This is a genomic window from Janthinobacterium sp. CG_23.3 (assembly GCF_046115965.1).
In the GTDB taxonomy this organism is placed as follows: Bacteria; Pseudomonadota; Gammaproteobacteria; order Burkholderiales; family Burkholderiaceae_D; genus Janthinobacterium.
Window position 1 is genome coordinate 1 of the sequence record NZ_JBJXIB010000025.1, and the last position, 49390, is coordinate 49390.

Here is a 49390-nt window from a genome sequence, read left to right on the forward strand (position 1 = left end):
TACGCAAGCAAGGCCATGGCATGCTTGAGGTTCTGCTCCGGGCCTTCAACGGTAATCCTATCCCGCTTGCCGCATAGCGGCTGAACAGTCACGTTTCATCGACTATTCAATGGAGGAAATCCACTATACCGGTATTGATCTAGATCAAGGTATGGCCCGATCGGTCGGCAACAATGTCCGTCCGTTTGCCGCGTTGGCGCGACCTCGTGACGCAACAGTTGGCGCATCACCTGGTCGGCGTAGTCGTTCGGGAAGCAGCCGGCAAAGCCGATCAGGTGTACCGGCTGGCCTGGGAAGGCGTTGACGATAGGCCGCCCCGGATAAACGTGGCCCGAGCTGGGCGGGTCGGCGCCGAAGATGGCGCGCGCCACCTCGGTGCGCCCGGCCCCCATCGGACCGGCAAAGCCGAGGATTTCGCCTTGCTTGGGCGTGACATCAAGCGGGCCGAAGACGCCGGCGCGGGCTAGGCCGGCGGCGCGCAACAGGGTCGTGTCGGTGGCAATGGGATCACGTTCGGGGAATTTTTCCTCCAACGCGCGCCCGACCATTTTCAATACGATGTCGTCGATGGCGATATCGCGGAAAGCGTCGGTGCCGACGTATTTTCCGTCGCGCATTACCGTCACCCGACGAGTCAACAACGTTCAGTTGTGCGCCGCCGCATGGGCAGCGAAGCTCAGTGCGACTGGAGGCGCGCGACGATCAGGTCCCACTGGGCCGGGGTGACGGGGGTGATCGACAGGCGGCTGCCTTTTTTGAGCAGCAGCATATCTTCCAGTTCCGGGATGTGGCGCAGCTCGGCCAACGGCAGCAGGCGCGTCTTGCGCGTGCCGCGCACGTCCACGCTGATCCAGCGCGGCTGCTCCGGCGTCGCCTTCGGGTCGAAATATTTGCCGCCGGCCTCGAACTGGCTGGCGTCGGGGTAGGCCACGCTGGCCACCTCGGCCAGACCGGCGATGCCTGGCTGCGGGCAGCTGGAGTGGTAGAACAGCACGCCGTCGCCGAGCTGCATGCCGTCGCGCATGAAGTTGCGGGCCTGGTAGTTGCGCACGCCAAACCATGGCACGGTGTGCGCCGGCGCCGCCATCACGTCGTCGATGCTGACTTCGTCGGGCTCGGATTTCATCAACCAATATTGCATGCGGGTGGACTCCTGGGTGGAAGATTGTGCGCGGTCGGCTTGGTTTGACTGTAAGCCGGCGGCGAGCACCAACATACGCGGACGTAAAAAAGCGGCTGCGCATCGGGTGATGAAGCAACCGCTCTGAATGAGGAACCCCGCATGTGCCGTTATGCCGGCATCCCGAACCAAACGGTTCAAGGTGGTCACAGTTAGTTCAATTTCGGGTTCGTCGGACTAGCGACGCTCACTCCCATCAAACAAAATTCCGCAACCGGTGCACATAAATGGTTCAAGGAATATATGGCAATCGCGAACACTGCAGGGTAGTGCCGAAGTTTACTCTTATGCCCACGCATGTCAAACGTATTTCGTTGATTAAAACAGATTTTCCTGCGGCGTCAGGGCGTCGTCGAGCACCGCGTGCATGGCACCCAGTTTTTCCTTGACTTCCAAAATGCTGAACTCGGACAGTGGCCCCTGCGGCGATTTGGAGGACAGGAACTCCGCCGCCACGCCCAAGGCGGCCAGCACCGCGATGCGGTCGTTGCCCTTGATTTTACCGGCGTCGCGGATCGCCGTCATTTTGCCGTCGAGGAATTTGGCCGCTTCGCGCAATGCCCTTTCCTCGCCTTCCTTGCACACCATGCGGTAGGGCTGTCCCATGATCGTGACGTCCAAATGGGTCATCAAGCGTCCTTCTCTTCAGCGGCTTCGGCCAGTCCGGCCTGGACCAGTTCGGGAATTTTTTCAAGCAGGGACTCGACCCGCAGATGCGCCTCGCTGATGCGCTGCAGATACACCGCGTTTTCGGCGCCCAGCGCCGCGTTAGCCAGGCGCAACTCGGCGTTCTCGCGGCGCAGCGCGTGCGTCAGCTCGGCCAGCAAGTCGATTTTTACGGATAGGTCTTGGAATTCGGAAATCATCCCGTCACTATAGGGAACAGCTCTAAAGGCGTCAATCGAATCGCACCACTGTTACCGATATTTACAATAATACATTAAAAATTTCTTTCGTGGCAACTTTTTAGCCGCTGGCGCCCCGCCCCGCCGCGTTTTCATTGTCCTTTGCCGCCCGCCCGCCCGCCGACGACGCGGCGCGGCGCCTGCCGGCGGGCATCCCTGTCGCGCCGGTCTATACCGCCTTCCCGGCACGCTACGCCCGGGCGGCGCGTTTGCGTTGGCGCAACGGCTGTGCATTTGCGGCCCGAAAAACCGTCTATCGATATGAAATAAATGTGTGCACCCTTGAAATACCCCCATACCGTCCCTATAATTGGCACTCGTTAGTAGAGAGTGCTAACAACTCTTTCTCGCCGCGGCAAGCTTGCTTGTTACGGTAATCGACTGAAGACGGGCATGGCCACAGGCCGGTCTCGTAATCATTTAGCAACATCTATCCATTGAACTTAAGGAGTTTTGTATGAATCTTCGCCCTTTGAACGATCGTGTCATCGTCAAACGCCTCGACCAAGAGACCAAAACTGCGTCCGGCCTCATCATTCCCGATGCAGCTGCTGAAAAACCGGATCAAGGCGAAGTACTCGCCGTAGGCAATGGCAAGATTTTGGACGACGGCAAAGTGCGTCCTTTGGATGTCAAAGTCGGCGACCGCGTCCTGTTCGGCAAATACGCCGGCCAGACCGTCAAGGTCGACGGCGACGAACTGCTGGTGATGCGCGAAGAAGACATCATGGCGATCGTCGTCCGCTAAGCGGCTCGCATCGCTTCCGATACATTCACGAAATTCAGGAGAAACAAACATGGCAGCTAAAGAAGTAGTATTCGGCGACGCAGCGCGCGCCAAAATGGTTGAAGGCGTCAACATCCTCGCCAACGCAGTCAAAGTCACCCTGGGCCCGAAAGGCCGCAACGTCGTGCTGGAGCGCTCGTTCGGCGCCCCTACCGTCACCAAGGACGGCGTCTCGGTTGCCAAAGAGATCGAACTGAAAGACAAGCTCATGAACATGGGCGCGCAAATGGTCAAGGAAGTTGCTTCCCGCACCAGCGACAACGCCGGCGACGGCACCACCACCGCCACCGTTCTGGCCCAGGCAATCGTGCGCGAAGGCATGAAATTCGTCGCCGCCGGCATGAACCCGATGGACCTGAAGCGCGGTATCGACAAAGCTGTTGCGGCGACCGTCGAAGAGCTGGCCAAGATCTCCCGTCCTTGCACCACCACCAAAGAAATCGCCCAAGTCGGCGCGATCTCGGCGAACTCGGACTACTCGATCGGCGAGCGTATCGCTGAAGCGATGGAAAAAGTCGGCAAGGAAGGCGTTATCACCGTTGAAGACGGCAAATCCCTGAACGACGAGCTGGATATCGTTGAAGGTATGCAATTCGACCGCGGCTACCTGTCGCCTTACTTCATCAACAACCAAGAGAAGCAAGTTGCCATCCTGGACAATCCATTCGTCCTGCTGTGCGACAAGAAAATCTCGAACATCCGCGATCTGCTGCCGGTACTGGAACAAGTCGCTAAAGCCGGCCGTCCACTGCTGATCATCGCCGAAGACATCGAAGGCGAAGCGCTGGCCACCCTGGTTGTGAACAACATCCGCGGCATCCTGAAAACCTGCGCAGTAAAAGCACCAGGCTTCGGCGACCGCCGCAAAGCCATGCTGGAAGACATCGCTGTCCTGACCGGCGGCCAAGTCATCGCTGAAGAAGTCGGCCTGACGCTGGAAAAAATCACCCTGGCCGAACTGGGCCAAGCCAAGCGTATCGAAGTCGGCAAGGAAAACACCATCGTCATCGACGGCGCCGGCGAAGCTGGTTCGATCGAAGCGCGCGTCAAGCAAGTGCGCGTGCAGATCGAAGAAGCGACCTCGGACTACGACCGTGAAAAACTGCAAGAACGCGTGGCCAAACTGGCCGGCGGCGTTGCCGTGATCAAGGTTGGCGCAGCCACCGAAGTCGAAATGAAAGAAAAGAAAGCCCGCGTTGAAGATGCACTGCACGCCACCCGCGCCGCCGTGGAAGAAGGTATCGTTCCTGGCGGCGGCGTTGCCCTGCTGCGCGCGCGTGCCAACATCACCGTCAAAGGCGACAACCCGGATCAAGAAGCGGGTATCAAGATCGTTCTGCGCGCAATGGAAGAGCCACTGCGCATGATCGTTCAAAACGCCGGCGAAGAAGCTTCGGTTGTGGTTGCCGCCGTGTTGGCTGGTTCGGGTAACTACGGTTACAACGCGGCCAACGGCACCTACGGCGACATGGTTGAAATGGGCGTTCTGGACCCAGCCAAAGTGACCCGTTCGGCGCTGCAAAACGCCGCTTCGATCGCTTCGCTGATGCTGACGACCGACTGCATGGTCTGCGAAATCTCGGACGACAAAGCAGGCGGCGGCATGGGCGGCGGCATGGGCGGTATGGGCGGCATGGGCGGTATGGACGGCATGATGTAATGCCAGCCCGATGAGCGCGCCGGCGACGGCGCCTCGTCAACGCTAAAAAAGCCCGCAAGGTTCGCGCCTTGCGGGCTTTTTCTTCGTCTCGACGGTGGCGAATATGTGCTGCCTGCCGCAAAAGCAGAGGGCGCGCCGGGGCCGCTTGTTGCCGGTCGCCGGCCTTTGCTTTAGTATGGCCGCCACATCATCCAACAAGGCTAACGAGCATGCCGCAACGCCCATCTTCATCGTCGAAAACCACCGTGATTGTCGGCGTACTGGCCGGTCTGCTGGGAGCGGGTATCGGCGCCTATTATCCGCGGCGCCCGGCGCCGGCGGACGCGCCGACGCAAGCTCAGCGAGCGGCGTCCGCCCCCAAGGCAGGCGCCGTGGCCGGCCGCAGCAAGGAGCAGGCGTCGAAGGCCTTGATGGCGCTGCCGGAACTGCAAGCGTGGTCGGCCTTCATCGAGAAGAACTCGGGCGGCGCCGCCCATGGCGCGCTGATCGAGTACGACCTGACGCCGCGCCTCATCAACGGCAAGCGCTACTGGCAACTCAGCTTCGTCGAAAACAGCGCGGAAGCGGCGCACCGCTGGGAAAGCTTCCTGGTCGCCAGCGGCAGCGACGAGATCCTGGTCGAGGACCCGGCGTCCGACGAGCCGCTGAGCCTGGAACGCTGGCGCCGCGAAAAACAGCCGATGCGCCGCCGCGGCGGCGTCGCCGCGCCGCTCTAGTGTGCTAGCGTTCTAGGCCGGCTTCACCGCCCGCGGCGCCTGCGCCACGCCCTGCACCCGTCCCACCCACCACACCGTCAACAGCGTCAGCGCCGCGGCGACCCAGCCGTTGACGCCGTAGCCGCCGATGTGGCCGGCGCTGTCGGTGTGCAACGTCAAGCCGCCGACCCATGCGCCCAGGCCGCTGCCCAGTTGCTGGACCGCTGAGCCGGCGCTGAGAAAGGCGCCGCGCCGCGCCGGCTCCGGTATCGTCGTCATCAAGGCCTGCAACGGAATGTTGCGCCCCGAAATAGATACCATGAAGAAGGGGAAGAAGGCGATCAGCGCCAGCAGCGGCAGCTGCGGCAAATGGGTCATGCACAGGATAGGCAGTATCGAGAACAGCGCGACCCAGCGGTAAACCCGCGCTTTGCCGTAGCGGTCCGACCAGACGCCGATGCGGCGCGCGGTAAACAGCGTGGCGGCGCCGCCGGCGAGGTAGATCCAGGTGATGTCGGCCGGCGCGACGCCCAGGTTGCTGACGATCACCGGCGAGATGAAGGGAATGATCAGCATCGCGCCGGCCATCGACAGGCCCGACAGCAGGAAGGCGCTGAGATGGCGTGGCACTGTGAACAGCGCCAGCAGATTCGGCAGGGCCTGGGCCAGCGTCGCCGGCTTGGCGCCGCGGTGCGCGGTCAGCGCCGGCAAGACCCGCGCCGCGCCGATCCAGATCAGCACCGACAACAACACCAGCAGGTAGAACGGCGAGGCCCAGCCGAAGTGCGCCGCCAGCACCACGCCGATCGGCACGCCGGCCACCGCGGCCAGGCTGAACGAGGTCATGACGACGCCGGTCGCGGCGCCGCGCCGCTCGGCCGGAATGATGTCGCCGATGATGGCCATGATGATCGAACCGAGCACGCCGCCGGTCAGGCCGGCGAAGGCGCGCGAGAGCACCAGCACGTGGAAATTGGGTGCCATCGCGCAGGCCAGGTTCGACAGCGTGAACAGGCAGAACATCGACAACAACAATTTCTTACGGTCGAAGCGGTCGATGTAGGTTGCCGCGAACAGGCCGGACAGGCCGGCGCACCAGGCGTAGGCCGACACCGCGCCGGCGACGGCGGCCGGCGAGATCGCGAACGCCCGCATCAATTGCGGCGCCAGCGGCATCATCACCATGAAATCCATGATGACGGTAAATTGCGTCAAGGCCAGCAGCCACAACAGGGCGCGCTCGCGCCCGGGGGAAAGGGGAAGGGTCGTCATATTTTTTTGTTTGGTTGGAATTGGTTTGTTTGACATTAATCGAGTTGTTCGATGTCGGCGGCGGCGCGGCGCAAAATCGCCCGCACGCCGGCCAGCCGCGCCTCGCTCGCATGCTCCGTGCGCACCCGCGCAATCACCACCGCCTTCAATTCGTGCATCAGTTGGCGCAAGTCGTCGCCGCCCTCCGGTGGCGCCGCCATGCGCGCCAAAATGGCGTCGACGAACTGGCGGTTGTCGTCGAGGAAGGTTTGCCCTTCCGGGGTGATGCTGTGCAGCTTCTTATTACCGTCCAGCTCGGCCGAGACGTGGCCAAGGTCGAGCAACATCGACAGCAGCGGGTAGATCGCACCGGGACTGGGCGCGTAGCTGCCGCCGGCGCGTTGTTCGATTTCCTTGATGATTTCGTAGCCGTGGCGCGGTTTCTCGGCAATCAGTTGCAGCACCACGTAGCGCATCGCGCCGGCGTCGAAGCGTTTCGGGCCGCGTCCGCCGCCGTGCGGCTGGGAGTGTAGGTGCGCCTGCATGCGGTGTTGTCCGCGAAAAAAATGAAACATGTAAACCTCCATAAGATATATCGCAATAAGATATATCTTAACTGATAATTTTCATTTTTCAAGCTTTTTTGCAAGCCGTCTTGCAACGCTTCTATAATTGCCGACATGACCTCATTGACCCTCCGCCAACTCGGCCCCGACGATCTGGACGCCTACCGCGCGCTGCGGCTGGCCGGCATTCTGGAGGCGCCGGCCGCGTTTTGCACCACCCACGCGGCGGAAAGCGCGGTGCCGTTGGAGCGCATGCGCCAGCGTCTGGTGCACACGGCGTACCAGCGCATGTTCGGCGCCTTCCACGACGGACGCCTGGTCGGCTGCGCCGCGCTGTCGCGCGAGCCGATCGCGCTCATCCACGACCGCGCCAATATCTGGGGCGTGTACGTGGCGCCCGGCGCCCGCGGCGGCGGGCTGGCGCGGCAATTGATGCACGCCTGTATGGCGCACGCGGCGGCGATCGGCGAGCTGCGCACGCTGACGCTGTCTGTGCGCCGCGGCAACGACGTCGCCGAGGCGCTGTATGCCAGGCTGGGCTTCGCCGTCGTCGGCGCGTCGGACGATGGCGAGCAGCTGCGGATGGCGATGGGGCTGTCCCCCCGCGCGTGAATCCGCCCTTTCCCTGAAGAAGCGCGAAGCCCGTCCCTCGCGAACCGGCGAAAATACCGCGAATTCGCAAAAATACTGTCATTCCGGAATCGTTTTGCGGTATATATGCAGGCGATGGTACGCAAACGACGTCGACAGACGAATTTCCGTTGCCAGCAAACGCACTTCCGCTTCGTATCGCGGATAAATAAAAAACCTGGAGAACCAATGTCACAGTTGGAAACAAAAGATGGAATGGGGCCGATGCCCCGCCAAATTCCCTACATCATCGTCAACGAAATCTGCGAGCGCTTCAGCTTTTACGGCATGCGCAACGTCCTCACGCCATTCCTGATCAGCACGCTACTCATGTTCATGCCGCTGGCCGACCGCGCCGGCGAAGCCAAGCACGTGTTCCACACCTTCGTCATCGGCGTGTATTTCTTCCCGCTGCTGGGCGGCTGGCTGGCCGACCGTTATTTCGGCAAGTACAACACGGTTTTCTGGCTCAGCCTGGTCTACTGCGCCGGCCACGCCTGCCTGGCCTACTTCGAGGCCAACATCAACGGTTTCTATTTCGGCTTGTTCCTGGTGGCGCTGGGTTCGGGCGGCATCAAGCCGCTGGTGTCGTCCTTCGTCGGCGACCAGTTCGACCGCAGCAACAAGGGCAAGGCCAAGCTGGTCTACGACATGTTCTACTGGAGCATCAACTTCGGCTCCTTCGGCGCCTCGCTGCTGATCCCCATCCTGCTGCGCGACTACGGCCCGGCGCTGGCCTTCGGCGTGCCCGGCGTGCTGATGTTCATCGCCACCATGGTGTTCTGGCTCGGCAAGAAGAAATACGTCCACGTGGCGCCGGCCCAGGCCGACCCCGACTCGTTCACCAAGGTCGCCCGCACCGCCCTGTTGGCCGCCAAACCGGGCCAGGCCCGGCCCGGGCTGAGTGTGGCCCGCCTGGGCATGGCCGGCGCCATCGTCTGCCTGTGCATGACGCCGAAATGGGGCTTCGTCATCGCCGCCTGCAGCGCGCTGGTGCTGCTGCTGGCCTGCGGCGGCGTCGGCACGGCGATGCAGATCGAGCGCGCCCGCGGCGCCCACCCCGACCACGCGGTCGAGGGCGTGCGCGCGGTGCTGCGCATCCTGATCGTCTTCGCGCTGGTCACGCCATTCTTCTCGCTGTTCGACCAGAAGGCCTCGACCTGGGTGGTGCAGGCGACCGCGATGGACAAGCCGAGCTGGTTCCTGCCGGCGCAAATGCAGGCGCTCAATCCCTTGCTGGTGATGTTGCTGATTCCCTTCAACAACCTGTTGCTGTACCCGCTGGTGGCGCGCATGGGATTCAACGTCACGCCGCTGCGGCGCATGACGGCCGGCATCGGCTTTTCGGCACTGTCCTGGGTCGTCATCGGCGCGATCCAGATGAAGATGGACGGCGGCGAGCACATGTCGATCGTCTGGCAGATCCTGCCTTATATGCTGCTGACGATGGGCGAGGTATTGGTGTCGGCCACCGGCCTGGAGTTCGCCTACAGCCAGGCGCCGGCGTCGATGAAGGGCACCATCATGAGTCTGTGGTTCCTGTCGACCACGGTGGGCAACCTGTGGGTGCTGATCGTCAACGCCGGCGTCAAAAACGACGCCGTCAACGCGTATATCCAGACCACCGGCTTTAGCGTGACCGCCTTCCAGATGTTCTTCTTCGCCGCCTTCGCGGCGCTCGCCATGCTGGCGTTCGGCTGGTACGCCAAACGCTACCGCATGGTCGACAACTACCGCGGCGTCCCGGCCGCCGCCGCCCTCGCCACGGCGTAACACGCCGGCCGCGCCGCGCTAAACTTTGTTCCCCATTTACAACGTTTAGCGCGGAATTAGACTATTTTGTCTACCCAAACCCCTCCGTACTGGTCCACACTGTTCCACAGCGCAACATAACTGGTGCAACCAGATGCGCCGTTCCGACGCCGCCGCGAGGCGGCCGGGGCAACATGTATCCATTTGTACATTCCTGGAGGGAATCAATGAACACACTTGCACGCTCAACCGTATCGCTGGCGGTCCTGGCCGCCTGCGCGCTGCCGGCCCAGGCAGCCGACGGCCCCGTGGTCACCGTCAGCGGCTTCGGCACGGCGGCCCTGACCATGACCGACAACGAGCGGGCCGAATACGCCCGGCCGAACCAGGTCGCCGGCGCCAAAAAGGACCCGCGCACCGGCGTCGATTCGAATCTCGGCATCCAGGCCACGGCCAAATTCAACGACCGCCTGTCGCTGACCGGCCAGGGCCTGGTGCGCAAATACGCCACCGACCATTTCGGCGCGGAACTGGCCTGGGCCTTCGCCAAGTACAAGCTGTCGGACGACTTCAACGTGCGCGTCGGGCGCATCGGCCTGCCGGTCTATATGATCTCGGACTTCCGCAACGTCGGCTACGCCAACACGATGATACGGCCGCCGGCCGAGGTCTACCGCCAGGTCACGGCCGACTATTTCGACGGCGTCGACCTGATCTACCAGCACTCGTTCGACGACACCACCGTCACCGCGCAGTTCGGCCTGGGCCAGTCCAAGGCGCGCCAGCCGAACAACGCCCGCATCGAATACAAGCCGGTGACGGCCTTGCACGTGCTGCTGGAAAACGGCCCGTTCACCTTGCGCTTCGGCCGCGCCGACGCCACGTTCTCGGTGCGCGACAACGCCAGGCTGAACGGCCTGCTGGCCTCGCTGCGCAAATTCGGTCAGGGCGCGGTGGCCGACCAGCTCGACGTCAACGACGTGAAAGGCTCGTTCACCTCGCTCGGTTTCGGCCTCGACTACAAGAACTTCCTGGTGCAATCCGAGTACGCCGTGCGCAAGACCGAGTCGCGCGCGGTGATGGACACCAGCTCGTGGTACGCGATGTTCGGCTACCGCTACGGCACCGTCACGCCGTACTACTATTACGGCGACATCAAGCAGGACAGCGCGCGCGGCTTCCCCGGCATGCCCGCCGCCGGCCCGCTGGCGGCGCTGACCGCCGGCGCCAACTCGGTCGCCAAGGCCGCGCTGCAGTCGACCCACGCGGTTGGCCTGCGCTGGGACTTCCACAAATCGGCCGCGCTGAAGGTGCAGATCGACCGCGTCAAACCGCGCGACGGCGCCGGCGCCTTCGTCAACGCCGCGCCGGGCTTCACCGGCCCGGTCAATGTGTATGCCGCCGGCATCGACTTCGTCTTCTGAGGAAAACAGACATGAGAATCAAAATCGACACGCTGCTGGTGTTGACCGGCCTATGCCTGGGCAGCCTGCCCGTTTTCGCGACCGAAATCGCGGTGATCGTCAACCCGAAAAACCCGGCCACGCGCATGTTCAGCGAACAGGCCGGGCAGTTCTTCATCGGCAAGTCAAACCAGTTCACGCCGGTCGAGCACAACGAGGGCGCCGCGCTGCGCGCCGAGTTCCATCAAAAGGTGTTGGGCAAGGAGCCGGCGCAAGTGAAGGCGATCTGGTCCAAGCTGGTGTTTACCGGCAAGGGCCAGGCGCCCAGGGAGTACGCCTCCAGCGCCGAGGTGAGGAAGGCGGTCGCGGCCGATCCGAGCGCGATTGGCTACATTGAAAAATCGGCCGTCGACGATAGCGTGAAAGTGATTTTGTCGGTGCCGTAAGGGCGCCGGCAAGCCAACAAGGGCGTCCCGCGGGGCGCCTTTTTCATTTCTTTGCCTGTGCTTTGGCCTGACGTTCGCGGCGCGCCGACGCCGCGCGCCGGCCTCAGGTGGTCACGCTGGGACTGCTGCGGCCGGTGCTGGCGGCGATGCCGGCGACGCTGTCGGCCAGCGCGATCAAGCCCGCCAGCGCCAGCTGCGTCGGCATGTGGTGCGCCGCCGGGTCGGCTTCGTAGCGCTCCAGATACAGCCGTAGCGTGGCGCCCTCGGTGCCGGTGCCCGACAGGCGCAGCACCACGCGCGAGCCGTCCGTCATGACCAGGCGCACGCCCTGCCGGCTCGACACCGACCGGTCGACCGGGTCGGTGTAGGCGAAGTCGTCGGCCAGTGCGATCGTGTAGCCGCCCAGCGTTTGCCCGGCCAGTTGGTCCAGCTTGCCGCGCAAGCCCAGCATCAGCGCGTCGGCGGCGGCGCTGTCGACGCCCTCGTAGTCGTGGCGCGAATAGTAATGGCGCCCGAAGCGCTGCCAGTGCCGCTGCGCCAGTTGCGTCACGCTGGCGCCGCTGGCCGCCAGCAAGTTGAGCCAGAACAGCACCGCCCACAGGCCGTCCTTTTCGCGCAAATGGTCGGAACCGGTGCCGTAGCTCTCCTCGCCGCACAACGTGACCATGCCGGCGTCGAGCAGGTTGCCGAAAAATTTCCACCCGGTCGGTGTTTCGTAGCAGGGTATGCCGAGCGCGGCGGCCACCGCGTCGGCCGCGCGCGAGGTCGGCATCGAGCGGGCGATGCCCTTCAGCCCGGCGCGGTAGCCCGGCGCGACGGCGGCGTTGGCGGCCAGGATCGCCAGGCTGTCCGACGGCGTCACTTCGATGCCGCGCCCGACCACCATGTTGCGGTCGCCGTCGCCGTCGGAGGCGGCGCCGAAGTCGGGCGCGTCGGGCGCCGCCATCAGCGCGACCAGCTCGGCGGCGTTGACCGGGTTCGGGTCCGGGTGGCCGCCGCCGAAGTCTTCCAGCGGCACCGCGTTGATGACGCTGCCGGCCGGGGCGCCCAGCTCGCCCTCGAGGATCGCCCGCGCGTACGGGCCGCAAACCGCGTGCATGCCGTCGAAGCGCATCGTGAAGCCGCCGGCGAACAGCGCCCGGATGGCGTCGAAGTCGAACAGGCCGCGCATCAGCTCGGCGTAGTCGGCGACCGGGTCGATCACCTCGACCAGCATGGCCTCCAGGTGCGCCGTGCCGACGCGGTCGAGATCGACGGCGGCGCCGTCGCTGATGCGGTAGCGCTCGATGGCGGTGCTGCGCAGGTAGACCGCCTCGGTGAATTTTTCCGGCGCCGGGCCACCGTTGGCGATGTTGTATTTGATGCCGAAGTCGCCGTCCGGTCCGCCCGGGTTGTGGCTGGCCGAGAGCACGATGCCGCCCAGCGCCGCGTGCTTGCGCACCACGCAACTGAGCGCCGGCGTCGACAGGATGCCGCCGCGCCCCACCAGCACCCTGGCGTAGCCGTGCGCCGCCGCCATGCGCAGCACGGTCTGCACCGCCGCGCGGTTGTGGTAGCGGCCGTCGCCGCCCAGCACCAGCGTCTGGCCGCCGCAATCGCCCAGCGTGTCGAACACGCTTTGCACGAAGTTTTCAAGATAGCCGGCTTGCTGGAATACCCGCACTTTCTTGCGCAATCCCGAGGTGCCCGGGCGCTGGTCGGCGAACGGGCTGGTGGCGATGGTCTGGATGGTCATACTGGCTCCGCGTCAATGTCCGGTGGGGCGGCGGCGGCGGCCGCGCGCGTCAAAGCGCATCATACATATCAAAAATGACATGCGGCTTTCAATTGGCTAGGGACGACCCGTTTATACCCGCGCCGCGGCCAGCCAGGTCGATGCCCAGCCACTGTTCCCATACCACGCGGGCGCCGCGTCGCCTCGACATGTCGATGCGCGACACGCCGCCGTCGGTCAGCGTGGCCACGCGCCGGCGCATGGACGACATGGGCCTGAACAGCCTGGCCGACGTGCTGGGGCAAAGCACCGGCGCGGCGGTGCGGGAACTCGACAGCGAACGCATCAACCTCACCCCGCTCCCCTCCGACCACCCTTTGCCGGCGGCGCTGACGGCGCTGCTGGCGCCGGCGCCGCCGATGGCGCGGGCAGACGCCGACACTGGTCGATCACGCTGCCCAGCGCGCGCCAGCCGGCCACCCGCATCTCTGGGAGCGATCCGGCCGCGCCCGGCGCCGCCAGGGAAAAGCGCCGCGCGCAACCCGCGGCGGCGCGTTCTTCTACCGCCTGCATTTCGACCTGCACTACCGGCCCGCCATCTGGCCGCGCTGGATCGTCGGCTTGTGCGCCATGTTCATGCTGGTCTCCATCGCCAGTGGCGTGATCACGCACAAGCGCATCTTCAAGCGCTTGTCCACCTTCCGGCGCGCCCAGTTTGGCCTGGCTCAAGCTTACACCGAGGGCTGCAAGCTCAGGCCGGGAAATCTCTGCTGGCTCTTGACCAGGCCGTCGATGTCGGCCGGCGCCACCGCCCGGCTCAGGTAGAAACCGAAGGCCTCGTCGCACTCCATCGCCACCAGCTGGGCCAGCTGGTCGGCGGTTTCGACGCCGCCGGCGACCACCCGCATGTTCAGCGTATGCGCCATCGCCACCATGGCGCGTACCATCGCGCCATGGTCGGCGCCGCCGGCCGGGTCGGGCCGGCGCAGGTCGTCGATGAAGCATTTCTCGATCTTGACGGCGTCGGCCGGGAAGCGCCGCAGGTAGCTCAGCGAGGTGTCGCCGGTACCGAAATCGCTGATCGAGATACCCATGCCGAGCTGCTTGAACTGGCGCAGCGTGCTTTCGCAGTCCTGGTTCTTGTCGATCAGGATCGCCGCCGCGATCTCCAGCTCGATGAAGCGGCCCGGCACGCCGGCGGCGTCGAGGATGGCGCCGAAACTGTGCACGATGTCGGTCTGGTAGAACTGCCGCGCCGACAGGTTGACCGACACCGTCAGCGGCTGGCCCTGGTCGATCCAGCGCCTGGCCTGGGCCGCCGCCTCGGCCAGCACCCAGGCGCCGACCGGCAGGATCAGCGCGCGCTGCTCGAGGATCGCCAGGAAGTCGAGCGGCATCACCAGCCCCAGCTTCGGATGGCGCCAGCGCAGCAGCGCCTTGACGCCGGTGATGCGCTGCTGGCGCAGGTCCATGCGCGGCTGGTAGTACAGCACGAATTCCTGGCGCTCCAGCGCGTGGCGCAGCTCGGCGTCGAGGATGGCCTGCGAATAGCTCGGCGTGCGCAGGCCGGGCGCGTAGCGAACGCAGCTGCCCGGCGCCCGCCGCTTGGCCGCGTACATCGCGATGTCGGCCTTTTCGATCAGCTGGTGGACGTCGTCGTCGTCGTCCGGGTAAATCGCCACGCCGACGCTGGCGCGCACCGACAGGCTGTATTCGCCGATGATAAAGGGCGGCTTGACGGCGCTGGCGATTTTTTCGGCGACCCGCTCGGCGTCCTGCGGCGTGCGCATTTCCGTCAGCAGGATGATGAACTCGTCGCCGCCCTGGCGCGCCACCGTGTCGACCTTGCGCATGCACTGCTGCGCGCGCTGGGCGAACTGCACCAGCACCTGGTCGCCGACGTCGTGGCCGAGGCTGTCGTTGATGCCCTTGAAGCGGTCGATGTCGACAAACAGCACCGCCAGCATGCCGCGGTGCCGCTTGGCGTAGGCGATGCCGTGCTCGAAGCGGATCTGGAAGTGCAAGCGGTTCGGCAGCCCGGTCAGGCCGTCGTGGTGGGCGATGAATTCCAGGTGCGCCTCGGCGCGGCGGCGCGCCGAGACGTCTTGCAGCAGCATTACCGCGCCCGGCCGCGGCGCCGCCGGCGCCAGCGGCGCGCAGCTGTACTGCACGTCGATGCGCTTGCCGTCGCCGCGGCGCAGCAGCACCGCGCCGCGCGCCGCCTCCAGCTCCTCGCCGCTGCGCATGCAGTCGAGGATGTGCTGGCGCGCGTCGAGCGCCACGCCGTCCTGGTACACCGCCAGCAATTCGCCGACGGACAGGCCGGCGCCGGCGCCGAGGGCGTAACCGGTCATCGCCTCGGCACGCTGGTTGAGGTAGCGCACCGCGCCCTGCGGGTCGGTGCCGATCACCGCCGCCGGCATCGCGTGCAGCAGCGCCAGCGCGGCGTCGAGCTGGCGTTGCAGCGCCGCGCATTGCAGGCGCGCGCGCTGCCACAGCAGCGCCTGGCGCCAGTGATAGGCTAGCAGGGCCGCCAGCAACAAGCCCAGCAACAGCGGCGCGGCATTCATGCGCCGCGCCGGCGGCAAGATGGTGGCAACATGACTCCCCTTTCGTCGCGCCGGACGGCGCCGGCGGACCACGCGATGTGTGTCCGAGAGGAAATAATATAAGAATCGCGGCGGCGCCGCGGCGCTCGTTGCGCGGCGCTTGACGGGTGTCAAGCGCCCCGCAACGTTGGCCTGGAGCAGCGCGGCTCGCTTCGGCCAACATGGTCGGATTACGCCGACCTACGACGCGCTAACCGCGGCCGGCCAGCGCTTCGGCTCGCGCAGCAACTGGTACATCACGTCGGTGTCGACATCGCCTGGCTCGGCACGCCGGCAGGCCCTGGGCGGGGTGCGGACGACGGCATCGAGCTGCAACACCCTGCGCTGGTTCGACGTCCTGGGTCGTCATGTGTTTTTTACATCAAGTCCGACCTCGTGCGCGGCGCCGGGGCGCAGCCGGAAATCGACGCCAACCGGACGGCCCGGCAGGTTCAGCCTGGCGCCGGCGCGCGGCGCCTCGCTGACGACGCGGCCGCGGCGCATCACCAGCCGGCGCGCCGCGCGCAGGCGCAGCGCCTCGACCGTGTCGCCGGCGTCGAGGATCACCAGGTCGGCGTGGCAGCCCGGCTCCAGGCCATAACCGTCCAGGCCGAGGATGCGCGCCGGCGTCTGCGTCACCGCCAGGAAGCAGGCGTGCATCGCCTCCTGCCCGGTCATCTGCGCCACGTGCAGGCCCATGTGCGCCACCTCCAGCATGTCGCCCGAGCCCAGGCTGTACCACGGGTCCATCACGCAATCGTGGCCGAAGGCGACGTCGATGCCGGCGGCCATCAGCTCCGGCACCCGGGTCATGCCGCGGCGCTTTGGATAGCTGTCGTGGCGGCCCTGCAGCGTAATGTTGATCAACGGGTTGGCGATGGCGGCGACGCCGGCCTCGCGGATCAGCGGCAGCAGCTTGCTGACGTAGTAATTGTCCATCGAGTGCATCGACGTCAGGTGCGACCCGGCCACCCGGCCCTGCATGCCCAGGCGCTGGCTGTGGAAGGCCAGCGTTTCAATGTGGCGCGACAGCGGGTCGTCCGACTCGTCGCAGTGCATGTCGACCATCAGGCCGCGCTCGGCGGCGAATTCGCACAGGATGCGCACCGATTCGGCGCCGTCGGCCATGCTGCGCTCGAAGTGCGGGATGCCGCCGACGACGTCGACGCCCATCGCCACGGCGCGCTTCAGGTTCTCCAGCGCGCCCGGGCTGCGCAGCACGCCGTCCTGCGGGAAGGCCACCAGTTGCAGGTCGAGGTAGGGCGCGACCCGGCGCTTGACGTCGAGCAGCGCCTCGACCGCCAGCAGGCGCTCGTCGCAGATGTCGACGTGCGAGCGCACCGCCAGCAGGCCGCGCGCGACGGCCCAGTCGCAGTACTGCATGGCGCGTTCGATCAGCGCGTCCTGGGTCAGATGCGGCTTGAGTTCGCCCCACAGCGCGATGCCCTCGAGCAGGGTGCCGGACTGGTTGACGCGCGGCAGACCGTAGCTCAGCGTGGCGTCCATGTGGAAGTGGGCGTCGACGAAGGGCGGCGTGACCAGGTCGCCGGCGGCGTCGATCTCGCGCGCGCCGCGCGCCGCCAGGGCCGGGCCGACGGCGGCGATGCGCCCGCCGTCGATGCCGATGTCGATGTGGCGCCGGCCGTCCGGCAGGCTGGCGTTGCGTATGACCACGTCCATGTGTTACTCCTGGTGAGGGGTGAAAGTCAATACCAAGAGCGTCACCCCGGGCTCAGAGCGCGGCCCTTTGCCCTTGGTTGTAGGCCAACGCCCTATTTTTTCTTCCAATAGCCGAATTCGCTTTCGTAGCATACCGTCTCGACTTCGGCGATCTTGTCGTGCATCGCCGCCTGCGCGTCGACGATGGCTTGATTGTAGACAGATGGCCCGATTTCGCGCAAACAAAAATCCAGCAGCAGGCGCGCCTTCAGCTCGCCGACCTCCTCGTCCATGTTTTCCGCGCAGTAGCGCTGGATCGACGTCAATAAACGCTTTTCGACTTCCTGGTTCAATTTGATGGCCATGCTTTCCTTGTTTGGTTTCGGTGGTATCGTTGATGCTGCACTGCAAGAATATGAAGCGCAATCCTTTTACGGACGATAAATTTTACTGCTGAAAGCGCCCGGCGGCGGCGGAAAAATAACTTTCTTCCCGATACAATCACCGCTAGAATATTCGTATTGCGTCGCATCAAAATTGGTTTAACAACGTTGAACACCCGGCGCAACCGGGTTAGGCCCAGTGCCATTGCCGACCGGTTGCGCAGAGCGTTTTGCCAGCATTTTAATCCGCACAAGGGAGTAGCCATGTTTCCGATTCCAGAACAGTTTTCAACCACAGCAAAATCGCAACTTGAAGCACAACTGAAAATCCTCAACACGCTCACCAGCAAGGCGTTTGAAGGCGCCCAGCAAGTCATGGCCCTGAACTTCCACGCCGGCCGCAACGCGCTCGACAGCGGCACGGCCAGCGCCAGGCAACTGCTGGCGCTAAAAGACCCGCGCGAGTTGTTCGCCTTCGGCACCAGCCAGGCCCAACCCGGCATCGACAGCATGCTGGCCTACAGCCGCCAGTTGTTCGGCATCGCCGCCGGCGCACAGGCGGCGCTGCTGGACTCGGCCAAGCCGCACGCCGACACGCCGGCCTTGACCGCGACGCCAACCCCGGCGGCGGCCACCGCGCCGACACCGGCGCCGGCCCCGGCTCCCGCGCCGACACCGGCGCCGGCCCCGGCTCCCGCGCCGGCGCCGGCGTTGGCCGCCGCGCCGCGCCCCGCCGCAATGGTCGAGGCGGCGCCGGCGCCGCTGGCCAAGCCGGTCGAGGCGGCCAAACCGGTCGCCGCGCTGGTCGAGATCGAGGTGGCGCCGGCCGCCGGGGCCGAAGCAAAGCTCACTGCCAAGCCCCAGCTCAAGGCCACCCCGGCGGCCGAGGCGGTCGTCGCCGCGCTCGCCGTCAAGGCGGCGCCGCCGGCCGTCGTCGCCGCGGCAGTCGCCAAGCCGGCCGCGCCGGCCGCGGCGCAGAACGGCGGCAAGGGCGGGCGCAAGAAATAGGCCGGCGAGGCCGGCGCGACGCCAGCCGACGGCAAAAACAACGGGCTTCGGCCCGTTTTTTGCGTCTGTTGTATCCTACGCCCTGCCGCACGGCAGCGCACGCCCGCTCGGCCGCGCCGGTGCCCCACACAAGGATGAAGAACATGAGTTTATCGAGGCTAATCGCCGGCTTCGTGCGCCAGCATTGGCGCGCCTACGCCGCGGCCGCGCTGATGCTGGCCGGCGTGGCCGCGCTGACGGCCTGGATACCGCGCAAGATCGGCGCGATGATCGACGCGATGGCCGCGCAGCGCCTGGGCGGCGACGCGCTGTGGCTGGAGCTGGCCGGCCTGCTGGCCATCGGCGCGGCAATCTATTTTCTGCGGGTCGGCTGGCGCATCACCTTGTTCGCCGCCGCCTACAAGCTCGGCGTCGAGCTGCGCACCCGCTTCCACCAGCGCCTGTCGCTGCAGGGGCCGGCGTTCTACCAGCGCCAGCGCACCGGCGACCTGATGGCGCTGGCCACCAACGACATCGACGCCATTGAAATGGCGGCCGGCGAGGCGATGCTGGCCGGCTTCGACGGCACGCTGACGCTGGTGATGGTGCTGGGCGTGATGCTGCTGGGCGTGGACTGGCGCCTGGCCTGCATCGCGCTGCTGCCGTTCCCGCTGATGGGGCTTGCCTTCTGGCGCATTTCCAGCCACATCCACACCGCCTCGACCGACTCGCTGGAGCGCTTCAGCGCCCTCAACGACCACGTCCAGGAAACCCTGGCCGGGGTGCGCACGGTGCGCGCGCTCGGCCTGGAACAACGCAGCGGCGCCCAGTTCGCCGTGCTGGCCGGACGCGCCGCCGACGCCAGCCTGGCGGCGCAACGCTGGGAGGCGGCCTATGAGCCGGCCGTCGGCCTGACGCTGACGGCGGCCAGCACGCTGACGCTGGGCCTGGGCGGCTACCTGGTGTGGCAGAACCAGTTGACGATTGGCGCGCTGACCAGTTTTTCAATGTACCTGGGCCAGTTGATCTGGCCGATGTTCGCCGCCGGCTGGGTGCTGTCGCTGATCGAACGCGGCCGCGCCGCCCACGCCCGCCTGCAACCGCTGCTGGACGCGCCGCTGGCGATCGACGACGACGGCGCCGTTGCCACGCTGGCGCCGGGCGCGCTGGCGCTGCGCGCGCTCGGCTACGCCTACCCCGGCCAGCAGGGCGCGGCGCTGGCCGAGGTCTCGCTGACGCTGCGGCCGGGCCAGACGCTGGGCCTGGTCGGCCCGACCGGCAGCGGCAAGTCGACGCTGCTGCGCCTGCTGCTGCGCCAGCTCGCGCCGCAGTCCGGCAGCGTGCGCTGGGGCGAGCACGCGCTGGCCGACTACACGCTGCACACGCTGCGCACGGCCATCAGCTGGGTGCCGCAGGAGTCCTTCCTGTTCTCGGCGACGATCGCCGACAACATCGCGCTGGCGCGCCCGGGCGCCAGCCAGCGCGAGATCGAGCGCGCCGCCACGCTGGCGGCGGTGCACGAGGACATCCTGCAATTCCCCGACGGCTACCGGACCCACGTCGGCGAGCGCGGCATCACGCTGTCCGGCGGCCAGCGCCAGCGCGTCGCCATCGCCCGCGCGCTGCTGGCCGACAGCGCCCTGCTGCTACTCGACGACGCCTTGTCGGCGGTCGACACCGGCACCGAAACGCGCATCCTGCGGCATTTGGCGGAATTGCGCGCGCAACACCCGGAGCGCAGCGCGATCATCGCCAGCCACCGCCTCAGCGCGGTGGTCGGCGCCGACCTGATCGTGGTGCTGCACGGCGGACGCATCGTCGAAAGCGGCGACCATGCGTCGCTGCTGGCCACGGATGGCTGGTACGCCAGCCAGTGGCGCTATCAACAATTGGAGGCCAGCCTTGACGCCATTGAATAAATCCGCCGCCGCCGCGCCGCGCCAGAGCGCGCAGGCGTTCGCGCTGCTGCGCCGCGCCGCCGCCCCCGACCGGCGCCACCTGACGTGGGCGGTGCTGTGGCTGGTGGTCGCCGCCGCGCTGGAAGTGTCCGGCCCCATCCTCGGCAAGGCCCTGATCGACGAGCACCTGCTGCCGCGCAACCTCGACTGGCAGCGCATGGCGCTGCTGCTGGGCGGCTGCCTGCTCAGCGGCTGGATCGCCAGCGGCCTGCGCTACCTGCAACTGCTGCGCCTGTCCGGCCTGGCGATGCGCTCGGTGCAGCGCCTGCGCGAGGCGGTCTACGGCCACGTGCTGCGCCTGCCGATGGCGTTTTTCGACCGCGCCATCATCGGCCAGCTGGTCGGGCGCGTCACCAACGACACCGAGGCCGTCAAATCGCTCTACGTGCAGGTGCTGTTCGTCATGCTGGACAACTCCATCGTCCTGGTCGGCACCGCCTGCGCCATGGCCTGGCTGGACTGGCGCCTGATGCTGATCGTGCTGGCGCTGGTGCCGGCGGTCGTGGCCATCGTCTTCCTGTACCAGCGCCGCAGCGCGCCGGCCGTGACGCGCGCGCGCGCGCTGCGCAGCGACATCAACGGCCAGGTCGCCGAATCGATCGGCGGCATGAGCGTGCTGCAGGCGAACAACGCCGCGGCCCGCTTCGGCGCGCGCTTCGGCGCCACCAACTGGCAGCACTACACGGCGCGCATGCAGGAGCTGCGCGCCAACGCCTGGCTGCTGCGCCCGGCGCTCGACATGCTCAACGTGATGCTGCTGGCGGTGGTCATCTTCAGCTTCGGCCGGCGCCAGATGAACGCGCTCGAAGTCGGCGTGCTGTACGCCTTCATCAACTACATCGCCCGCGTGGTCGAGCCGCTGATCCAAATCACCATGCAGTTCAGCCAGTTGCAACAGTCGGTGGTGGCCTCGGCCCGGGTCGCCGCGCTGCTCGACGAGCCGGGCGCGCCCGAGCACGCCGCCGGCCGCGGCGCCGACGCGCCCAGCGACGCCGCCGCCGACGCCGACGCGCCGGCGGTGGCGATCCACGCGCTGTCGTTCGCCTACGACGGCCAGCGTAACGTGCTGCACCAGCTGTCGCTGGAGATCCCGCAGGGCGGCTTTGTCGGCATCGTCGGCCACACCGGCAGCGGCAAGTCGACGCTGCTGTCGCTGCTGCTGCGCTTTTATCCGGCGCGGCACGGCAGCATCGCCATCCACGGCGTGCCGCTCGACGCCATCGACAACGAGCGCTTCCGCGCCGAGGTCGGCCTGGTGCCGCAGGAACCCTTCCTGCTGGCGGCCTCGGCGCGCGACAACATCGACATGGGGCGCGGCTACAGCGACGCCGACATCGAGGCGGCGGCGCGCGCGGCGCACGCGCACGGCTTCATCATGGCGCTCGAGCACGGCTACGACAGCGCGCTCGGCGAGGGCGGCTCGCGCCTGTCGTCGGGCCAGAAGCAGTTGCTGGCGATCGCCCGCGCGCTGGCCGGGCGCCCGCGCATCCTGCTGCTCGACGAGGCCACCTCGCGCATCGACAGCCAGACCGAGCAGATCGTCCAGCAAGCCCTCAACGAGCTGCGCGGCAAGGTCACCGTGATCGCCATCGCGCACCGCCTGTCGACCATCCGCGAGGCCGACCGCATCATCGTGCTGAACCACGGCCGCATCGCCGAGGCCGGCCCGCACGAACAACTGATGCAAATCGAGGGCGGCTTGTACCAGCGCCTTTACCTGCTGCAGCAACTGGCCGCCTGAGGCGCGGCGCGGCCTGTGGCGGCGCCGCGCGGTTTTTTTTCTTTGAAGCATGAATCGATAGTAGCGGGCGCAACGCTGCGGTATAGTGATCCGTCGGCGCCGCAACCCGCCCGCCGCAGCCACAGTAGACGGGGTTCCCATGCGCAGCAAACTGTCGATCAAAAACATCTTCATCGCGATTTTCCTGCTCAGCCTGGGCCTGTCCTTCCTCAGCCTGGGCGCGCTGTTCCGGGTCTCGTTAAAGCAGGCCGAGGCGAGCCGCGCCACCGAGACGCGCTACCAATCCTACCTGCTGGCCGACGAACTGCGGCAAAGCTCGGACGACCTGACCCGCTTGGCGCGCACCTACGTCGTCTCGGCCGACCCGCAATATGAACGGCAGTACCTCGACATCCTCGACATCCGCAACGGCAAGAAGCCGCGGCCGCCGCACTACGAGCGTATCTATTGGGATTTCGTGGCCGCCGGCATGCCGGTGCCGGCCGCCACCGGCCCCGCCGTGGCGCTGGCCGACCTGATGCGCCAGGCCGGCTTCAGCGAGCAGGAGTTCGCCAAGCTGCAGCAGGCCCAGGCCAATTCCGACGGCCTGGTGAAAACCGAGGTCATCGCGATGAACGCCGTCAAGGGCTTGTTCGACGACGGTAGCGGCAAGTTCGGCAAAAGCGGCCCGCCCGACCTGGAGATGGCGCGCAAGATCATGCACGACGCCGAGTACCACCGCAACAAGGCCAAGATCATGCAGCCGGTAGACGAGTTCCTGGCCCTGCTCGACAGCCGCACCGGCGCCGCCGTGGCGGCGGCCGAGGGCGGCACCACGGCCGCCTACACCGTCACCGTGGGCCTGCTGCTGGTGTCGGTGGTGGTCTCGCTGCTGTGCCTGTTCCTGGTGTACCGCCACATCAAGCTCAACCTCGACCACGCCATCGCCACCGCGCAAAGAATCGCCGACGGCGACCTGACCACCGACGTCGTCGTCGAGCGGGAGGACGAGATCGGCGTGCTGATGCAGGCGATGAACACCATCAACGCCAACCTGACCGACATGATCGGCAACATCCGCAGCAGCACCGATGAAATGTCGGTGGCCACCCACGAAATCGCGCTGGGCAACGCCGACCTGTCGGCGCGCACCGAGGCGCAGGCCAGCTCGCTCGAGGAAACCGCCAGCTCGATGGAAACGCTGACGGCCACGGTGCGGCAAAACGCCGACAACGCCAACCAGGCCAACGACCTCGCCGCCAGCGCCTCCTCGGTGGCGCGCCAGGGCGGCGCGGTGGTGGCGCAGGTGGTCAGCACGATGGGCTCGATCAAGGAAAGTTCCAGCCAGATCGCCGACATCATCGGCGTCATCGACGGCATCGCCTTCCAGACCAACATCCTGGCGCTGAACGCGGCGGTGGAGGCGGCGCGCGCCGGCGAACAGGGCCGCGGCTTCGCCGTCGTCGCCAGCGAGGTGCGCAACCTGGCGCACCGCAGCGCCGCCGCCGCCAAGGAGATCAAGGCGCTGATCGGCGCCTCGGTCGAGCGGGTCGACAGCGGCGGCAAGCTGGTCGACCAGGCCGGCCACACCATGACGCTGGTGGTGGACTCGATCCAGAAGGTGGCCCCCATCATGGTCGAGATCACCAGCGCGAGCCGGGAGCAGAGCACCGGCATCAGCGAGGTGAACCAGGCGGTCAGCGAGATGGATGCGATCACGCAACAGAACGCCGCGCTGGTGGAGGAGGCCGCCGCCGCCGCCGAAAGCCTGCAGGAACAGGCCGACGCGCTGTTCCGCGCGGTCGGCATGTTCCGCCTGAAGGGCGGCGGCGCCGGCGCGGCGCCGGCGCGCCTGCCGGGGCCGCGCTGAGCGCGGCCCCGGCCCATCCGGCGACAACAATGCCGTCTTGACATCATTCCAGCGGGCGCGGCGCCGGCGCCGCCACAAATGCCACGCGTGCCGACGAAATCCCCGCGAACGTTGGGCTTTCTCACCTGCAACAAGAATATAATTGATGACTTAGATTGTTGGCAGCGGCCCGCCCCGGCGGGCGCTGCGGCAACATCCCCACCGGAGGCACGGCGTTGGCAGGCGATTTCCATTCAACGATGTTGAGACAGCTGCGAGCTTGGCTGGCGCTAGCGTGCCTGGCGCCGGCGCTGGCGTGCGCCCAGACGGCGCTGGACGGGCGCATCGCCACCATCCGCGAACAGAGCCGCCTGGTGCCCGACCGGGCGTTGCTGCAGCTGCAGCAGATCGAGGCGGAGGCGCGCGCGGCGGCGGCGCCGACGAAGTTCGAATTCCTCGCCCAACTGAGCGTGGCGCGCATGCGCCTGGGCCAGATGCCGATCGCGCTGCAACTGGCCGACGAACTGATCGCCGCCGCCAAGGCCAGCGGCAGCGACGCCGGGCTGGCCAAGGGCATGCTGACCAAGGCCTATGTCAAGTTCGCCATGGCCGAGCCGACCAGTTCGCACCAGTTGGCCTTCGCCGCCGAACGGCTGGCCCACACCACCGGCGACCTGCGCCTGCGCGTGCTGGCCAGCATCACCGCCGGCGATTCCTGGGCCGAAGAGGGCAACTATCCGGCCGCGCTGGCGAAGCTGCAGATGGCGCTGGACCTGGCCCGCCAGCACGGCGAGCCGGGACCGTTGCTCAGCGCGCTAGACGCGCTGGCCATGCTGTACAGCCAGATGAAGGAATACGAAAAAGGCTTCTTGGCGCTACAGGAGTCGCTGCAGTTGATCGAACGGCTAGGCTTGACTGCCCGGCTGGTGATCGCCAAGAACACCGAGTACTGCCTGGCGATCGAGTCGAACCAGCCGGAGCGGGCGCTGCAGGCGCTGCTGACGGGACTGGAGCTGGAACGCCAGCTCGGCGCCAGCAGCATGATCGCCAGCACCCTGGTGAACCTGTCGGACAGTTACCTGAAGCGCTTCGACTATGCCAAGGCGCAGCAGTACGGCGAGCAGGCCATCGCCGCCGCGCGCCTGGTCAACGACGAGGCGAGCGAGGCCACCGCCCACGTCAACATCGGCCAGGCCCTGCTCGGCAAGGGCCGCCTGGCCGAGGGCAAGAAGAGCTTCGAGCGGGGTCTGGCCTATTATGAAAAGGCCGACAACAAACCGGAAATCCAGTCGGTGCTGAAGGAGTACGGCTCGGCGCTGGAGCGGGCCGGCGACATGACCGGCGCGGTGGCCGCCTACCACCGCGAGCGCGGCATTTCCAACCTGCTGTTCGAGAGCGAGCGCCAGAAGGCGGTCTACGAGCTGCAGGAAAAATACGAAACCGAAAAGAAGCAGCGCCAAATTGAACTGTTGAGCCGGGAAAACCAGGTCAAGAGCGCCGAGCTGGACAACCGCAAGCTGCAACAGCGGGTCTGGTGGTTGCTGGCGGTGGTGTTCGCGCTGGCCTCGGCGGTGGTCGGCCTGCTGTACCGCAAGGTGCGCCACGCCAACGTCCAGCTGCAGGTGAAGAACCTCGAACTCAAGCAGCAAAGCTCGCGCGACCCGCTGACGGGGCTGTACAACCGCCGCCACTTCCAGGAGTTCATGCGCCTGCACAACCAGGTCGAGCAGCATGGCGCCGTCGGCGACGGCGACATCGTCGGCGCCCTGTTCCTGCTCGACATCGACCACTTCAAGCACGTCAACGACGGCTACGGCCACGCCGCCGGCGACGCGGTGCTGAAAATGATCGCCGAAAACCTGCGCGAGCTGCTGCGCGAGACCGACATGATCGTGCGCTGGGGCGGCGAGGAATTCCTCGCCTTCCTGCCGGCGGTGCCGCGCAACGGCGTCGACGAGGTGGCGCGGCGCGTGCTGCGCGGCGTCTCGACCCAGCGCGTCAGCTACCAGGGCAAGGAAATCGCCGTCAACGTCTCGATCGGCTTCGCGCCGTTCCCGCTGGTGCCGCTGGACGCGCCGCTGCCGTGGGAGCGCGCGGTCAACCTGGTCGACATGGCGCTGTACCTGGCCAAGGCGCACGGACGCAACCGCGCCTACGGCGTGCGCAGCTTCAACAACTTCGGCGCCACCTCGATGGAGTCGATCGAGCAAGACCTGGAGCTGGCCTGGCGCGCCGGTTTCGTCGACTTGAGCATCGTCCTCGGCGCCGAACCGGATACGCCGCCGGGCGCGCCGCACAGCCAGCCGGCGCGCGGCGCCAGCAACGTGGTGCCGCTGAAACCGGCCAGCCGCTAACGGCGCGGCCGGCCCGCCCCTCGCCGCGCCTACTTCGCCGGCTCGTCGGCCGGACGCGCCTTGCGCGCCGAATCCTGCATCTTCTCGCCGGCCTGGCTGACCTTGGCGCCGGCCCGCTCGACCGCCTTGCTGGCCTCCGCGCTGGCGTCCTCGGTCACCTGGTTGATCTTCGCCTTGGCGTCGTCGGCCGCCTTGAGGATGTCCTGGTTGGCCTTCTCGGCCGCCTGGGTCAGCTCGCGCCCGGTCTTTTCGGTGACCTGGTCGACCTTGCGCCCGGCCTGCTCGGCCGGACCGGCGCCGCTCAGCTCATCCTTCTTTTGGCAGCCCGCCAGCGCCACCAGCATCAGCCCGGCCGCGCACGCCGCCATCAGTTTTTTTGCGATAGTCATGTCATCCCCTTTTATTCTGAAATCAATACCAACTGGTGCCGAGCATACACCCGCGGCGGCGCTTTATATGTTCGTTTGCGAACATAATAAAACGTGCTTCGACCGGTGCACGCGGCGGTTGACACGGCGCCGGCGAATCCCGACAATAGCACGCACGTTCGCTTTTTTAAGCGACTGCCGCGCCGCCCTCCACGATGTCCTTTCCGAAAGGCTTCACCATGTCCGAACACGCCGTCGCCCACCGTATCTGCCCCTTTTGCGAAGCCAGTTGCGGGCTGCAAGTCGAACGCCAGGGCGCCGGCGTGGGACGCATCCGCGGCGACCGCGCCGACGTCTTCAGCGCCGGCTTCCTGTGTCCGAAGGCGGTTGGCCTGAAGGACTTGCACGAGGACCCGGACCGCCTGCGCACGCCGCTGATCAAGCGCGACGGCCGCTTCGTCGAGGCCAGCTGGGCCGACGCCTACGCCGAAATCGCCCGGCGCCTGCCCGCCGTCATCGCCGCCGGCGGGCCGGACGCCGTCGCCACCGTGCTGGGCAACCCGGTGTCGCACAAGATGGGCCTGACGCTGTACTTCCCGCGCCTGGCGCGCGCGCTCGGCACCCGCAACATGTTTTCCGCCTCCAGCGTCGACCAGGTGCCGAAAATGCTGTCGGTCGGGCTGATGTTCGGCAGTTGGCTGTCGGTGCCGGTGCCCGACATCGAACGTTGCCAGTTGCTGCTGGTGCTGGGCGCCAACCCGATGGTCTCGAACGGCAGCCTGTGGACCGTGCCGGACTTCCGCGGCAAGGCCAAGGCCCTGCGCGCGCGCGGCGGGCGCATCGTCGTCGTCGACCCGCGCCGCACGGAAACGGCCGAGGCGGCCGACGCCCACCACTTCATCCGCCCCGGCGCCGACGTGTTCTTCCTGCTCGGGCTGGTGCACACGCTGTTCGACGAAAGCTTGCCGCGGCTGGGCCGGCTGGAGGCGCACGTGGCCGGCGTGGCCGAACTGGGCGCCGCCGTCGCCGCCTACGCGCCCGAGCGCATGGCGGCGCGCTGCGGCGTCGCCGCCGCCAACGTGCGCGCGCTGGCGCGCGAACTGGCCGGCACCGAACGGGCCGCCGTGTACGGGCGCATCGGCACCTGTACCCAGCGGTACGGCACCCTGTGCTCGTGGCTGATCGACGTGCTCAACGTGCTCACCGGCCACCTCGACGCCGAGGGCGGCATGATGTTCCCGAAGGCGGCGGCGTTCGCCGCCAACACCCGCGGCCAGGGCGGCGGCGGGCGCGGCGTCGCCAGCGGGCGCCACCGCAGCCGCGTCTCCGGCGCGCCCGAGGTGGCCGGCGAACTGCCGCTGACCTGCCTGGCCGAGGAAATCGAGACGCCCGGACCGGGACAGATCAAGGCGCTGATCAGCATTGCCGGCAACCCGGTGCTGTCGGCGCCGAACGGCCCGCGGCTGGCGCGCGCGCTGGAAGGGCTGGACTTCATGGTCAGCCTCGACATCTACCTGAACGAAACCACGCGCCACGCCGACGTCATCCTGCCCGGCCTGTCGCCGCTGGAGGAGGCGCACTACGACGTCAGCTTCACCCAGTTTTCGCACCGCAACCACGCGCGCTACAGCGCGCCGGTGCTGGCGCGCGCCGCCGGCCAGCCGGAGGAATGGCAAAGCCTGCTGCGCCTGGCCGCCATCGCCAAGGGCCTGGGCGCCGAGGCCGACATCGAAGCGCTCGACGACGCCGCGCTGGCCGACGAATTGCAACGCACGGCCGGCCCGGCCGCTGGCGCCGTTATGGCGGCGCTGGCGCCGCGCCGCGGCGCCGAGCGCCTGCTCGACCTGGGCTTGCGCAGCGGGCCGTACGGCGACCAGTTCGGCCGCGTGCCGGGCGGGCTGACGCTGGCGCGCATCCAGGCGGCGCCGTCCGGCATCGACCTCGGCCCGATGGCGCCGCGCATTCCCGAGCTGCTGCGCACGCCGTCGGGCAAGATCGAACTGGCGCCGCAGCTTTTGCTCGACGACCTGGCGCGGGCCGCCGCCGACCTCGACACGGCGGCGCCGGACATGGTCATCATCGGCCGCCGCCAGCTGCGCTCGAACAACAGCTGGATGCACAACCTGCCGGCGCTGGCCAAGGGCGCGTTCCGCTGCACGGCGCTGCTCCATCCGGACGACGCCGCGCGGCTGGGTCTGCGCGAAGGCGGCCGGGCGCAGATCCGCAACGGCGACAAGCGCATCGAGGTGCAGGTGGAAATCAGCGCCGACATGATGCCGGGCGTGCTCAGCCTGCCGCACGGCTGGGGCCACGACTTGGAGGGCACGCGCCTGGGCGTGGCCGGCGAGCGCCCCGGCGTCAACCTGAACGCGCTGCTCGACGAAAACCTGCGCGACCCGCTGTCGGGCAACGCCGTGCTGTCGGGCGTCGCCGTCGACGTCAGCGCGGTGTTGTAGGTCGGGTTAACCGGCAGGGCGTAACCCGACAACGTTGGCCGAAGCGAAACGCGTGAACGCGCAATAGACTAGCGCGAGGCGACCAGCACGGCCGCGCCGTCGATTCGGGCGACGCGGAAGGCGGTGTCGCGGCGCGCCACTTCGCGCCCGTCGAGGAACAGCACGCTGCGCACCGTGTATTGGCCCTGCTCCATGCCGCGCGGGATTTTGTAGATGCCGATGGCCTTGTACTGGCCGGCGCCGTCGACCTTTTCCACGCGGGCGATCTGCGGTTTGTCGGAGGCGTTTTCGCCGTTCGCCTTCACCAGCGTCATGCTTTGCACCACTTCCGGCACGCGCCGCGACTGGCCGATCAGCCTGATGTCGCCGACCACTTGCAGCGGCGCGCCGCCGGCCTGGGCCACCCGCGACGACGGATTCAGTTGGTAGTCGCGCAGGCGGATTTCGTCGTCCGGCACGGCCACGCCTTCGCGTCTGGCCTGGGCGTTGACGGTTTGCGCCGACGCCACTTTTTCGGAGCTGCTGGACCAGCCGATCGCCGCGCCCACCAGCGCGCCGATGGCGGCGCCCTCGGCGCAGCGCTTGCCCAGCGCCGCCGCCAGCGCGCAACCGGCCACGGCGCCGACGGCGGCACCGGCGGCGGTGTTCTGGCCGGCGCTATGGCCGCCGCCCATGCCGCCGCCACCGTTCGGCGCCGCGCAGCCGCTGACGAACACCACCCCCGCCAGCGCTAACACTACTGTCTTTTTCATGGCTTTCTCCCATTCCTTCGTTGCGTTTGTCGCCTGCTTAATTGCAGCGGTCGTTGACCCAGTCCGCGCCGCCGGCCACGCAGCGCAGCATGTCGCGGTTCAGGCGCTCGGCGCGTTGCTTGAGCACCAGGCAGTCGCGGTTGCCGACATCGATCATTGTGGCGCAGATGTCGAGTTTGTCGATGGCGCCGCGGTAGTTCCCTTGCGCCAGCTCACGCTCGGCGTCCGACAGGATCTTGCGCACCTGTTGCCCGGTCTGGCTGGACGGCGCCGGCGCGGTGCTGATGACGCGCGACGGCGCCGGCGCGGCCGCGCGCGGCGGCTCGTTGTTCAGCGCCGCCGGCGGCGGCGCGGCGGCCGGCGCCGCCGACGGCGTACCCAGCAGCGACGATTCCAGCAGCCGCGACAGCGATTCGCGCAGCGCCTGTGTGCGTTGCAACAGTTCCGGCCGCTTCAGGCGCTCGGCCGCCAGCAAGCGGTTTTCCAGGCAGCCCCGGTCGGACTTGGCCAGGCAAGCGTCGGCCTCGTCGAGCAGGCGTTCGGCCTTCTTGAGCTCGATCTTGTCGCTCAATTCGCGCGTGTCGGCGTCGGCGTCCCAGCGCCGGGTGAACGCGGCGAGCCGGCTGGCCGCCTTGTCGGGCGAACCGCCGTCGAGCGCCGTCTCGACCGCGCCGCGGGTGTCGTTCCAGGCAGCCGCGCGCAAGCGCTTTTTCTCGCAACCCGGCGTGGTTTCGCTGATGGCGCTTTGCAGCCGCTTCAGCTGGGCCGGCGCGGCCTTGGCGCTTTTCAGCGCGGCCAGTTCGGCGCGCGCCTCGACCATTTTGCACTCGGCCGCCAGCGCCACCGCGACGTCAACCCGGTCGGCGTTTTTCTTGGCGGTGTCGCCGGGTTTGGCGAACAGCCAGATCGCCGTCAGCGCGGCCAGCGCCATCAGCCAGGTGCGCATGCGGATCGGCTGGCGCGGCGGCGGTGACGGCTTGCGGCTGGTGGCGTTGTCGGGTTCCAGCGGCGGGATATGCAGCGGCTTCGGTCCGAGATCGACCTTGGGCTTGAGCGGCGGCGCGGCCGGCTCCGGCACCGCCTGCGCGACCGCAGCCGGAGGGGGCACCGGCACTAACACTGGTACTGGCACTGGCGGCGGCACTGGCGCCGCCACCGGGACGGCGGCGGCCGGCGCCGGCCGCGACGGCGCGGCGGCCTGGCGCACGCCGCAATAGGGGCAGAACGCCACCGGCCGCGGCATGCCGCGGCCACAGGCGCTGTTGACACATTTATACATCACTTCATCAACCACAAATCAACCTTGTCTAGTCTTATTCCGGATCGGGAATGTCGTCGTCGGGATCGGGGATCGCGCTGTCCAACAGCGCGGCCAGCTCCGGTATCTCGGCGGCCAGCTTCCACTGGTCGACGCGGGGTATCCATTGCATGTTCCAGATCTTGGTGCCCGCCTCGATTTCGCCGCGGCCGATGCGCAACGCCATTTCGTCGAGCGTGTACGGGCCGTGCTGCACCTTGTTCAGGAATACCTTGTAGCTGGCGCCGGACGCGCTCGCGGCCGGGCGCGGCATGCCCGCCGCGCCGAACAGGCTCGCCGCCAATGCCTCGTTGACCAGGTAGTCGGGCTGGATCACGCGCTTGTCGAGCGCCTGCTGCACCTCCCAGCGGTAGGCGTCGCTGGCCGAGTCGCTCACTTGTTCGCTCCACAGCGGCAGCAGTTCCAGCGCCCGCTCCAGCGTGGCCGGCGAGGCGGCCGGGTTCATCGCCAAGGCCCGCTTCAGCCACGCCTCGTACAGGCGCTTGGCGGTAATGTGCGGCAGCGACGGCGACGGCAGCTCGGCGCCGGTCTCGTCGACCTCCAGCTTGGGCTGGTAGACGCGCAACTGGTAGTGCCGCATCAGCGCCGCCAGCAGCAGCATCTGGTGCGGGCCCACGCGGGCCAGGCGCTGCTGCACCGCCACCATCATCAGGCTGCGGTAATAGGACGGCAAGCCGTTCGAGCGGATGGCGAATTCGTTGCCGATCTGTAGCCACTCGCCGGAGCCGGCTTCGACCTCGAACAGGTATTGCCCGCGCGGCTGGAACAGCGCCTCGCGGTCGGCCAGGTCGGGCTTGCGCTTGATGACGCCCAGCGCGATCGCCTGCAGGAAGTATTCGTAGTCGTCGGCCAGCCGGTTCAACTCGTCCATCGACGGCACGATCGGGTGGCGGAAGCGGGTCGAGTCGAAATGCAGATGGGTCGGAATCTTCGGATTTTCGATCTGGTACGAGGTGCGCCAGGTCGGCAGGCCGCGCAGCACCGTCATCGGGTAGCCGGACAGCTCGATGTAGCAGACGGCGCGCCCGGCGATGCCGGAATTGACCAGCCGCAGCAGGTCGCCGTGGAAGTGCCCGGTCGGCACCGCCGCTTTGATCTCCTGCGCCATCTTGGCCCAGGCTTCGCTGTCGCCGACGCCGATGAAGCATTTGAACTGGTCTTCGCGCGGCGTAAACTCGGCGCTGAAGCGCGCGTTCACCCACGGCATCGCGCTCTTGATCCATTCGCCGAAAATGACCTTGCGCTCCTGCGGCGACATCGCCTGCAGGCGTTCCAGCAGCGGGTCGACCGGCGGCGCGTCGCCGGCGCTCTGGCGGCTCAACTGGGTCTGGGCGCGGCGGAACAGTTTCAGCAGCAGGCCGGCGCGCATCGCCTCGTCGCCCAGTTGCGGGAACAGCCGCGACGAGCCGCCGAATTCCAGCAGCACCTCTTCGCTCCACTGGCTGGTGTCGCCGTCCAGCGCGACCGGCTCCGGCAGCGCGTCGCTGGCCAGCTTCATATAGGTCGCGTGTTCGTGGCGGGCGTCGGCGCGCAGCTGCTCGATGCGCTGGTCGACCGCCGCCAGCATCGCTTCGACGCAGCGGCGGCCCTCCTGGAATTCGCCGGCCACGCCGCTCCACACCGGCTGGCCGTTCTCGTCGACCGATTTGCTCTCGCCCAGCCAGACGGAAAGGCCGTTGAGCAGTTCGCTGGCCTGCCCGGCCGCCACCGCCAGCATGTGGAAGCGCAGGTAGTCGGCGATGTCGCGCTTGAGGTGGCTCATCACCTCGCGCGCCTGGGCGTCGCGGCCGAACATTTTTCCGGCGGCCTGGCCCAGGTTGCTCAGCGATTCTTCCACCTGGCGGGTGCGCAGCGCGTCGCGGATGTCGCGGTAGCGCTTGGCGTTGCGCTCGACCGCGACCAGGTCGCGCTGGGCGATGCGCGCCTTGACCTGCTCCAGCAGCGACAGCACGAATTCCAGCCCGCCCTGCTTGCGGTCGTCCAGCAGCGCATACAACTGGTCGCGCGCGCGCCCCTTCAGGCGCACCAGCAGTTCGGCGGTGTGGCGCTTGACGCGGTCCTCGCTGGTCTCGGCGGTGGCGCCGGCCTCGCGGATGGCGTCGCGTTCGAGCTGCGGCAGCAGTTCGGCGACCTTCTCGCGCCACACGTTCAATTCGTAGGCGCCCATGATGCGGTCGATTTCCAGCTGCACCTTGCTCTCGACCCGCTCCAGCAGCGAGCGCTCGTCCTTGTCCATCAACAGCAGGTCGGTCAGCGCGTATTCCTGGAACGGCGTCAGGTCGACCGTGCCCTTTTTGAAGTCGGGGAATTCGTCGAACGGATGCTCCTTCATCGCCAGGTGCTCGCGCATGAAGACGTCGCGCTCGGTGTCGCCGGCGCGCCGGGCCGGCCGGCCGTCGCTGCCGAGCAGGCCGAAGAAGGCCTTCACCATCAGCGCCGACAATTCGTAGGCGCGGATGTCCTCGCGCAGGCCCTGCTGGGTGTCGAGCACAGCCTGGCCGAAGGCCGAATACACCTTCGAGTACGACAGGCGCATGTCGCCGAAGCGCTGCTCCGGCACGCGCGGGTTGAACGGCCCCAGCTTGTGCTGCTGCTGGTTCACCGCGATCGAGCGTTTGCTGTTGGCGAAGTCGGCCGAGGCGAAGTCCTCGAACAGCGAGTCGGCCACCATCTGGTAGACGTCCTTGATGTCCTGGGTGGCGTTGTTGGACAGGTTGGCGGTGTCGACGAAGTAGACGTCGTCGAAGGGCGCGCCCTTGCCGACCAGGCTGTCCGGGTCGGCCCAGCGCACCTGCGCGTTCATGTCGCGCATCGCCGTTTCCAGCTCCATCAGCGTGGCGTAGGCGTTGGCCTCGGTGCGCTCCTTGTTGGCGTGGGCGTAGCCCGACGGCATGAACATCACCAGGTCGACCTGGTTGCTGGCGACCTCCTCGCGCGCCACCGCCTTGGCGATCCAGCCCAGGTCCATGGCGCTGCCGGCGCCGGTGCCGCCGGCGCAGGAGCCGATGACGACGATGCGGAACTTCGAGGTGTCGACCCGCAGGCCGAGGCGCTGGTAGTCTTCCTTGCGCTCGGCGCCGGCGTTGCTGCCGAGCGAATTCAGGGCGCCCTTGATGCGGCTGCGCAGCTTCGGATATTTGTCGAACAGGTACAGGCGCGCGACGGCGCGGATCTGCCCGGCGCCCTTGGACGGGTCGATGCCCAGCGAGCGCAGTTTTTTCGGCCGCAGCGGCATCCAGCTTTCAATCAGCGGGAAGCGCGCCAGGCTGTCGTCGGACTCGTGGTACTGCGGCAGGTCGATCGGCTCGACCAGGCGCTCCTCGTCGCTCAGCTTGACCAGCGAATACCAGGGGTCGGTGCGCTGCGATTTGCCGGCGTCGATGACGGCGCCGCTGTCGAGGTCGAAGTGCAGGAAGCGCGCCACCGGAAACTGGCCGATCGATTCGACCCGGGTCGGGTTGTGCGGGTTCCACACCGCCGACAGGATGCGCCGGCGGATGCGCATCATCACCTCCATGCCGGTGCCGCCGGTGCCGATGAACAGCGTGGGCCGCAAATCGACTTTCAATTCGGCCTTCTTGTCGCCGCCGTTGCTGGGAAATTCTGCCATGGGTGTCTTTCGAAAGGGAGTCGGGGGACGCTTAGCGGCGTCCGGCCAGCATGGCGCCGACCAGGGCGGCCAGGCCGACCAGCATCAGCGTGCCGGTGATGGCGAAGGTGAGGAATTTGCTGGCGTTGATGATCGCCAGGACCACCGCCGCGCCGAGGAAGGACAGGCCGACGAAGAGCAGCCAGCCGGCCGACTCGGCCGACGACGGCGCCACGCGGCGGCGCACCAGGTTGTTGGCGAAGGCGTTGCGGACGAAGAAGAAGATAAGCAGCAGGACCAGGAACACGCCGCCGCCGATGGCCAGCTCGCGCGAGCTGGTGTCGGTGGCGGGCGCGCCGGCCAGCGGCGCCACTTCAATCGCGGACGCGCCGGCGCCGCCGGCGTCGGCCGGGGCGCTGGCCGGGGCTGCGCCTGCGCCGGCGCCCGGTACCTTGAAGCCGGGGTCGGTGTTGGCTTGGGCCACGGGGTTGGTGTTGGCTTGGGCCACGGGGTTGGTATTGGCCTGGGCCAGTTGCAGGGTGTGTGGGGTGGTGGTGTTTGACATGGGGTTTCCTGGATAAGTCAGCGGCCCAGACGGACCTGCGCGCCTTCGCGCAGGTCCGTCAGTGTATGGCCAAATAGCGTGGTTTTCAGTTCGGCGACCTTGTTGCCGGCCTGGTCGTAGATCGTGTGGCGCATGCCGGCCTTGGTGCTGACGGTGCGCAGTTCGCCCTCGACGGTGAGCTGGACCGTGCGCCCGCGCGTCATGGCCAGCGCGGCCGCGGCCAGCAGGCCCAGCAGCGCGAACACGGCGCCGATCAGCGCCAGCAGCGGCGCCATGCCGTAATGCACCCGCACCTCGATCGGCAGCAGCGCGCGCGAGCCCTCCACCTGGCTCGGCGGCGCGAAAATGTCGGGCAGCGGATCGCCCGGGAACAGCGCCGCCATGCGCTGTTTGAACGCTTGCGACAGCTCCAGTTTTTGCTCGCTTAGCCGCACCTCGATACTGCCCGGCAGGACCACGGCGGAACCCGCCGCCGAAATCGCCGCGGCCGACCATTTGCCGGGCAGGCGCGCCACCGGCAGTTGCATCAGCGACGACAGCGGCTGGCTTTTCCCCGGCGCCAGCGCGCTGACGCGGGCCGCGCCCAGCGCGATGGGACGCTCCTCGCCGGCCAGCACCGAGCGCGCCGACAGCGCCGCGCTGCTGATGGTGTAGGGGTAGATGGCGTTGTCGAGGTGCCAGTGGATGCGCGCCGTCGGCGCCGCAGCGTCGGACTGCACGTCGGCGCGCAGCATGCCGTCGGCGGCCATCGAAAAGGCCACGCCGGGGGCGTCCTCGACGCGCACCGGGGCCAGGCGCACGGTGTCCTGGTCGAGCGGCTTCAGGCGCGCCGGCGGTTCGGTGATGACTTTTTGCAGCCGGCCGCTGCGCAGCAACTGGTCCAGCTCGCGCGCGCCCTGCTGGTGGATCGCGAAGACGTACACCATCAGGCCGTTGGCGTGGTAGCGCGCGCCCTGCACCGGCATGTGCAGCGGGAACGCCAGCGCCTTCTTGATGTCGGCGCCGTGGTGGATCAGTTGATAGAATTCGCGGTTGCGCCGGGCCGTCGCCTGGTCGTTGTTCGGGCTGTTTTTATTGTTGGTGAACAGCCAGACCAGGCCCGGCTTGCGGTTCAGCGCGGTGCCGATGGCGGCGCCGACGGCCTCGCCCAAGTCGGTGTCGGCCAGCGCCGCGCCGCCCGGCTTTTTCGCCGTCGTCAACGGCGCCAGCGCCTGTGTTACGTGTTGGCGTTGCGACGGCGCCGCCACTTTTTCCGCCAGCAGGGCTTTCGGCGACGGCGCCCCCGGCAGGCTCTGGTTGAAGGCCGCCAGCACCATCACGTCGCCGGGCTGGGCGGCGGCCATCACGACCTCCGTCACCAGCGCCTTGTACGGCGAGGCCGGGTCGCTGTAAAACGGCTCCATCCAGCCGGAATTCTGCACCAGGAAGACGTGCGACACGGCGGCGGCGGTCGCCGGCGCCAGCGCCGCCGCCGCGCAGGCAAGCAGCGCCGCGCGGCGCAGCGCTGGCGTCACGACACCGCTTTCAAGTGCCAGCCGCGCATTTCCGGCCACTTCGGATGGTGCAACCACAGGTGGTCGTCGTAGACGAAGGCGACGCAGTCGGCCGGGCTGGCGACGTTGGGCAGCATGTCGAGGATGACATTGCGCGAACCGATCCATTCGACATAGGTCTTGGGGACCGTCGCGGCGGCGTCGAACGCCGTCTCGACCACGCCGGCGAACGGTTCCAGCCGCAGCACCAGGCCGCTGGCCGCTTCGCGTCCGGGAATGAAGTTTTCCAGCAGCGGCAGCACCAGCGTGTTGTCGTGGCGCGCGTCGTCCACGTCGGCGCTGTCCCACGGGTCGCGCTTGACCTGGTGGCCGCGGTGGAACAGCAACTTGCCGAAACCCAGGCGGGCGCCTTCGAGCCGCTCCATCTGGCCATTCTCCCGGCCCAGTTCGACGAAGGAATAACCGTGTGTATCCTTGCCGATCAGCCACAGGCGGCCGTCGTGGCTTTGGGTGGCGCCGCCGAAATTCAGGCGCGGAGTCCAGTCCCGCGGCCACGCCAGCCACTGCGGCGCGGCGCCGGCCTGCCAACTCAGTTGGCCTTGTTCGTGCAACCACATCAGTTTGTCGTCGTAGCTGAGCGGGCGCGACCAGCCCTGCGCCGGCACCCCGGCCGGACACGGCCAGGCGAGCGGCTCGGCGCCGTCGGCCAGGGCGCTCCACAAGCCGACGCCGGCGCCGTCGACATACAGGCAGGCGATGTGGCGCAGCACGGCGCCCGGCGCGCTCGCCAGCGGCGCCTCGAACACGGCTTCGGTATGGTAGCTCTCGCTCACCGGATTGATCAGCAGGCGGAACAAGCCCTGCTTCGACGGCACCAGCGCGACGTCGCCGCGGCGCCCGCCGCTGGCCGGCAGCCAGGCGTAGTCCGAGGCGGTGAACTGCAGGTCGGCGGCGCCGGGCTCGCCGCTCAGCACCTGCCAGGTGGCGGCGCGCGGGTCCCAGTATTGCAGCACGTCGCGCGAGTAGGCCAGCGCCAGCAGGCGCTGGCGGGCGAAGCCGTAATGGGCGGCGGCGAAGACGCAGGGCAGGTTCGGCGGCTTCGGTATCTTGCGCTCGACCTGGCCGACGCGCGGCTCGGGCGGACGGCTTTCCAGCGCCCGGGCCAGCGGCAGCGCGGTGATCGGCAAGCCGTGCGGCACGTGCTTGGGCAGGCTGTGCAGGCGGTCGGGCGTGGCGGCGCTGCTGGCGTCCCACCAGGGCGGCAGCGGCGCAGCGGCCTTCGCCGAATCATTGTCCAGCGCCGCGCCGCAGCTTGGGCAATACGCGAAGCCCTCGGGATAAATCGGGCCGTGCTGGCAGCCCTTCGGCAGCGACGCGCCCAGCAATTGCGCCACGTCCGGGATGCGGTTGCGCGCCAGCGTGTGCCAGTCGATCCGGCCCAGCCCGGCGCTGCTGGCCAGGCTGAACTGGCCGCTGTGTTCATCCTCCAACCACACGCTGTCGGTCGTTTTCCATCGATATGCCATGTTGCCGCTCAATTCACTCGAAATGCCCGCCGTAATGCGGATGTCCAACCATTAAGGCATTAAAATACCCGCCGCGGCGAGCCTCACTTACTTGATCCAATCATAACGCAAGTTGCGTAAGGTAGCGCGAATTCACGCCCCTCCCGCGCCGCGGATGATTGATGCGCCATAAAAAAATACGCCCGATTTTGGCCGGGCGTATTCAATGGTAACGGGGAGAAAGAAAGCGCCGGCGGCGCGCCGCTTATTTATAAATGCCAACGCCGATCAATACGTCGCCGAATTTCTCGACATAGGTGTTTTTTTCTTCCAGATTTTTGCTGATCGAATTCGGCCATTTATAGGTGACCCAGCCTTTTCCGGCCGGGCTGTTGGCCAGCTTGAGGAATTCCTTGATCGGGTAGACGCCGCCGGCGTTCAATTCCAACAGGTTCTTATTCACCATCTTGGCGTTCTGGCCGTGCGCCAGCGCCACGCCGGTGGCCTCGCCGGCGGTGCCGAACATGAACACGTACAGGTCGCCCTTGATAAAGTCGCCCTTCGGATCGTTGAAGGCGGCGGCGGCCTTGTCCTTGCCGTGCTCTTTTAAATAGGCGCCGGCCTTCTTCACCATCGCGACGGCCTCGTCGGCGGTGCCGCGTTTGTCCTCGGCCATGGCGACGCCGCTCAGGCTGAGGGTGAGCAAGGCGGCCAACAGAATCTGGAATACGTTTTTCATTGCGTGTCTCCTTCGTGCATTAAGAAAATAGCGGTGGGTCCGGCCTGCTGACCGTGTTGCGCTGCGCGCCGCACGCGGCGGGCCGTGCCGTCAACGATAGCACATGCCGAGCGGCAACATTGATAAAAAATGTAGATGGTTCGCTAGCGTCGGGATCGCGCAACAGACCGGGCAACGGCGCCCTTACCCGCGGGTCTGGCCCCGGGGTTGCGCCGCTGGTTTACGCGCGCGCTATGCCTTGGTGCCGTTGTCGACCTTGGCGACTACGCTGCGCGGCACTATTTCGGTCTCCGGGCAGGTGGCCAGCGCGTCCGAGTAGCTCAGCCAGCGCTTCAGGCTTTCCATCCGGCGTATCGTGATGCCCTTGCCGTTGATGTAGCCGATCTGCTCGAAGCCTTGCGGCGCGGCGGTCATCTTGGAGACCGTCGGGGCGTTGTCGATCAGGCGGTCGTAGGCCTTGCGCGCCTTGTGCTCCCACTTGGCCAGCATCGGATCGTCGAAGCGGTTGCTCTCGTAGTACAAGGTGAGGGTGCCGTCGTGGTTGGCGAAGCCGGCAATTGCGGCGCCCTTGCGGATGGTCAGCAGGATATCTTCCTTGAGGCTGCCGCCGGGGACGAACAAGGCCGCCCTGCCGTCGGTGTCGGGCCGTTCCATCGGTACATCCTGTCCAATTACGCTCATCGAAGTATCCCACTCATGGTGTTGGCGCCGCCGCGCCGCGACCCCGGACGGCGCGCGCTGGCGGGAGAAGCGGACGTGGCTGGCTGTCCCCGGTGCGCGCCGGATCGCGGGTTGCAATCGGGCAGCGGACCTTTCTTTTAGGCCTATTTTTTTTAGATCATACATCGGCCCCCCGCCCAGTACAAGCCAGGCGCCGGGACGAACTTGTCAAATGGCAATACAGGATAACAGTTGCCCGCGGCAACGGGGCTTTATAATGCGCATGCCCCCATTCAAGTACTGTATAGAAACAACAATGACGCCATCCCTCTCCGCCAGCGATACCAGCCGCCTCGACGCCATTACCGACGCCGCCGTCGAGATGGCCGCCACCAACGTCGCCGACCTGCTGGCGATGGCCATCGAACACCGCCCCGCCGACGCCGCGCTGGTGGTCTGCGACACCGACTCCTGGCTCAACATCGTGCTCACCGAGGCCTACCGCCGCGCACTGCCCGAGGCGCCCTTCATCGACTTCGGCGCGGTCGCGCCGGGCGACGTGCTGGCGGCGTTCGCGCAACTGGCGCCCGGCAGCCTGGTGGTGCTGATCCAGTCCAGCAGCTTCCGCCTGGAGGCCTTCCGCATCCGCATCGAACTGTTCAAGCGCGGCCTGAAGGTGATCGAGCACGTGCACCTGGCGCGCATGCCCGGCGTGCAGGGGCTGCACTACATCGCCTCGCTGGCCTACGACCCGGCCTACTACCGCGGCGTCGGCCACAAACTGAAGCAGCGCATCGACCGCGCCAGCCACGGCATGGTCGACAGCGGCGACGGCGAGAAACTGGTGTTCGCCTCGCCGTTCGAGCCGGCCAAGCTGAACATCGGCGACTACAGCGACATGAAAAACGTCGGCGGCCAGTTTCCCATCGGCGAGGTGTTCACCGAGGCGCGCGACCTGGAGGCGGTCAACGGCTGCGTGCGCATCTTCGTCTTCGGCGACACCGCCTTCATGGTCAACCGGCCCGAGCATCCGATCACGCTGATGATCGACAAGGGCCGCGTCGTCGCCGTCATCGGCGCCACGCCGGAGTTCGACACCGTGCTGGCGCAGATCCGCGCGCACGAGGGCGAGGTGTGGGTGCGCGAACTGGGCTTCGGCATGAACCGCGCGTTCTCGCGCCAGCAGATGGTCAACGACATCGGCACCTACGAGCGCATGTGCGGCATCCACCTGTCGCTGGGCGCCAAGCACGGCGTCTACGCCAAGCCGCAATTCAAGCGCAAGGACACGCGCTTCCACGTCGACGTCTTCGCCGTCACCGAGGGCGTCTACCTCGACGACGAGCTGGTCTACCGCGACGGCGCCTGGATCGTCTGAGCGACGGCGCCATCAACCGAGGGCGCCGGCGGCGGCGGGCCGGCCCGCTCCCTATCGGGATTGCCGCCGACGCGTATCGTCCACGGCGAAACCGTGGCGTAGCGGATCGCGCCGCGCGGCGTCGACGAACGTTGTGGCGACAATGTGTCGACCGTTTGCCGATTGTCGGCGCCGCGCGCGCGCCTTACAATGGGGCTTCGCCCACACCCAGGAGCACCGCCCCATGCTGACCAGCGCCCAACAGGCCGAATACCAACGCGACGGCTTCCTGGTCGTGCCGGACTTCAAGGGCGGCGCCGAGATCGCCGCGCTGCGCGCCCGCGCCGAGCGGATTGTCAGCCAATTCGATGCGAGCGCGAGCCGGGCGATTTTCACCACCCGCGAGCAGGAGAAAAAAACCGACGACTACTTCCTCGCCTCCGACAACACCATCCGCTGCTTTTTCGAGGAAGAGGCGTTCGGCCCGGACGGCCTGCTGAAGCGGGACAAGGCGCTGTCGATCAACAAGATCGGCCACGCGATGCACGACCTCGACCCGGTGTTCCGGGCCTTTTCCAGCGATCCGCGGCTGGCCGCCGTGGCACGCGAGCTCGGCCTGGCCCAGGCGCAGGTGTGGCAGTCGATGTACATCTTCAAGCAGCCCGGCATCGGCGGCGAGGTGCGCTGGCACCAGGACGCGACCTACTTCGAGACCACGCCGATCAGCGTGACCACCTTCTGGTTCGCGCTGGAAGACGCCACCCGCGACAACGGCTGCCTGTGGGCCGAGCCGGGCGGCCACCGCGGCCCGCTGCGCGAGCGCTTCGTGCGCCACGGCGGGCAGGTGCGGATCGACAGGCTCGACACCACGCCGTGGCCAGACGACAGCACCGCCGTGGCGCTGGAAGTGAAAGCCGGCAGCCTGGTGTGCTTCCACGGCCTGCTGCCGCATTACAGCGCGCCGAACCGCTCGGCGGTGTCGCGCCACGCCTACACGCTGCACGCCACCGACGCCGGCACCGCTTATTCGCCGCACAACTGGATCCAGCGCGACGCCGCGTTTCCGGTGCGCGGTTTCATCTAGGACGCGCGCGCCGTCAAGTCCGCGGGCCGGCGGCGCTGAAATCCACCCAAGGCAAAGAACCGGGGTCCGACCTGGTTGCCGCCAAGTTCAGGATTTTCGTAGAAGGTCGGGTTAGCCCGCCAGGGCGTAACCCGACTGGCGTCGGCAGCGGCTCGGCGTCGGCTTGCGCGTTCGCCTCGGCGGCCCCCGCGTCCGACCTGCGCAAGCTTCACCTAGCGGCATTCGGCTCGGACCTAGGTTTTAACGCATTCAACGCCGAAGCCGCCTACGCGTGCGCCGGCGCCAGCAGCTGGCCGGCGCTTTCCTGGCTATGGTCCGGCGCCCGGGTCGGTATCGTCAGCGTCACGCTGGTGCCGTGGCCCGGCTCCGAGCGCACCTCGATGGTCCCCTTCAGCATGCCGGTGACGATGTTGTAGACGATGTTCATGCCCAGCCCCGAGCCGCCCTGCCCCATCTTGGTGGTGAAGAAGGGGTCGAACACCTGGTGCAGCGTGCGCTCCGACATGCCGACGCCGTCGTCGGCGAACTCCAGCTTCACCTGGCCGGCGACGTTTTCGTGGGCGCGGATGGTGATGACGCCGCCGGCGCGGCCCTCGAACGCGTGCAGCAGGGTGTTGTTGATCAAATTGCTCAACACCTGGCCGACGCTGCCCGGATAGCTTTCGAAGCGCAGCCCCGGCTGCACGTCGAGCCGGACCTCGCAATGGATGCGCCGCAGTTGCGCCGCGTAGGTCGCCAGCGTGTCGCGCAGCAGGCCGTCGAGGTCGAAGACGCGGCGCTGGTCGCTGGTCTGGTCGACCGCGACCTGCTTGAACGAGGTGATCAGGTCCGCCGCGCGCGCCAGCGAACTGGCCATGATCGCGCACGCCTGCTTGGTGTCGGCCAGGTGCGCCTCCAGCACCGAGCGCTTGACGCCGCCGTCGGCGAATTTGCGCTCGAACTCGCGCACGATGTCCTGCAGCGCGGTGGCGGTCAGCAGGCTGTTGCCGATTGGTGTGTTGAGTTCGTGCGCGATGCCCGCCACCAGCGAGCCGAGCGAGGCCATTTTCTCCGACGTGATCAAATTGGTCTGGGCCTGCTTCAGCGTCGCCAGCACCGCCGCCAAGTCGTGCCGCGCGCCCTCGACGTTGGCGGTTTGCTGCTCCAGCTCGGCCAGGCTGTGCTCCAGGCCGTGGCGGGCGTCGAGCAGCGCCGCCTCGGCCCGCTTGCGGTCGCTGACGTCGTGGATCACCCAAACGCAGCCCTTGGCGGCGTCGGCCGGGTCGAGCGCCTTGCCGTTGACGACGCACCAGATCGCGGCGCCGTCCTTGCACAGCAGTTCCAGTTCGCCGCGCAGGCGCTGGCCGCCCTCGCAATGGAAGGGGTCGGCCTGCGCCAGCGTGCCGCGCGACAGCATCACGCTGGTGGACAAGCCGTTCAACTCGCCCGGCCGGTAGCCCATCATCTCCTCCAGCCCGCGGTTGCAGCGCAGGATGAAGCCGTCCGAGAACAGGCCGATGCCGACGATGGCGCTGTCCTGGAAGGCGCGCTGCTCGTGCAGCGTGGTGCGCAAGGTGTCGGCCAGAGCGCGGCGCCGTTGCAGCGTCACCATCAGCGCGGCGATCAGCGCGCTGATGACGGCGCCGACGCCGCCGATCAGCGCAATGACGCCGTCGCTGCGGCCGTAGCGCGCGCCGTCGTAGCCGGTGAAGGTCAGCTTCCAGCGGCGCTGGCCGACGTCGAGGTCGGCGTGCGCGCCCAGTCGCGCCAGCGCCGCGCCGCGCGCCACCCCGCCGGACTGGGTCAGGCTGTCGTACATCAGCGTGGCCGGCGCCGCGGCGTCGCCGCGGTAGCCGGCGTCGTGGATGCGCAGCGCCAGGTGCGGCAGCAGCCTGGCGTCGAGCACCTCGCGCATCAGGTCGTTGACGCGGAAAACGATGGCGACGAAGCCCACCAGCGCGGCGCGCCGCTGCGCCAGCGTGTCGAGCGCGGCGCCGCGGCGGTAGATCGGCACGCGCGCCACGAAGCCCGGCGCGCCGGTGGCGTCCTGCACCAGCGTGATGCGCTCGGTGGCGACGATCTGGCCGCTGTCGCGGCCCATTTCCAGCGCCCGCAAATGCGGCGGCAGCGCCGCCAGGTCGAGCCCGAACGCGGTTTCGTTGCCCTTCAAGGGTTCGGTGTACTCAACCACGAAATGCTCGTCGCGCGCCAGCGCCGGATGCACCTGGAAGCGCGGATAGCCGCCGGCGTCTACGCTGTCGTCGGCGCGCACGGCGGCGGCAAAGGCGTCGATCTGGGCCGCCGGCACCCGCCGCACGAACTGGATCGCCTGGAAGCCGGGGTAGCGCTGCGCCAGTTTCAGCTCGCCGATGAAGGCGGCCAACTGGCCCCGGTCGACGTCGGCGCTGACCGCGTACATGCCTTTGATGCCAAGCAGGATATCGAAATAGGTTTGCAGGCGCACGTTGGTGTCGCGCACGATGCGGTCGCTGTCGCGCTGGAAGTTGCCGATGGCCTGGCGATCCTGCACGTCCATGACGACCAGGCAGATCCACACGGTAGTGCAAATGCCGACGAGGAACGCCAGGTATCCGTGTCCTCGCATCGATGGGCTCCGCTGGTCTGGGGAAGGGCCGGTCGGCAGGCAAGGGCCGGCGAACCGCGTTAAACGACTATAGCATGAGAAACCGCAAAAGACAGCGCCGGCGGCCGCGGCGTTGGTTTCAGGCAAGGCTTTGCTTGCAATTGAATAGCGCGCTATATATACTGCAACCATGGATACCCCACCGAACCCCCTGCACGAGGTGCCGCGCCTGGACCGCCAGTTGTGCTTTGCGCTGTACTCGACCTCGCTCGCCATGAGCAAGTTGTACCGCAAGCTCTTGCGCAAGCTCGGCCTGACCTATTCGCAATATCTGGTGATGATGGTGCTGTGGGAAAAGAACGAGCTGACCGTCTCCGAGGTCGGCGAGCGGCTGTTCCTCGATTCGGCCACGCTGACGCCGCTGCTCAAGCGCATGGAGCAGGCCGAGCTGCTCACGCGCGTGCGCGCCGCCAGCGACGAGCGCCAGGTGATCATTTCGCTGACCGGGCGCGGCGACCAGATGCGCCACGAGGCGGCGCTGCTGCCGGAGGCGATTTTCGGCGCCACCAACTGCAGCGTCGGCGAGGTGGCGGGCATGAAGAACCAGCTCGACGCCTTGCGCACCAGCCTGCTGCGCAGCGTCTGAGGCGGCGCCCGGCGCGGCCAAGGCGCCGCGCGGCGCGCGCCGGCGTTGGCGAAAACGCACCGCGCCCTCCCGGTTTTCGCGCCGGCATCGTAGAATATCGCGATACCCTCCACTGCCTGGCGTAACGATGACCACTTCCGCACCGATTTTTACCGATCCCGCCCACCTTGTCGCGGCGCTGCGCGGCGACGGCTACGCCGTGCTGCGCCCGCAGGACGTCTGCGCGCTGGCCGGCTGCGCGCCGGCCGAGCTGGCCGCGCTGGTGCCCAGCTGGGACACGCTGGCCATCGACAACTACCTGAAGGACGGCGGGCGCTACCGGCGCCGGCGCCACTCTTGCTTCGTCCAGGACGGCGCCGCGCTGACGCAGACGCCGCACCGGCCGCACTGGCAACCGCTCGAATACAACGCCCTGCACGGCGGCATGCACCGCCTGTTCGAGGCGGTCGAGCCGGAGGTGGCGGCGCGCCCCGCCTGGGGCCAGTTGCTGCGCGCGCTGGGCCGGGTCTGCTCCAGCGCCAGGGGCGAGCAGCCGTGGTTCATCGAGGCGCACCAGTTCCGCATCGACACCACCGACGGCATCGGCCGGCCCACGCCGGAGGGCGCGCACCGCGACGGCGTCGACTTCGTCGCCGTGCTGCTGGTCGGGCGCCACCACGTCAAGGGCGGCGAGACGCGCATTTTCGAGGCCGACGGCCCGAACGGCAAGCGCTTCACGCTGACCGAGCCGTGGTCGTTGCTGCTGCTCGACGACGCCACCGTGATCCACGAGTCGACGCCGATCCAGCCGACCGCCGCGCACGGCCACCGCGACACGCTGGTGCTGACCTACCGCGCCGGCCGCTTCCAGGGCGAACATTAAGCGCACGCGGCCATATCAGCGCCGCGCGCGAAAATTTACTGTGTGCCCGGTAAATCCGATATAGTCGCGAGACGTGGCTACCGGACGCAACGGCCGCAATTAGTCAATTCGAGCACTCAAGGAGATGGTCTGTGGACTCCAGTAACCAGATTAACGCCGACGTCGTCGAAATTCTGATCGTCGAGGACAGCCCGACCCAGGCCGAACGGCTGCGCCGGCTGATCCAGGCGGCCCGGTACAAGGCGCGCGTGGCCAGCAACGGCCAGCTGGCGCTGGCGGCGATCCGCGAACGCAAGCCGCACCTGGTGCTGACCGATATCGTCATGCCGGAGATGAACGGCTACGACCTGTGCCGCGCCATCAAGTCCGACCCGACGCTGCGCGACATCCCGGTGATCCTGGTGACCTCGCTCAACGACCCCAAGGACATCATCCGCGGCATCGAGTGCGGCGCCGACAACTTCATCCGCAAGCCGTATGCCGAGGACTACCTGCTGAACCGCATCGGCCACATGCTGATGAACCAGAAGCTGCGCAACAACACCAACGTCGAAATCGGCATCGCGCTGTACCTGGGCGACCAGAAGCACTTCATCAACGCCGAACGCCAGCAGATCCTCGACCTGTTGATCTCGACCTACGAGCAGGCGGTGCAGGTCAACGCCGAGCTGCAGGCGCGCGAACGCCAGGTGATCGAATTGAACATGCGCCTGGCGCACCACGCCGGCGAGCTGGAAACCATCAACCGCGAGATCGCGCTGAAGAACCTGGAGCTGGCCGAGGCCAGCCGCATGAAGTCGGCCTTCATCGCCAACATGTCGCACGAACTGCGCACGCCGCTGAACGCCATCATCGGCTTCACCGGCGCGCTGCTGATGAAGCTGCCCGGCCCGCTGACGGTGGAGCAGGACAAGCAGCTCAACACGATCCGCTCGAGCGCGCGCCACCTGCTCTCGCTGATCAACGACATCCTCGACGTCGCCAAGATCGAGGCCGGCAAGCTCACCCTGACGCTTGAAACGGTGCACTACCAGCAGTTGATCAACGAGGTGGCCGACACGCTGCGCCCGCTGGCCGAGCAAAAGGGCTTGGAGCTGCAGGTGGCGCTGCCGGACCAGCCGGTCAGAGTCGAAACCGACCGCCGCGCGCTGGCGCAAATCCTCATCAACCTGCTCAACAACGCGATCAAGTTCACCGAGCGCGGCACCGTGCGCGTCAACCTGACCGAGCGCCCCGAAGAGGGCCACACGCTGACCGAAATGAGCGTCACCGACAGCGGCGCCGGCATCCGCGAAGAGGACCAGTCGAAGCTCTTCCAGGCGTTTTCGCAACTCGACTCGACCTCGACCCGGCACGCCGAGGGCGCCGGGCTGGGCCTGTACCTGTGCCAGAACCTGGCCAGCGCCATCGGCGGCGCGCTGTTCTTCAACAGCGACTACGGTTCCGGCAGCACTTTCACGCTGGCGCTGCGCACGCGCAAATAGGCGCCGCTAGCGGCGCCGGCGTGGACAAATCGACACCGTAGTTCTACGGTATTGCACCGCACCATTGTTTGAACTATAGTGTCACTGTCTCCTCCAAACGTTCTCCGAACATTGGATTCAGCCCGCGCCGCAAGGCCAGCGGGCATTTTTTTGCCCGCCGCCCCGACGCCCACCTAATATATCCCCTCAATGAACCATGAGATTCTGCATATATTCAAGCAGCTTGTGCCTTGGTATACTTTGGCGGTTGAAAATTCCAAGCGCAACACTGGGTTAATGAACAGTATTCGACGGATGTTGTAGCAACGTAACGTGCTGAGTATAAACGCGCAGCGGCGATCCAAATTCAAGCCTGGCCCGCGGGCGCGCATTGAGCGACAGAGCAATTCCGTCAAGCTAAACCTGGACGGTGCGGGTTGGCAAAGCAAATGCGCCTTGTTGGCATCGTGGACGCCAGCACCAGCGGTGCGTTTTATTTCGCGGCCGATCGTGCTGGCCGAACGGCCAAGGCGTTTTGCGTTGGGCTATTATTGCCCAAGACAATAAAGAACTGCTGGCGGAAATTAACTATTTGGTTCACATTTTTTTGGCGAACCCAGCAAGGCATTAATAGAGTCGGGTTAATGGAAAGGCTGGCATGCGTAATTTAGGTAAAACCATATCGATAATCGTATTTTTTTTTTGCAACTGTTGATATATAGCATTTTTTTAAAACCCGTCATTACCACATGGGGGGCCTCTAAAAAAGAAGTTTCCATGCTAATGGCTGGAGATGATAAAAATTTGGCCATTACTGCCACCAGGGCCATATCGATTAATGCTTCGAGATCCGAAGTCTGGAAATGGTTGATACAACTCGGTGCGGATAGAGGGGGGTTTTACAGCTACTCTTTTATTGAAGAAGCGCTTGGATATGAAACTCGTCATCAAGATGCCATTACGCCTGAGTTTAAAGAAATAAAAGCGGGCGATCTGGTTCGAGGGTCAATCAATGAAAAACATAGCATTGTCCCATACAACTTTGAAGTTCTTTATGTTAAGCCGGAAGAAACTTTTGTGTTGGATAATTGGGGGACATTTCTGCTGGAAGAAATAAATGGTCAGCAGACTCGTTTTATTATTCGAACCCAAGAGATTGCAAAAAGAAATGTGCGGCTGAAGATTGCGAGTTATTTTGAAGTTCCTTTTCATTTCATTATGGAAAGACGGCTTTTAATGGGAATTAAAGCTCGGGCTGAAGCGGGACAAAATGTAGAGTTATCGCAAAATAAAGATATATTATGGTTTTCCGGTGTTGTTCTAACGGGATTCTTAATTTGTTTTTTTGTTTATATAGCCAGAGGGGCTGTGCAAAGCGTCGTGCTTTCGTCAATTGTGACTATTCAGCCTGAGCGTACAGCGTAGAAAGTTGTTGTAAACGAATCGTGGATAACGCATCATGCGTGCATGCCACCAAAACCGC

Annotated in this window: 41 protein-coding genes and 1 other RNA gene; 20 read left to right on the plus strand and 22 right to left on the minus strand. The window is 66.7% G+C overall.

Going from position 1 to position 49390, the window contains the following annotated elements:
* Positions 1-95: 95 nt before the first annotated feature.
* The 5 genes from ACFDR9_RS08665 to ACFDR9_RS08685 all read right to left on the minus strand — a co-directional run bounded on the left by ACFDR9_RS08665 (position 96) and on the right by ACFDR9_RS08685 (position 2046).
* Positions 96-617 (minus strand): hypothetical protein, encoded by a 522-nt coding sequence (locus ACFDR9_RS08665; RefSeq protein ID WP_409030746.1) that lies wholly within the window; start codon positions 615-617, stop codon positions 96-98.
* Between the two features lie 59 nt (positions 618-676).
* The gene (locus ACFDR9_RS08670) at positions 677-1141 is read right to left on the minus strand and encodes an EVE domain-containing protein (protein ID WP_409030747.1); all 465 of its coding nucleotides are present in this window, start codon (positions 1139-1141) and stop codon (positions 677-679) included.
* A gap of 130 nt (positions 1142-1271) precedes the next feature.
* Positions 1272-1451, minus strand: a non-coding RNA gene (ssrS, locus tag ACFDR9_RS08675) — 6S RNA.
* A gap of 47 nt (positions 1452-1498) precedes the next feature.
* On the minus strand, positions 1499-1810 hold the full coding sequence (locus ACFDR9_RS08680; RefSeq protein ID WP_017877051.1) for a cell division protein ZapA: 312 nt from the start codon (positions 1808-1810) through the stop codon (positions 1499-1501).
* On the minus strand, positions 1810-2046 hold the full coding sequence (locus ACFDR9_RS08685) for a hypothetical protein (protein ID WP_017877052.1): 237 nt from the start codon (positions 2044-2046) through the stop codon (positions 1810-1812). Before ACFDR9_RS08685 ends, ACFDR9_RS08680 begins: the two co-directional genes overlap by 1 nt.
* Before the next feature lie 496 nt (positions 2047-2542).
* On the opposite strand from ACFDR9_RS08685, the gene groES reads away from it, so the two are divergent.
* The 3 genes from groES (at position 2543) to ACFDR9_RS08700 (ending at position 5248) form a co-directional block, all read left to right on the plus strand.
* Positions 2543-2833, plus strand: a complete 291-nt coding sequence (gene groES / locus ACFDR9_RS08690) for a co-chaperone GroES (protein ID WP_026132958.1) — start codon at positions 2543-2545, stop codon at positions 2831-2833.
* Between the two features lie 49 nt (positions 2834-2882).
* Positions 2883-4532 (plus strand): chaperonin GroEL, encoded by a 1650-nt coding sequence (groL, locus tag ACFDR9_RS08695; protein WP_017877055.1) that lies wholly within the window; start codon positions 2883-2885, stop codon positions 4530-4532.
* 209 nt (positions 4533-4741) lie between these two features.
* On the plus strand, positions 4742-5248 hold the full coding sequence (locus ACFDR9_RS08700) for a hypothetical protein (RefSeq protein ID WP_232429702.1): 507 nt from the start codon (positions 4742-4744) through the stop codon (positions 5246-5248).
* A gap of 12 nt (positions 5249-5260) precedes the next feature.
* On the opposite strand, the gene ACFDR9_RS08705 is transcribed toward ACFDR9_RS08700, so the two are convergent.
* Together ACFDR9_RS08705 and ACFDR9_RS08710 are read right to left on the minus strand one after the other, a co-directional pair.
* Positions 5261-6499 carry an MFS transporter gene (locus ACFDR9_RS08705; protein ID WP_026132959.1) on the minus strand — a complete coding sequence of 413 codons (1239 nt, stop codon included), beginning with the start codon at positions 6497-6499 and terminating at the stop codon, positions 5261-5263.
* 35 nt (positions 6500-6534) lie between these two features.
* A complete protein-coding gene (locus ACFDR9_RS08710; protein ID WP_409030748.1) occupies positions 6535-7023 on the minus strand; it encodes a PadR family transcriptional regulator in 489 nt (162 codons plus the stop codon).
* 135 nt (positions 7024-7158) lie between these two features.
* Between ACFDR9_RS08710 and ACFDR9_RS08715 the strand changes: the two genes are divergently transcribed.
* The 4 genes from ACFDR9_RS08715 to ACFDR9_RS08730 all read left to right on the plus strand — a co-directional run bounded on the left by ACFDR9_RS08715 (position 7159) and on the right by ACFDR9_RS08730 (position 11275).
* On the plus strand, positions 7159-7656 hold the full coding sequence (locus ACFDR9_RS08715) for a GNAT family N-acetyltransferase (protein ID WP_409030749.1): 498 nt from the start codon (positions 7159-7161) through the stop codon (positions 7654-7656).
* A 243-nt stretch (positions 7657-7899) separates the two neighbouring features.
* A complete protein-coding gene (locus ACFDR9_RS08720; RefSeq protein ID WP_409030750.1) occupies positions 7900-9447 on the plus strand; it encodes an oligopeptide:H+ symporter in 1548 nt (515 codons plus the stop codon).
* A gap of 206 nt (positions 9448-9653) precedes the next feature.
* Entirely contained in the window at positions 9654-10850 is a 1197-nt protein-coding gene (locus tag ACFDR9_RS08725) for a hypothetical protein (RefSeq protein ID WP_409030751.1), read from the plus strand.
* 11 nt (positions 10851-10861) lie between these two features.
* Entirely contained in the window at positions 10862-11275 is a 414-nt protein-coding gene (locus ACFDR9_RS08730) for a hypothetical protein (protein ID WP_017877062.1), read from the plus strand.
* A gap of 103 nt (positions 11276-11378) precedes the next feature.
* Here ACFDR9_RS08730 and ACFDR9_RS08735 read toward each other — a convergent pair whose 3' ends face one another.
* Complete coding sequence (locus ACFDR9_RS08735; RefSeq protein ID WP_409030752.1) at positions 11379-13010, minus strand: alpha-D-glucose phosphate-specific phosphoglucomutase; 1632 nt, start codon at positions 13008-13010, stop codon at positions 11379-11381.
* 88 nt (positions 13011-13098) lie between these two features.
* The gene (locus ACFDR9_RS08740; RefSeq protein WP_409030753.1) at positions 13099-13335 is read right to left on the minus strand and encodes a hypothetical protein; all 237 of its coding nucleotides are present in this window, start codon (positions 13333-13335) and stop codon (positions 13099-13101) included.
* A gap of 233 nt (positions 13336-13568) precedes the next feature.
* On the opposite strand from ACFDR9_RS08740, the gene ACFDR9_RS08745 reads away from it, so the two are divergent.
* Entirely contained in the window at positions 13569-13814 is a 246-nt protein-coding gene (locus ACFDR9_RS08745) for a PepSY-associated TM helix domain-containing protein (protein WP_409030773.1), read from the plus strand.
* On the opposite strand, the gene ACFDR9_RS08750 is transcribed toward ACFDR9_RS08745, so the two are convergent.
* The 3 genes from ACFDR9_RS08750 to ACFDR9_RS08760 all read right to left on the minus strand — a co-directional run bounded on the left by ACFDR9_RS08750 (position 13721) and on the right by ACFDR9_RS08760 (position 17601).
* Positions 13721-15559 (minus strand): putative bifunctional diguanylate cyclase/phosphodiesterase, encoded by a 1839-nt coding sequence (locus ACFDR9_RS08750; RefSeq protein WP_409030754.1) that lies wholly within the window; start codon positions 15557-15559, stop codon positions 13721-13723. The two genes, ACFDR9_RS08745 and ACFDR9_RS08750, sit on opposite strands and share 94 nt — an antisense overlap.
* A 384-nt stretch (positions 15560-15943) precedes the next feature.
* The gene (locus tag ACFDR9_RS08755) at positions 15944-17257 is read right to left on the minus strand and encodes an amidohydrolase family protein (RefSeq protein ID WP_409030755.1); all 1314 of its coding nucleotides are present in this window, start codon (positions 17255-17257) and stop codon (positions 15944-15946) included.
* Between the two features lie 92 nt (positions 17258-17349).
* Positions 17350-17601: a DUF2164 domain-containing protein gene (locus ACFDR9_RS08760; protein ID WP_409030756.1), complete on the minus strand. Its 252-nt coding sequence runs from the start codon at positions 17599-17601 to the stop codon at positions 17350-17352.
* 282 nt (positions 17602-17883) lie between these two features.
* Between ACFDR9_RS08760 and ACFDR9_RS08765 the strand changes: the two genes are divergently transcribed.
* The 5 genes from ACFDR9_RS08765 to ACFDR9_RS08785 all read left to right on the plus strand — a co-directional run bounded on the left by ACFDR9_RS08765 (position 17884) and on the right by ACFDR9_RS08785 (position 26487).
* Positions 17884-18627, plus strand: a complete 744-nt coding sequence (locus ACFDR9_RS08765) for a phasin family protein (RefSeq protein ID WP_409030757.1) — start codon at positions 17884-17886, stop codon at positions 18625-18627.
* Positions 18628-18770: 143 nt separating this feature from the next.
* Entirely contained in the window at positions 18771-20525 is a 1755-nt protein-coding gene (locus ACFDR9_RS08770) for an ATP-binding cassette domain-containing protein (protein ID WP_409030758.1), read from the plus strand.
* Entirely contained in the window at positions 20518-22305 is a 1788-nt protein-coding gene (locus ACFDR9_RS08775; protein ID WP_409030774.1) for an ABC transporter ATP-binding protein, read from the plus strand. Before ACFDR9_RS08770 ends, ACFDR9_RS08775 begins: the two co-directional genes overlap by 8 nt.
* Before the next feature lie 139 nt (positions 22306-22444).
* The gene (locus ACFDR9_RS08780) at positions 22445-24154 is read left to right on the plus strand and encodes a methyl-accepting chemotaxis protein (protein WP_409030759.1); all 1710 of its coding nucleotides are present in this window, start codon (positions 22445-22447) and stop codon (positions 24152-24154) included.
* A 239-nt stretch (positions 24155-24393) separates the two neighbouring features.
* Entirely contained in the window at positions 24394-26487 is a 2094-nt protein-coding gene (locus tag ACFDR9_RS08785; RefSeq protein ID WP_409030760.1) for a diguanylate cyclase, read from the plus strand.
* Positions 26488-26516: 29 nt separating this feature from the next.
* On the opposite strand, the gene ACFDR9_RS08790 is transcribed toward ACFDR9_RS08785, so the two are convergent.
* Complete coding sequence (locus ACFDR9_RS08790) at positions 26517-26876, minus strand: hypothetical protein (protein WP_017877075.1); 360 nt, start codon at positions 26874-26876, stop codon at positions 26517-26519.
* A 218-nt stretch (positions 26877-27094) separates the two neighbouring features.
* On the opposite strand from ACFDR9_RS08790, the gene ACFDR9_RS08795 reads away from it, so the two are divergent.
* On the plus strand, positions 27095-29311 hold the full coding sequence (locus ACFDR9_RS08795) for a molybdopterin-dependent oxidoreductase (protein ID WP_409030761.1): 2217 nt from the start codon (positions 27095-27097) through the stop codon (positions 29309-29311).
* 68 nt (positions 29312-29379) lie between these two features.
* Here the strand turns inward: ACFDR9_RS08795 and ACFDR9_RS08800 are convergent, their stop codons facing one another.
* The 8 genes from ACFDR9_RS08800 to ACFDR9_RS08835 form a co-directional block, all read right to left on the minus strand.
* The gene (locus tag ACFDR9_RS08800) at positions 29380-30063 is read right to left on the minus strand and encodes a hypothetical protein (RefSeq protein ID WP_409030762.1); all 684 of its coding nucleotides are present in this window, start codon (positions 30061-30063) and stop codon (positions 29380-29382) included.
* A 37-nt stretch (positions 30064-30100) separates the two neighbouring features.
* Entirely contained in the window at positions 30101-31342 is a 1242-nt protein-coding gene (locus ACFDR9_RS08805; RefSeq protein WP_409030763.1) for a hypothetical protein, read from the minus strand.
* 34 nt (positions 31343-31376) lie between these two features.
* Complete coding sequence (locus ACFDR9_RS08810; RefSeq protein ID WP_409030764.1) at positions 31377-34991, minus strand: tubulin-like doman-containing protein; 3615 nt, start codon at positions 34989-34991, stop codon at positions 31377-31379.
* 31 nt (positions 34992-35022) lie between these two features.
* Positions 35023-35535, minus strand: coding sequence for a hypothetical protein (locus tag ACFDR9_RS08815; protein ID WP_409030765.1), 513 nt, complete (start codon positions 35533-35535; stop codon positions 35023-35025).
* A gap of 17 nt (positions 35536-35552) precedes the next feature.
* The gene (locus ACFDR9_RS08820; protein ID WP_409030766.1) at positions 35553-37049 is read right to left on the minus strand and encodes a hypothetical protein; all 1497 of its coding nucleotides are present in this window, start codon (positions 37047-37049) and stop codon (positions 35553-35555) included.
* Positions 37046-38554 (minus strand): hypothetical protein, encoded by a 1509-nt coding sequence (locus ACFDR9_RS08825; protein WP_409030767.1) that lies wholly within the window; start codon positions 38552-38554, stop codon positions 37046-37048. The genes ACFDR9_RS08820 and ACFDR9_RS08825 overlap by 4 nt, the downstream gene beginning before the upstream one ends.
* A gap of 244 nt (positions 38555-38798) precedes the next feature.
* Positions 38799-39272, minus strand: a complete 474-nt coding sequence (locus ACFDR9_RS08830) for a cache domain-containing protein (protein WP_017877082.1) — start codon at positions 39270-39272, stop codon at positions 38799-38801.
* 231 nt (positions 39273-39503) lie between these two features.
* On the minus strand, positions 39504-39953 hold the full coding sequence (locus tag ACFDR9_RS08835; protein WP_051068302.1) for a hypothetical protein: 450 nt from the start codon (positions 39951-39953) through the stop codon (positions 39504-39506).
* 295 nt (positions 39954-40248) lie between these two features.
* Here ACFDR9_RS08835 and ACFDR9_RS08840 point away from each other — a divergent pair, with 295 nt between their 5' ends.
* Both ACFDR9_RS08840 and ACFDR9_RS08845 read left to right on the plus strand, forming a co-directional pair.
* The gene (locus ACFDR9_RS08840; RefSeq protein WP_017877084.1) at positions 40249-41310 is read left to right on the plus strand and encodes a hypothetical protein; all 1062 of its coding nucleotides are present in this window, start codon (positions 40249-40251) and stop codon (positions 41308-41310) included.
* Between the two features lie 223 nt (positions 41311-41533).
* Positions 41534-42373 (plus strand): phytanoyl-CoA dioxygenase family protein, encoded by an 840-nt coding sequence (locus tag ACFDR9_RS08845; RefSeq protein ID WP_409030768.1) that lies wholly within the window; start codon positions 41534-41536, stop codon positions 42371-42373.
* Positions 42374-42638: 265 nt separating this feature from the next.
* On the opposite strand, the gene ACFDR9_RS08850 is transcribed toward ACFDR9_RS08845, so the two are convergent.
* Entirely contained in the window at positions 42639-44957 is a 2319-nt protein-coding gene (locus ACFDR9_RS08850) for a CHASE domain-containing protein (RefSeq protein ID WP_409030769.1), read from the minus strand.
* A 169-nt stretch (positions 44958-45126) separates the two neighbouring features.
* Here ACFDR9_RS08850 and ACFDR9_RS08855 point away from each other — a divergent pair, with 169 nt between their 5' ends.
* The 4 genes from ACFDR9_RS08855 to ACFDR9_RS08870 all read left to right on the plus strand — a co-directional run bounded on the left by ACFDR9_RS08855 (position 45127) and on the right by ACFDR9_RS08870 (position 49332).
* On the plus strand, positions 45127-45582 hold the full coding sequence (locus ACFDR9_RS08855; RefSeq protein WP_409030770.1) for a MarR family winged helix-turn-helix transcriptional regulator: 456 nt from the start codon (positions 45127-45129) through the stop codon (positions 45580-45582).
* A gap of 127 nt (positions 45583-45709) precedes the next feature.
* Complete coding sequence (locus ACFDR9_RS08860; RefSeq protein ID WP_017877089.1) at positions 45710-46444, plus strand: 2OG-Fe dioxygenase family protein; 735 nt, start codon at positions 45710-45712, stop codon at positions 46442-46444.
* A 131-nt stretch (positions 46445-46575) separates the two neighbouring features.
* Positions 46576-47928, plus strand: coding sequence for a hybrid sensor histidine kinase/response regulator (locus ACFDR9_RS08865; RefSeq protein WP_409030771.1), 1353 nt, complete (start codon positions 46576-46578; stop codon positions 47926-47928).
* Positions 47929-48609: 681 nt separating this feature from the next.
* Complete coding sequence (locus ACFDR9_RS08870) at positions 48610-49332, plus strand: hypothetical protein (protein ID WP_409030772.1); 723 nt, start codon at positions 48610-48612, stop codon at positions 49330-49332.
* Positions 49333-49390 lie beyond the last annotated feature (58 nt).

Coding starts and splice junctions, on each gene's coding strand:
- ACFDR9_RS08670 (WP_409030747.1), bottom strand. CDS start 1,141: ATGCAATATTGGTTGATGAAATCCGAGCCCGACGAAGTCAGCATCGAC.
- ACFDR9_RS08805 (WP_409030763.1), bottom strand. CDS start 31,342: ATGTATAAATGTGTCAACAGCGCCTGTGGCCGCGGCATGCCGCGGCCG.
- ACFDR9_RS08680 (WP_017877051.1), bottom strand. CDS start 1,810: ATGACCCATTTGGACGTCACGATCATGGGACAGCCCTACCGCATGGTG.
- ACFDR9_RS08735 (WP_409030752.1), bottom strand. CDS start 13,010: ATGACCATCCAGACCATCGCCACCAGCCCGTTCGCCGACCAGCGCCCG.
- ACFDR9_RS08795 (WP_409030761.1), top strand. CDS start 27,095: ATGTCCGAACACGCCGTCGCCCACCGTATCTGCCCCTTTTGCGAAGCC.
- ACFDR9_RS08705 (WP_026132959.1), bottom strand. CDS start 6,499: ATGACGACCCTTCCCCTTTCCCCCGGGCGCGAGCGCGCCCTGTTGTGG.
- ACFDR9_RS08740 (WP_409030753.1), bottom strand. CDS start 13,335: ATGCGTTCGCTGTCGAGTTCCCGCACCGCCGCGCCGGTGCTTTGCCCC.
- ACFDR9_RS08845 (WP_409030768.1), top strand. CDS start 41,534: ATGCTGACCAGCGCCCAACAGGCCGAATACCAACGCGACGGCTTCCTG.
- ACFDR9_RS08860 (WP_017877089.1), top strand. CDS start 45,710: ATGACCACTTCCGCACCGATTTTTACCGATCCCGCCCACCTTGTCGCG.
- ACFDR9_RS08750 (WP_409030754.1), bottom strand. CDS start 15,559: ATGAATGCCGCGCCGCTGTTGCTGGGCTTGTTGCTGGCGGCCCTGCTA.
- ACFDR9_RS08765 (WP_409030757.1), top strand. CDS start 17,884: ATGTTTCCGATTCCAGAACAGTTTTCAACCACAGCAAAATCGCAACTT.
- ACFDR9_RS08715 (WP_409030749.1), top strand. CDS start 7,159: ATGACCTCATTGACCCTCCGCCAACTCGGCCCCGACGATCTGGACGCC.
- ACFDR9_RS08830 (WP_017877082.1), bottom strand. CDS start 39,272: ATGAAAAACGTATTCCAGATTCTGTTGGCCGCCTTGCTCACCCTCAGC.
- ACFDR9_RS08665 (WP_409030746.1), bottom strand. CDS start 617: ATGCGCGACGGAAAATACGTCGGCACCGACGCTTTCCGCGATATCGCC.
- ACFDR9_RS08770 (WP_409030758.1), top strand. CDS start 18,771: ATGAGTTTATCGAGGCTAATCGCCGGCTTCGTGCGCCAGCATTGGCGC.
- ACFDR9_RS08850 (WP_409030769.1), bottom strand. CDS start 44,957: ATGCGAGGACACGGATACCTGGCGTTCCTCGTCGGCATTTGCACTACC.
- ACFDR9_RS08855 (WP_409030770.1), top strand. CDS start 45,127: ATGGATACCCCACCGAACCCCCTGCACGAGGTGCCGCGCCTGGACCGC.
- ACFDR9_RS08710 (WP_409030748.1), bottom strand. CDS start 7,023: ATGCAGGCGCACCTACACTCCCAGCCGCACGGCGGCGGACGCGGCCCG.
- ACFDR9_RS08840 (WP_017877084.1), top strand. CDS start 40,249: ATGACGCCATCCCTCTCCGCCAGCGATACCAGCCGCCTCGACGCCATT.
- ACFDR9_RS08700 (WP_232429702.1), top strand. CDS start 4,742: ATGCCGCAACGCCCATCTTCATCGTCGAAAACCACCGTGATTGTCGGC.
- groL (WP_017877055.1), top strand. CDS start 2,883: ATGGCAGCTAAAGAAGTAGTATTCGGCGACGCAGCGCGCGCCAAAATG.
- ACFDR9_RS08730 (WP_017877062.1), top strand. CDS start 10,862: ATGAGAATCAAAATCGACACGCTGCTGGTGTTGACCGGCCTATGCCTG.
- ACFDR9_RS08790 (WP_017877075.1), bottom strand. CDS start 26,876: ATGACTATCGCAAAAAAACTGATGGCGGCGTGCGCGGCCGGGCTGATG.
- ACFDR9_RS08720 (WP_409030750.1), top strand. CDS start 7,900: ATGCCCCGCCAAATTCCCTACATCATCGTCAACGAAATCTGCGAGCGC.
- ACFDR9_RS08815 (WP_409030765.1), bottom strand. CDS start 35,535: ATGTCAAACACCACCACCCCACACACCCTGCAACTGGCCCAGGCCAAT.
- ACFDR9_RS08685 (WP_017877052.1), bottom strand. CDS start 2,046: ATGATTTCCGAATTCCAAGACCTATCCGTAAAAATCGACTTGCTGGCC.
- ACFDR9_RS08810 (WP_409030764.1), bottom strand. CDS start 34,991: ATGGCAGAATTTCCCAGCAACGGCGGCGACAAGAAGGCCGAATTGAAA.
- ACFDR9_RS08800 (WP_409030762.1), bottom strand. CDS start 30,063: ATGAAAAAGACAGTAGTGTTAGCGCTGGCGGGGGTGGTGTTCGTCAGC.
- ACFDR9_RS08760 (WP_409030756.1), bottom strand. CDS start 17,601: ATGGCCATCAAATTGAACCAGGAAGTCGAAAAGCGTTTATTGACGTCG.
- groES (WP_026132958.1), top strand. CDS start 2,543: ATGAATCTTCGCCCTTTGAACGATCGTGTCATCGTCAAACGCCTCGAC.
- ACFDR9_RS08725 (WP_409030751.1), top strand. CDS start 9,654: ATGAACACACTTGCACGCTCAACCGTATCGCTGGCGGTCCTGGCCGCC.
- ACFDR9_RS08780 (WP_409030759.1), top strand. CDS start 22,445: ATGCGCAGCAAACTGTCGATCAAAAACATCTTCATCGCGATTTTCCTG.
- ACFDR9_RS08825 (WP_409030767.1), bottom strand. CDS start 38,554: ATGGCATATCGATGGAAAACGACCGACAGCGTGTGGTTGGAGGATGAA.
- ACFDR9_RS08785 (WP_409030760.1), top strand. CDS start 24,394: ATGTTGAGACAGCTGCGAGCTTGGCTGGCGCTAGCGTGCCTGGCGCCG.
- ACFDR9_RS08835 (WP_051068302.1), bottom strand. CDS start 39,953: ATGAGCGTAATTGGACAGGATGTACCGATGGAACGGCCCGACACCGAC.
- ACFDR9_RS08755 (WP_409030755.1), bottom strand. CDS start 17,257: ATGGACGTGGTCATACGCAACGCCAGCCTGCCGGACGGCCGGCGCCAC.